The sequence below is a fragment of the Paenibacillus sp. LjRoot153 genome, from assembly GCF_964253085.1.
In the GTDB taxonomy this organism is placed as follows: domain Bacteria; phylum Bacillota; class Bacilli; order Paenibacillales; family NBRC-103111; genus Paenibacillus_E.
This window is the reverse complement of sequence record NZ_CAXUQH020000001.1, coordinates 672,501-730,171: the sequence shown is the minus strand read 5'-3', so window position 1 is coordinate 730,171 and position 57,671 is coordinate 672,501. Positions and strand designations below refer to the sequence as shown.

47 protein-coding genes, 2 rRNA genes and 1 riboswitch (2 of these 50 cut by a window edge) are annotated in these 57,671 nt (G+C 48.5%); of the genes, 2 read left to right on the top strand and 47 right to left on the bottom strand.

Annotated features, from left to right (window positions below):
- The 15 genes from purH to ACSQ8P_RS03280 form a co-directional block, all read right to left on the bottom strand.
- Positions 1 to 914, bottom strand: partial view of a bifunctional phosphoribosylaminoimidazolecarboxamide formyltransferase/IMP cyclohydrolase gene (purH, locus tag ACSQ8P_RS03350; RefSeq protein ID WP_436233899.1) — the 5' portion only. The gene continues 634 nt to the left of window position 1, outside the view; the window shows 914 of its 1,548 coding nt (coding positions 1–914); it begins with the start codon at positions 912 to 914; the stop codon falls past the left edge of the window.
- A gap of 358 nt (positions 915 to 1,272) precedes the next feature.
- Positions 1,273 to 1,884 (bottom strand): phosphoribosylglycinamide formyltransferase, encoded by a 612-nt coding sequence (gene purN / locus ACSQ8P_RS03345; protein ID WP_436233898.1) that lies wholly within the window; start codon positions 1,882 to 1,884, stop codon positions 1,273 to 1,275.
- Positions 1,884 to 2,924: a phosphoribosylformylglycinamidine cyclo-ligase gene (gene purM / locus ACSQ8P_RS03340; RefSeq protein ID WP_056612773.1), complete on the bottom strand. Its 1,041-nt coding sequence runs from the start codon at positions 2,922 to 2,924 to the stop codon at positions 1,884 to 1,886. Before purM ends, purN begins: the two co-directional genes overlap by 1 nt.
- 104 nt (positions 2,925 to 3,028) lie before the next feature.
- Positions 3,029 to 4,561 carry an amidophosphoribosyltransferase gene (gene purF, locus ACSQ8P_RS03335; protein WP_436233897.1) on the bottom strand — a complete coding sequence of 511 codons (1,533 nt, stop codon included), beginning with the start codon at positions 4,559 to 4,561 and terminating at the stop codon, positions 3,029 to 3,031.
- Positions 4,546 to 6,789, bottom strand: coding sequence for a phosphoribosylformylglycinamidine synthase subunit PurL (gene purL, locus ACSQ8P_RS03330; protein WP_436233896.1), 2,244 nt, complete (start codon positions 6,787 to 6,789; stop codon positions 4,546 to 4,548). The genes purF and purL overlap by 16 nt, the downstream gene beginning before the upstream one ends.
- Entirely contained in the window at positions 6,767 to 7,462 is a 696-nt protein-coding gene (gene purQ / locus ACSQ8P_RS03325) for a phosphoribosylformylglycinamidine synthase subunit PurQ (protein ID WP_056612769.1), read from the bottom strand. The genes purL and purQ overlap by 23 nt, the downstream gene beginning before the upstream one ends.
- 36 nt (positions 7,463 to 7,498) lie before the next feature.
- A complete protein-coding gene (purS, locus tag ACSQ8P_RS03320) occupies positions 7,499 to 7,738 on the bottom strand; it encodes a phosphoribosylformylglycinamidine synthase subunit PurS (RefSeq protein WP_028556672.1) in 240 nt (79 codons plus the stop codon).
- Positions 7,739 to 7,764: 26 nt separating this feature from the next.
- Positions 7,765 to 8,646, bottom strand: a complete 882-nt coding sequence (locus ACSQ8P_RS03315) for a phosphoribosylaminoimidazolesuccinocarboxamide synthase (RefSeq protein WP_436239445.1) — start codon at positions 8,644 to 8,646, stop codon at positions 7,765 to 7,767.
- A gap of 63 nt (positions 8,647 to 8,709) precedes the next feature.
- Positions 8,710 to 10,005, bottom strand: a complete 1,296-nt coding sequence (gene purB / locus ACSQ8P_RS03310) for an adenylosuccinate lyase (protein ID WP_056612767.1) — start codon at positions 10,003 to 10,005, stop codon at positions 8,710 to 8,712.
- Between the two features lie 26 nt (positions 10,006 to 10,031).
- Positions 10,032 to 11,204: a 5-(carboxyamino)imidazole ribonucleotide synthase gene (gene purK, locus ACSQ8P_RS03305; RefSeq protein WP_436233895.1), complete on the bottom strand. Its 1,173-nt coding sequence runs from the start codon at positions 11,202 to 11,204 to the stop codon at positions 10,032 to 10,034.
- Positions 11,201 to 11,686 (bottom strand): 5-(carboxyamino)imidazole ribonucleotide mutase, encoded by a 486-nt coding sequence (gene purE, locus ACSQ8P_RS03300; RefSeq protein ID WP_065850549.1) that lies wholly within the window; start codon positions 11,684 to 11,686, stop codon positions 11,201 to 11,203. Before purE ends, purK begins: the two co-directional genes overlap by 4 nt.
- 135 nt (positions 11,687 to 11,821) lie before the next feature.
- A riboswitch (purine riboswitch) is annotated at positions 11,822 to 11,923 on the bottom strand.
- A 295-nt stretch (positions 11,924 to 12,218) separates the two neighbouring features.
- Positions 12,219 to 13,505, bottom strand: coding sequence for a dicarboxylate/amino acid:cation symporter (locus ACSQ8P_RS03295; protein WP_436233894.1), 1,287 nt, complete (start codon positions 13,503 to 13,505; stop codon positions 12,219 to 12,221).
- A 28-nt stretch (positions 13,506 to 13,533) separates the two neighbouring features.
- Positions 13,534 to 14,958, bottom strand: coding sequence for an NAD-dependent malic enzyme (locus tag ACSQ8P_RS03290; protein ID WP_436233893.1), 1,425 nt, complete (start codon positions 14,956 to 14,958; stop codon positions 13,534 to 13,536).
- Between the two features lie 120 nt (positions 14,959 to 15,078).
- On the bottom strand, positions 15,079 to 15,792 hold the full coding sequence (locus ACSQ8P_RS03285; protein WP_436233892.1) for a response regulator: 714 nt from the start codon (positions 15,790 to 15,792) through the stop codon (positions 15,079 to 15,081).
- The gene (locus tag ACSQ8P_RS03280; protein ID WP_436233891.1) at positions 15,785 to 17,368 is read right to left on the bottom strand and encodes an ATP-binding protein; all 1,584 of its coding nucleotides are present in this window, start codon (positions 17,366 to 17,368) and stop codon (positions 15,785 to 15,787) included. The genes ACSQ8P_RS03285 and ACSQ8P_RS03280 overlap by 8 nt, the downstream gene beginning before the upstream one ends.
- Before the next feature lie 116 nt (positions 17,369 to 17,484).
- On the opposite strand from ACSQ8P_RS03280, the gene ACSQ8P_RS03275 reads away from it, so the two are divergent.
- Positions 17,485 to 18,561 carry a DctP family TRAP transporter solute-binding subunit gene (locus ACSQ8P_RS03275; RefSeq protein WP_436233890.1) on the top strand — a complete coding sequence of 359 codons (1,077 nt, stop codon included), beginning with the start codon at positions 17,485 to 17,487 and terminating at the stop codon, positions 18,559 to 18,561.
- Between the two features lie 76 nt (positions 18,562 to 18,637).
- On the opposite strand, the gene ACSQ8P_RS03270 is transcribed toward ACSQ8P_RS03275, so the two are convergent.
- From ACSQ8P_RS03270 to ACSQ8P_RS03220, 11 genes are all read right to left on the bottom strand, one after another.
- A complete protein-coding gene (locus ACSQ8P_RS03270; protein ID WP_436233889.1) occupies positions 18,638 to 18,910 on the bottom strand; it encodes a Fur family transcriptional regulator in 273 nt (90 codons plus the stop codon).
- A 348-nt stretch (positions 18,911 to 19,258) separates the two neighbouring features.
- Positions 19,259 to 20,224 carry a pectinesterase family protein gene (locus ACSQ8P_RS03265; RefSeq protein ID WP_436233888.1) on the bottom strand — a complete coding sequence of 322 codons (966 nt, stop codon included), beginning with the start codon at positions 20,222 to 20,224 and terminating at the stop codon, positions 19,259 to 19,261.
- Positions 20,221 to 21,759: an ABC transporter substrate-binding protein gene (locus ACSQ8P_RS03260; RefSeq protein ID WP_436233887.1), complete on the bottom strand. Its 1,539-nt coding sequence runs from the start codon at positions 21,757 to 21,759 to the stop codon at positions 20,221 to 20,223. Before ACSQ8P_RS03260 ends, ACSQ8P_RS03265 begins: the two co-directional genes overlap by 4 nt.
- A 98-nt stretch (positions 21,760 to 21,857) precedes the next feature.
- Positions 21,858 to 23,486 (bottom strand): extracellular solute-binding protein, encoded by a 1,629-nt coding sequence (locus ACSQ8P_RS03255; RefSeq protein ID WP_436233886.1) that lies wholly within the window; start codon positions 23,484 to 23,486, stop codon positions 21,858 to 21,860.
- 56 nt (positions 23,487 to 23,542) lie between these two features.
- The gene (locus ACSQ8P_RS03250; protein WP_436233885.1) at positions 23,543 to 24,424 is read right to left on the bottom strand and encodes a carbohydrate ABC transporter permease; all 882 of its coding nucleotides are present in this window, start codon (positions 24,422 to 24,424) and stop codon (positions 23,543 to 23,545) included.
- A gap of 122 nt (positions 24,425 to 24,546) precedes the next feature.
- Positions 24,547 to 25,464, bottom strand: coding sequence for an ABC transporter permease (locus tag ACSQ8P_RS03245; protein ID WP_436233884.1), 918 nt, complete (start codon positions 25,462 to 25,464; stop codon positions 24,547 to 24,549).
- A 177-nt stretch (positions 25,465 to 25,641) separates the two neighbouring features.
- The gene (locus ACSQ8P_RS03240) at positions 25,642 to 27,384 is read right to left on the bottom strand and encodes a sensor histidine kinase (RefSeq protein ID WP_436233883.1); all 1,743 of its coding nucleotides are present in this window, start codon (positions 27,382 to 27,384) and stop codon (positions 25,642 to 25,644) included.
- Position 27,385: 1 nt separating this feature from the next.
- Positions 27,386 to 28,882, bottom strand: coding sequence for a response regulator transcription factor (locus ACSQ8P_RS03235; RefSeq protein ID WP_436233882.1), 1,497 nt, complete (start codon positions 28,880 to 28,882; stop codon positions 27,386 to 27,388).
- A gap of 424 nt (positions 28,883 to 29,306) precedes the next feature.
- The gene (locus tag ACSQ8P_RS03230) at positions 29,307 to 30,245 is read right to left on the bottom strand and encodes a polyprenyl synthetase family protein (RefSeq protein ID WP_436233881.1); all 939 of its coding nucleotides are present in this window, start codon (positions 30,243 to 30,245) and stop codon (positions 29,307 to 29,309) included.
- A 15-nt stretch (positions 30,246 to 30,260) separates the two neighbouring features.
- Entirely contained in the window at positions 30,261 to 30,893 is a 633-nt protein-coding gene (locus ACSQ8P_RS03225; RefSeq protein WP_171637586.1) for a response regulator transcription factor, read from the bottom strand.
- The gene (locus tag ACSQ8P_RS03220; RefSeq protein ID WP_436233880.1) at positions 30,890 to 33,196 is read right to left on the bottom strand and encodes an ATP-binding protein; all 2,307 of its coding nucleotides are present in this window, start codon (positions 33,194 to 33,196) and stop codon (positions 30,890 to 30,892) included. Before ACSQ8P_RS03220 ends, ACSQ8P_RS03225 begins: the two co-directional genes overlap by 4 nt.
- A gap of 76 nt (positions 33,197 to 33,272) precedes the next feature.
- Here ACSQ8P_RS03220 and ACSQ8P_RS03215 point away from each other — a divergent pair, with 76 nt between their 5' ends.
- Positions 33,273 to 33,473 carry a hypothetical protein gene (locus tag ACSQ8P_RS03215; RefSeq protein ID WP_056612737.1) on the top strand — a complete coding sequence of 67 codons (201 nt, stop codon included), beginning with the start codon at positions 33,273 to 33,275 and terminating at the stop codon, positions 33,471 to 33,473.
- Between the two features lie 126 nt (positions 33,474 to 33,599).
- Here ACSQ8P_RS03215 and ACSQ8P_RS03210 read toward each other — a convergent pair whose 3' ends face one another.
- The 21 genes from ACSQ8P_RS03210 to ACSQ8P_RS03110 form a co-directional block, all read right to left on the bottom strand.
- On the bottom strand, positions 33,600 to 34,577 hold the full coding sequence (locus ACSQ8P_RS03210) for an aromatic ring-hydroxylating dioxygenase subunit alpha (protein ID WP_436233879.1): 978 nt from the start codon (positions 34,575 to 34,577) through the stop codon (positions 33,600 to 33,602).
- A 22-nt stretch (positions 34,578 to 34,599) separates the two neighbouring features.
- Complete coding sequence (locus tag ACSQ8P_RS03205) at positions 34,600 to 35,724, bottom strand: BMP family ABC transporter substrate-binding protein (RefSeq protein WP_436233878.1); 1,125 nt, start codon at positions 35,722 to 35,724, stop codon at positions 34,600 to 34,602.
- 7 nt (positions 35,725 to 35,731) lie between these two features.
- A complete protein-coding gene (locus tag ACSQ8P_RS03200) occupies positions 35,732 to 36,199 on the bottom strand; it encodes a (2Fe-2S)-binding protein (protein WP_436239444.1) in 468 nt (155 codons plus the stop codon).
- Between the two features lie 10 nt (positions 36,200 to 36,209).
- A complete protein-coding gene (gene pucD / locus ACSQ8P_RS03195) occupies positions 36,210 to 38,495 on the bottom strand; it encodes a xanthine dehydrogenase subunit D (protein ID WP_436233877.1) in 2,286 nt (761 codons plus the stop codon).
- Positions 38,485 to 39,417 carry an FAD binding domain-containing protein gene (locus ACSQ8P_RS03190; RefSeq protein ID WP_436233876.1) on the bottom strand — a complete coding sequence of 311 codons (933 nt, stop codon included), beginning with the start codon at positions 39,415 to 39,417 and terminating at the stop codon, positions 38,485 to 38,487. Before ACSQ8P_RS03190 ends, pucD begins: the two co-directional genes overlap by 11 nt.
- Before the next feature lie 336 nt (positions 39,418 to 39,753).
- A complete protein-coding gene (locus tag ACSQ8P_RS03185; protein WP_436233875.1) occupies positions 39,754 to 40,518 on the bottom strand; it encodes a nucleotidyltransferase family protein in 765 nt (254 codons plus the stop codon).
- 85 nt (positions 40,519 to 40,603) lie between these two features.
- On the bottom strand, positions 40,604 to 41,620 hold the full coding sequence (locus ACSQ8P_RS03180) for an XdhC family protein (RefSeq protein ID WP_436233874.1): 1,017 nt from the start codon (positions 41,618 to 41,620) through the stop codon (positions 40,604 to 40,606).
- A gap of 79 nt (positions 41,621 to 41,699) precedes the next feature.
- Positions 41,700 to 43,295 (bottom strand): gamma-glutamyltransferase, encoded by a 1,596-nt coding sequence (gene ggt, locus ACSQ8P_RS03175; RefSeq protein WP_436233873.1) that lies wholly within the window; start codon positions 43,293 to 43,295, stop codon positions 41,700 to 41,702.
- A 2-nt stretch (positions 43,296 to 43,297) separates the two neighbouring features.
- Positions 43,298 to 44,533 (bottom strand): pyridoxal-phosphate-dependent aminotransferase family protein, encoded by a 1,236-nt coding sequence (locus tag ACSQ8P_RS03170; RefSeq protein ID WP_436233872.1) that lies wholly within the window; start codon positions 44,531 to 44,533, stop codon positions 43,298 to 43,300.
- Positions 44,520 to 45,812 (bottom strand): Zn-dependent hydrolase, encoded by a 1,293-nt coding sequence (locus ACSQ8P_RS03165; RefSeq protein ID WP_436233871.1) that lies wholly within the window; start codon positions 45,810 to 45,812, stop codon positions 44,520 to 44,522. The genes ACSQ8P_RS03170 and ACSQ8P_RS03165 overlap by 14 nt, the downstream gene beginning before the upstream one ends.
- On the bottom strand, positions 45,805 to 47,196 hold the full coding sequence (locus tag ACSQ8P_RS03160) for an allantoinase (protein ID WP_436233870.1): 1,392 nt from the start codon (positions 47,194 to 47,196) through the stop codon (positions 45,805 to 45,807). The genes ACSQ8P_RS03165 and ACSQ8P_RS03160 overlap by 8 nt, the downstream gene beginning before the upstream one ends.
- Before the next feature lie 56 nt (positions 47,197 to 47,252).
- A complete protein-coding gene (gene uraH / locus ACSQ8P_RS03155) occupies positions 47,253 to 47,609 on the bottom strand; it encodes a hydroxyisourate hydrolase (RefSeq protein WP_436233869.1) in 357 nt (118 codons plus the stop codon).
- Complete coding sequence (pucL, locus tag ACSQ8P_RS03150; protein WP_436233868.1) at positions 47,606 to 49,075, bottom strand: factor-independent urate hydroxylase; 1,470 nt, start codon at positions 49,073 to 49,075, stop codon at positions 47,606 to 47,608. The genes uraH and pucL overlap by 4 nt, the downstream gene beginning before the upstream one ends.
- Before the next feature lie 285 nt (positions 49,076 to 49,360).
- Positions 49,361 to 49,846 (bottom strand): nucleoside deaminase, encoded by a 486-nt coding sequence (locus ACSQ8P_RS03145; protein ID WP_436233867.1) that lies wholly within the window; start codon positions 49,844 to 49,846, stop codon positions 49,361 to 49,363.
- A 79-nt stretch (positions 49,847 to 49,925) separates the two neighbouring features.
- Complete coding sequence (locus ACSQ8P_RS03140; RefSeq protein WP_436233866.1) at positions 49,926 to 50,855, bottom strand: ABC transporter permease; 930 nt, start codon at positions 50,853 to 50,855, stop codon at positions 49,926 to 49,928.
- A 109-nt stretch (positions 50,856 to 50,964) separates the two neighbouring features.
- Positions 50,965 to 52,086 carry an ABC transporter permease gene (locus ACSQ8P_RS03135; RefSeq protein ID WP_436233865.1) on the bottom strand — a complete coding sequence of 374 codons (1,122 nt, stop codon included), beginning with the start codon at positions 52,084 to 52,086 and terminating at the stop codon, positions 50,965 to 50,967.
- Positions 52,083 to 53,618 carry an ABC transporter ATP-binding protein gene (locus ACSQ8P_RS03130; protein ID WP_436233864.1) on the bottom strand — a complete coding sequence of 512 codons (1,536 nt, stop codon included), beginning with the start codon at positions 53,616 to 53,618 and terminating at the stop codon, positions 52,083 to 52,085. Before ACSQ8P_RS03130 ends, ACSQ8P_RS03135 begins: the two co-directional genes overlap by 4 nt.
- Before the next feature lie 318 nt (positions 53,619 to 53,936).
- Complete coding sequence (locus ACSQ8P_RS03125; protein WP_436233863.1) at positions 53,937 to 54,473, bottom strand: chromate transporter; 537 nt, start codon at positions 54,471 to 54,473, stop codon at positions 53,937 to 53,939.
- Positions 54,470 to 55,060 carry a chromate transporter gene (locus tag ACSQ8P_RS03120; RefSeq protein ID WP_436233862.1) on the bottom strand — a complete coding sequence of 197 codons (591 nt, stop codon included), beginning with the start codon at positions 55,058 to 55,060 and terminating at the stop codon, positions 54,470 to 54,472. Before ACSQ8P_RS03120 ends, ACSQ8P_RS03125 begins: the two co-directional genes overlap by 4 nt.
- Before the next feature lie 479 nt (positions 55,061 to 55,539).
- Positions 55,540 to 55,656 (bottom strand): 5S ribosomal RNA (rrf, locus tag ACSQ8P_RS03115).
- A gap of 72 nt (positions 55,657 to 55,728) precedes the next feature.
- Positions 55,729 to 57,671: ribosomal RNA gene (locus ACSQ8P_RS03110) — 23S ribosomal RNA — on the bottom strand (it continues 974 nt past the right edge of the window).

Sequence of the window (57,671 nt, the reverse complement as noted above, 5' to 3'; positions counted from 1 at the left end):
CCACCGAAGATGGACGTTGGGTCTGCATTGTATGCTTTCGTGTAAGCTTCGAGCACGTTCGTACCGATACCCACGCCGCAAGGGTTCATGTGCTTAACCGCAACAACCGCAGGCTCGCTGAACTCTTTTACAATTTGAAGAGCTGTATTCGCGTCATTGATATTGTTGTATGATAATTCCTTACCGTGTAATTGTTCAGCCGTTGTGATGTTGCCAGCAGCTGCATTCGGCTTACGGTAGAACGCTGCGCTTTGGTGCGGGTTCTCGCCGTAGCGAAGCTCCTGCATTTTCTCATACGTCACTGTGTAACGCTCTGGGTAAGGCTCGCCTTGGAGGCCAGTCAAATAGTCGCCAATCAAAGCATCGTAAGCGCCAGTGTGACGGAACACTTTTGCCGCAAGACGTTTACGTGTCTCTAGCGTAGTGTCGCCAGTCTCTTGGACTTCTTCCAGAACTTTCGCATAGTCAGTCGTGTCAACGATAACGGAAACGAAAGCATGGTTTTTCGCTGCGGAACGAAGCATGGTAGGTCCACCGATATCGATGTTTTCGATCGCATCTTCGTACGTCACATCAGGCTTAGCAATCGTCTCTGCAAAAGGATACAAATTCACGACAACCAGATCAATGTACTCCAAGCCAAGCTCTTTCATGCTTGCTTGGTGCTCTTCGTTGTCACGAACAGCCAAAAGTCCGCCATGTACGTTCGGATGAAGTGTCTTCACACGGCCATCCATGATTTCTGGAAACCCTGTAACCTCGGAAATACCGATAACCGGCACCCCTTTATCCTTTAACAAACTAAGCGTACCGCCTGTGGAAATGATCTCAACGCCCAGCTTTGACAGCTCGCTCGCGAATTCAACGATGCCCGTTTTATCGAAAACGGAGATCAGTGCTCTTTTGATTGCCACTTTGCTTCCTCCTTAGGGAATGGAATTGTATGTGAATGAGTGAATAGACTGAAAAAAATGTAAAGATGAGTGCAAAGATGCGTGCAGAGATGAGTGCAAAATTGAATCCCTCAGTGAGGGATTTCAGATCATTCAGCTACTCCAAGTTCCTCGACGAACAACGTTTGTCCTAAAATGCAACAGTTGAAGGAACGCCACAAATTAAACACTCGGGGATTGAACATTCCCCCGTAAACGGCTCAGTTCGGATCTTCGCAACGCTGTAAGCGTGTTTTTCACCGTTACAGCTCGGTTAACGGCTCAGTTCGGCTCTTCGCAACGCTGGTAAGCGCGTTTTTCACCGTTACAGCTGGAAACCCTACTTCCGCACGCTAACCCTGCGGCCGTCCAAGCTCACGCGGCCCTCGCGCAGCCACCGCACAACCTGCGGCAGCAGCACGTGCTCAGCCGCGTGGATTCGCTCCGTGAGCGAATCTGCTGTCTCGTGCTCGTGGATTTCCACGGCACGCTGCGCAATGATCGGGCCGGAGTCCAGCCCGCCATCGACAAAATGCACCGTGACGCCGGTCTGCTTCACGCCATAATCAACCGCCTGTTCCACAGCGCGCACGCCGGGGAACGAAGGCAACAAAGAAGGATGAATGTTGATCATCCGCCCGAAAAAAGGCTCAACCAGCACATTCGTAATAATCCGCATGTAGCCTGCCATCACGACCAGATCGACCTGGCGATCCTGCAGCTCTTTCAAAATAAGCGTCTCATACGCCTCACGGCTTTCGTATTCCTTTGGGTTGAAGGCAAAGACAGGCACCTTCGCTTCCTTGGCACGCTCAATAACGAATGCCTTTGGGCGGTCACAGACAAGAAGCTCGATGCTGACATCAAGCTTCCCCTTCTGTACCTGATCCACAATAGCCTGGAAATTCGAGCCGCTGCCTGAAGCCATAACCGCAATGCGATAAGGCTGCATTAGACGTCAGCTCCTTGGAACGTAACTACACGCTCGCCTTCTGTCACAACGCCTAAACGGTATGCTTTTTCGCCTTGCGCTTCCGCTGCAGCAATGGCTTTCTCTGCATCGTCAGCTGCTACAATGACAACCATCCCGATTCCCATGTTGAACGTGCGGAACATATCATTGTTCGTGATGTTACCCACACGCTGCATCAAGGAGAAAATCGGAAGGATCGGCCATGATCCGTATTGGATATCCACGTTCACGCCATCTGGCAGAACGCGCGGGATATTTTCGATGAAACCGCCGCCTGTGATATGCGCCATACCTTTGATCGCTACGTCTTCCAACATAGCTAGAACTGGCTTCACATACAGCTTCGTTGGCTCAAGCAACACGTTACCAAGCTTATCGCCAAGCTCTTCTACATGCCCTTGAAGGGTATAACCGTTATCTTCTAGCAAAAGCTTACGCACAAGCGAGAACCCGTTACTGTGCACACCGCTTGAAGCTAGTCCTAGCACGACATCTCCAGGACGGATCGTTGTTCCGTCGATGATTTTTTTCTTGTCGACGATTCCAACCGTAAAGCCAGCAATGTCATACTCCCCTTGTGCATACATGCCCGGCATTTCCGCCGTTTCGCCACCGATTAGTGAGCAACCAGATTGCGCGCAACCGTCGGCGATCCCTTTAATAATCGCTTCAATTTTCTCTGGAATGACTTTGTCACAAGCGAGATAGTCGAGGAAGAACAATGGCTCCGCGCCTTGAACGATAATATCATTCACGCACATCGCAACCGCGTCGATCCCAATCGTATCATGCTTATCCATGGCAAAAGCGATCTTCAGCTTCGTGCCCACGCCGTCCGTACCCGATACGAGTACAGGCTCCTCATACTTGTCTTTATTCAAGCTGAACAGCCCGCCGAAGCCACCGAGATCTGTTAACACTTCAGGACGGAATGTCCGTTTAACGTGCTTTTTCATCCGTTCTACTGCTTCGTTCCCCGCCGCGATATCGACGCCAGCCTTTTTATAAGCATCCGACACTGACCAACACTCCTTAGTTTGTCTATATATGGGGGAGGTCGCTAGACCCCCGTTTTCTCTCTTTTGCCTAAATCCGTGACTCAACTCTGCCACGTATTCAGTTTTTAATCACAAGCACAACCGACCTTCGTCACATCAACGATTTCTGTTGGATAGCTGTTATCGAAGCAAGCCGTACAATATCCGCTTTCTTTACCCGATGGACCTTGTCCGATCGAATCTAACAGCCCCTCCTTCGTTAGAAAATGAAGGGAATCCGCGTTGATCGCCTTGCGAATCTCTTCGATCGAATTCATCGCCGCGATGAGCTCTTTGCGGTCCGGTGTATCAATCCCGTAGTAACAAGGGTTCATAAAAGGCGGTGAAGAAATCCGCACATGAACCTCTGTTGCTCCCGCTTCACGAAGCAGGTTGACGATGCGTAAGGACGTTGTCCCACGAACGATGGAGTCATCGATCATCACGACACGCTTGCCTTCGACCACCTTACGAACGGCGCTCAGCTTCATTTTGACACCTTGCTCACGAAGCTCTTGGCTTGGAATGATGAACGTCCGGCCTGTGTAGCGGTTCTTGATCAGACCCAGCTCGTAAGGAATCCCGGTTTGTTCCGCAAAGCCAATCGCAGCCGAAATACTGGAATCCGGCACGCCTGTTACCACATCCGCATCCACGAATGCTTCCATCGCTAGTCGTTTACCCATCCGTTTACGAGCGGAATGAATATTCACCGTATCGATGTCGCTGTCAGGACGAGCGAAGTAAATGTATTCCATCGCACAAATCGCGCGCTTACCGCCCTCTGTAAACTGCTCTGAACGGAAGCCATCACGATCGATCACGATGATTTCTCCTGGCTGCACATCTCGGAAATAGGTTGCCCCTACGGCATCGAACGCACAGCTCTCCGACGCGAATAAGTAAGCATCACCGAGACGGCCGATCATGAAAGGACGCAAGCCGTTCGGGTCAAGCGCTGCAATCAGCTTATCCTTCGTCGTAATGAGGAAAGCGAAGCCGCCGATGACTTGTTTCATCGCATCCTTAACCGCATCAACGATATCATCATGCTCTGAACGAGCAATCAGATGCGCCATAACCTCGGTATCACTCGTCGTTTGGAAAATGGAGCCCTTACGCTCCAACTCACGCTTGATAATATTTGCATTATCCAGGTTCCCATTCGTCGCAATCGCCAGGTCGCCTTCGCGATATTTAAAAACAAGCGGCTGCGCATTTGCCAGCTTGCTCTCGCCTGCTGTTGAATAACGAACATGAGCGACAGCTGTTGAGCCCGTAAGAGGATGCAAATTATCATTCGTAAATACTTCTTTTGCAAGTCCCATACCGCGATAATAATTAAATTTGCCTTCGTCCACCGTACAAATGCCGGCACTTTCCTGTCCACGATGCTGAAGGGCATGCAGCCCGTAATAGCACAATGAGGAAGCGTCGGGATGACCATACACCCCGAACACCCCGCACTCTTCATTCAGCTTATCGAACAATCCGCCTTGGCCGCCAATACCTTCGTTGTAATATTCTCCTGTCCAAAGCTCGTGCTGCCCTTCTCCCAATTGTACAAGTGGAGCCGCAGGTAACTTCAGGGCCTTGGATTGCTTCACGCCATTAGACATGGAATCGCATCCTTCCAGACTTTCGCCAGCTCGCTTACAGGAGACTGGAGACGCTGTTCGTCATTGATTTTCACAGTAAGGTAAGAACCTGTTACTTTTCCGATTTCTTGATAAGGTACGCCTTGAGAAGCGATCCAATGCTTAAGGGCATCGGCTTTGTCTGGTGTAGCACTAAGCACGATACGAGATTGTGATTCACTGAACAATGCGAAATCTGGACGAAGATCGGACGCTACATTAACTTCTGCGCCCATGTTTCCGCTGATACAGCTTTCTGCAAGTGCTACAGCCAATCCGCCTTCAGACAAGTCATGCGCAGATGCAACAAGACCTTCTTGAATCGCTTTGAGTACTGCGTTTTGCAGGCGTTTCTCAGTAGCCAAGTCCAACTCAGGAGGACGGCCTTCTGTTACACCGTGAATCACATATTGGAATTCGCTGCCGCCGAGCTCAGCTTTCGTCTCGCCTAGCAGGATAATGATGTCGCCTTCGTTTTTGAAGTTTTGCGTTGTGATATGGTCGATATCATGAACAAGACCAACCATCCCGATAACTGGTGTTGGGTAGATCGCGCCTTTGGCATTCTCGTTGTAAAGCGAGACGTTTCCGCCGATAACCGGCGTATCCAAGAAGCGGCAAGCTTCCGCCATACCGTCAGTGGATTTCTCCAACTGCCAGAAGATTTCAGGCTTGTCCGGGCTACCAAAGTTCAGGTTGTCCGTCACAGCAAGCGGCTCAGCACCGGAACAAACAACGTTACGTGCTGCTTCGGATACTGCGATACGTCCGCCCACTTCTGGATCCAAGTATACATAGCGTCCGTTACAATCTGTCGTCATCGCAAGACCTTTGCGCGTACCGCGGATCGTTACTACTGCTGCGTCTGAACCAGGACGTACAGCTGTTTCTGTACGAACCATGTAGTCATACTGGTTGTAAACCCACTCTTTGCTCGCTACCGTTGGGGATGCGAGTACGGATTTCAGCGCTTCCGTCAACTTCGTTACCTCTGGGTAACGTGTTGTATCGATCGCTGCGCTCTCTTCATAATAAGCCGGCACTTTGCTTGGCTTATTGTAAACCGGGCACTCGTCAACGAGTGCGCCAACAGGCATGTTCGCCACGACTTCACCGTGGTGGATTAGCTTCAAGAAACCGTCGTCAGTAACCTTACCGACTTTCGCGCAGTGCAAGCCCCAACGCTCGAAGATGCCTTTAGCTTGCGCTTCATCCTTCGGCTCAACAACGAAAAGCATACGCTCTTGGGACTCAGACAACATCATTTCATAAGCTGTCATGCCTTCTTCGCGTTGTGGAACTTCATCCAGATACAACTCCATGCCGTTACCCGCTTTACTTGCCATCTCAGCGCTGGAACATGTAAGTCCCGCTGCACCCATATCTTGAATTCCTAGCACGATGCCGGAATCGATTAACTCTAAGCAAGCTTCTAGAACTAGCTTCTCCATGAACGGATCGCCAACTTGAACCGCTGGACGCTTCGCTTCGGATTCAGCTGTCAATTCCTCGGATGCGAATGTCGCACCGTGGATACCGTCGCGGCCTGTTGCTGGGCCTACGTAGAAGACAGGGTTGCCAACACCTTTGGCAACACCGCGTTGGATCATGTCGTGGTCGATCAGACCCACGCACATTGCGTTAACGAGCGGGTTACCCTCATAGCTCTCGTCGAACATCACTTCGCCGCCAACCGTTGGAATCCCGATACAGTTACCATATCCAGCGATACCGGAGACAACGTGCTCGAACAAGTATTTCACACGGTCATTTTCCAATTTACCGAAACGTAAGGAGTTAAGTAGAGCAACTGGGCGAGCGCCCATGGAGAAAATATCACGAATAATACCACCCACACCTGTCGCCGCGCCTTGGTAAGGCTCGATTGCGGAAGGGTGGTTATGACTTTCGATTTTGAAAACAACCGCTTGGTTGTCCCCGATATCTACAATCCCTGCACCTTCACCAGGTCCCATAAGAACGCGAGGTCCTGTTACTGGGAATTTACGAAGAACAGGTTTGGAATTTTTGTAAGAACAGTGCTCGGACCACATTACGCTGAATACGCCGATTTCTACATAGTTCGGAGTACGTCCAAGGAAACCACAAATCTTAGCAAACTCCTCGTCGGTTACACCCATTTGCTTGTAAATCTTCTGTTCCGCGATTTGCTCCGGAGATGGTTCCTTAGCGGATAGCTGCTGCGTCATGTTTTTCCCTCCAAGCACTTAGAATTGATGTGAACATTTTCTTACCGTCTGCGGAGCCTAGAATCTCATGAATGGCGCGCTCTGGATGGGGCATCATACCCACTACGTTCCCTGCTTTGTTGCTGATTCCAGCGATATCATCAAGTGATCCGTTCGGGTTGTTGCCCGCTTCATAACGGAACACGATTTGGTTGTTTTCTTGCAATTCTTTTAGTGTAGCATCGTCACAGTAGTAGTTGCCTTCACCGTGAGCGATCGGAATGTTGATCAATTCACCTTCGGCATAATCACGTGTGAACGCCGTTGTGTTGTTTTCAACTTTCAGAACCGCTTGGTGACAGCGGAATTTCATGCCGTTATTGCGCAGCAATGCGCCTGGCAATAAGCGAGCTTCCGTCAACACTTGGAATCCGTTACAAATACCTAGAATGTATTTGCCTTCTTCCGCAGCCTTCACGACAGCTTTCATCACGTTCGTAAACTGAGCAATCGCTCCACAACGCAGGTAGTCCCCGTAAGAGAATCCTCCTGGTACTAGGATGCAATCGTATTTGGACAAGTCGCCGTCCGTATGCCACACATAGTCAACTGGTTGACCAATTGTATCTTCAATCGCTTTGTACAAGTCGATATCGCAATTCGATCCCGGGAACACAAGAACCGCAAAATTCATGGTTTTTCCTCCTAAAAGTTGTGCTTTAATGGTTGATTACACCAATTCGTAACGGTAGTCTTCAATAACTGTGTTTGCAAGCAGCTTCTCGCACATTGCTTTAACGCGTGCTTCCGCTTCTGCTCTGTCTGTTGTCCCAAGCTCAAGCTCCAAATATTTACCGATACGCACTTTGCCAACTTCTTCAAAGCCCATGGAGTGAAGTGCTCCTTGTACTGCCGTTCCTTGCACGTCCAATACGTTCTGTTTAATCGTTACATAAACTGTTGCTTTCATCGTGAAATCGCTCCTCAGTATTAATTTTAGTCAACCAAGCGGTGCAAAATTTCTTTATATCGGTTCGAAGTCTCTTCCACAACAGCTGCTGGAAGCTCATCCGGTTCACTATTTTTATCCCAACCTGATCCCGCTAAATAGGTGCGAACAGGCTCTTTGTCCATGGAATCGATCTCGACATCCAAGGCGTATTTCTCTTGTGACCAGTAACGAGAAGAATCCGGTGTAAAGATCTCATCAATAATAATAAGTTCACCCGCATAAAAACCGAATTCAAACTTCGTATCTGCCAAAATGATCCCTTTTTGTTCGCAGATGCTATGCGCCAGCGTGTACAGCATGATGCTGCGCTCTTGGAGGGCATACGTCAGATCTTCGCCAACAAGCTCGATCATTTGTTCAATGGAGATGTCCTCATCGTGACCCACATCATTTTTCGCTGCAGGTGTGAAAATCGGATCGTTCAAACGCTCGTTCTTGCGCAAGCCTTCAGGCAATTTGCGGCCATTGATTTCACCAGTACTTTCGTACTGTCTCCAGCCATTCCCCGTAATGTAGCCGCGAACCACGCACTCGATGGAGATGCGCTCTGCCTTTTTCGCTACAATAATACGTTCCTTCAACAGTTCACGATCAGCGGCACTTGGAATAATCGCTTGAAGTTTCTCAACATCCGTGTGGATGATGTGATTGTTCATATAACCGCTGGTAATTCCGAACCAGTACTTACTCAAAGCATTGAGTACATACCCTTTATCCGGAACGCCAGGCTTCAAGATGTAATCAAAAGCCGAAATCCGATCCGTTACCACGATCAAAAAGCTATCGCCAAGATCATACAGTTCACGTACTTTGCCTTTGTGCACCAGCGGCGCATTAATCATTTCCTCAGCTGTATCTACGATCACGCTTGCGTTTGCCACGAATTCCACACCCTTCCCCTTCAAATCTATCTGTTAATTCAATATCTTCTAGTTCAAACCAAGACGGTCAAAGATCGTGCTTACATGTTTCAAATGCCAGCTAGGATCGAAGCAATCTGCGATTTCTTCTGGGCTTAACACTTCGGTAATTACCGATGCATTCTCTACGATTTCGCGGAAGGAGCGTTGCTCTTCCCATGCTTGCATCGCTCTCGGCTGTACCGTGTCGTATGCTTGCTCACGAGCAAAGCCTTTGTCGATCAGCTTCGTCATCACGCGGCCAGAGAAAGGAACATCATACGTGCTGCGCATGTTGCGTTTCATATTTTCAGGGAACACCGTAAGGTTCTTGATGATGTTGCCTAGACGGTTCAACATATAGTTCAACAATTGCGTTGCATCCGGTAAAATAATACGCTCAACGGAGGAGTGCGAAATGTCGCGCTCATGCCAAAGTGTTACGTTCTCGTACGCGGACACCATGTGTCCACGAATCACACGAGACAGACCCGAAATGCTCTCGCAACCGATTGGGTTACGTTTGTGCGGCATCGCGGAGGAACCTTTTTGACCTTTTGCAAACGGCTCTTCAACCTCGCGGAACTCACTCTTTTGAAGTGCGCGGATTTCCGTAGCAAATTTGTCTAGGGATGTCGCTACCAATGCTAATGTAGCCATGTATTCTGCGTGACGGTCACGTTGTAGTGTTTGTGTGGAGATTGGCGCTGCTTTGGTTCCAAGCTTGCCGCATACATACTCTTCAACGAACGGATCGATGTTTGCATACGTCCCAACTGCTCCAGAGATTTTACCGAATTGCACGCCATCAGCGGCAAAGCGGAAACGCTCTAGGTTACGTTTCATTTCTTCGTACCATAGCGCCATTTTCAAACCAAACGTCGTTGGCTCTGCATGAACACCATGCGTTCTACCCATCATTGCTGTATCTCTATGTTCAATCGCTTTATTGCGAAGGATTTCGATGAAGTTCTGGATGTCTTTGTCCAAAATTTCGTTCGCTTGACGCAGCAAGTAACCAAGTGCTGTATCAACAACGTCTGTGGACGTTAAGCCGTAGTGAACCCATTTACGCTCAGGTCCTAATGTCTCGGAAACCGCTCTTGTGAAGGCGATCACGTCGTGGCGCGTCTCTTGCTCGATTTCATAAATACGGTCGATGTTGAAGCTTGCTTTCTCGCGCAATACTTTTACATCTTCTTTCGGAATTACACCAAGCTCAGACCAAGCTTCGCAAGAAAGAATTTCAACTTCCAACCATGCGTTAAATTTATTTTCTTCTGTCCAAATGCGTGCCATTTCGGGGCGTGTATAACGTTCAATCATGTTTCCGTTCCTCCAATAAGTTTCATTTACTTACTTTCCCAAATGCCTGTCTGTTCTATCCAAGTCAATGCTTTCTCAACATCATCTGTTAAAAGGTTAATATGACCCATCTTGCGTCTCTCTTTCGCTTCTTTCTTGCCGTACAAATGAAGTTTGGCAGAAACGCCTAATGCTTCATTTTCTAAGAAGCCCGGCTCAGCAAGTTGATCGTGCAGCGGTGCAATGTGTTCACCTAGCAAGTTGACCATGACCACTGGTGTCAACAATTCCGTTGAACCCAGAGGCAAGTTACAAATCGCGCGTACGTGCTGCTCGAACTGTGAGGTCCGGCAAGCTTCCATCGTATAATGCCCAGAATTATGCGGGCGTGGCGCAAGCTCATTCACATATAGTTGACCATCCTTGGTTAGGAATAGCTCAACCGCAATGAGCCCGATGACACCGAGAGACTCAGCAATGCGAATTGCCAGTTCTTCGGCTGCCTTCTGCACGGGCACAGGAATACGTGCCGGTACGATGGATTCGTGCAGAATATTATGTACATGTATATTTTCAGCAGCAGGAAATGCCTTTACCTCGCCGCGTGGACTTCTAGCTGCAATAACGGATAATTCCTTGTCAAAATGAATAAATTGTTCGAGAACCAGCTCCGTTTTGGCACGGCTTAACGTTTCGTAAGCTTCAGTAACTTCATCTAAGGAGCGAAGCACCCATTGCCCTTTGCCGTCATAACCGCCAGTAGCGGTTTTGAGTACGCATGGTGTACCGAAGCGCTCGGCTGCTTCCCGCAGCTCCGCTTCGCTTGTGATCTCCGCATAAGGCGCTACTGGAACGCCTGCCGCTTCAATTGCTCTTTTCTCGCGAAGACGGTGCTGTGTCGTGTATAAAAGATGACTGCCTTGTGGAACATAGGACTCTTCCATCAAGATGTTGGTGACCTGTGCGTCGACGTTTTCGAATTCGTACGTGATCACGTCCGATAGTGCGGCAAGCCTTCTAGCTGCCTCCACGTCGTCGAAATTCGCTTGAATCTGATCCGCGACTTGGCCGCAAGGCGCGTCCTCTGTCGGATCAAGCGTTACGAAGCGATACCCCATGTTGCGTCCGGCTAGCGTAAGCATGCGCCCTAATTGCCCGCCGCCAAGGATGCCGATTGTGCCTCCTGGCTGGATCACCTTACCGCTGGATGCCTCGCTCATAGCTGGTCACTGCTTTCCAGCACCGTTTGTGTGATACGCGCGCGGCGTGCTTTCACTTTCGCTTGGATCTCTGGATCAAAAGCGCCCAGAATTTGCGCAGCGAGCAAGCCTGCGTTCGTTGCACCCGCATGGCCGATAGCAACCGTAGCAACCGGAATACCGCCTGGCATTTGTACAATAGAGAGCAAAGAGTCCATACCATTCAACGTGGACGTTTTGACTGGAACACCAATAACCGGAAGCTCCGTTTTGGCTGCTACCATTCCTGGTAAATGCGCCGCACCGCCTGCTCCGGCAATAATGACTTGTAGCCCACGTTCGATAGCCGATGCTGCATAATCGAACATCAGATCCGGCGTTCTATGCGCAGAGACAACCTTCTTCTCATACGCTACACCTAGTTCGTCCAACATATCACAAGCATGCTTCATCGTTTCCCAATCCGACTGGCTTCCCATAATAACACCAACACGTACCGTCATCTTAAACCTCTTTCTGAACGTCGACTTATAAACATGTATGCCATAAAAATAAAAAATGCCCAGAGCTAGAATTCACGATTCTATACGCTGGACAGCAAAAGAACCGAATGCAAAAAGACCATCATTTCCTATGGTTCCCCTCATTCGCTTCCTCGTAGTCCAAAAATTCATGGTTTTTGGGTAGATACTTCCAGGCCTTATCCCTGATTTTATACGAGTTGATTCGACATTTTCAATTAGTGCGGCTTTATTTCCCGCTTTCCTAGTTTACTACCAACTAACGTGCCATGTCAATTTGAAAAAACGAACGATTTTCTGAGTATTCTTTTAAATAGTTCGCTTTTTAGGCCGATTTTCATTCTTTCGAACGGTTTGCGACCTAAGATGAGATTCTCATCTTCTTATGAGACAAGATCTGTCTGTCGTATGCTGTTCATAAGCTGAGTTGCATCGTCCTAATATTTTTCGACATGACCTCCTATTGAAAAAGAGGGCACTCCATAAAATGGAATACCCTCTTAACCAATTCACATTAGAAAGCAGAAACTTCTTTCACAGATCCCGGTTGCAGAGACATATCCGGTTCTTCTGCATGTGGATTAAACTGCCCTTCACTTTTCGCAATAACAATTGTCGCTACGCTATTACCTATGATGTTCGTTATCGCTCTCGCTTCCGACATGAATCGGTCCACCCCAATCAGAAGCGCCATGCCTTCAATTGGAATGACATTGTTCGGTATTGCGGCTAGTGTAGCCGCTAGTGTAACGAAGCCCGATCCGGTAACGCCCGCAGCACCTTTCGAAGTTAACATCAGTACGCCCATGAAGGTCAGTACCTGTATCAAGCTTAGTTCTACACCATAGGCTTGTGCAATGAATAACCCTGCCATAGATAAGTAGATCGATGTACCATCCAGGTTGAACGAATAACCAGTGGGAACGACAAGACCTACGACAGGTTTGGATGCACCGAACTTCTCCAGCTTTTCCATAACACGCGGTAATGCAGATTCGGAAGAAGATGTCCCTAGTACAAGAAGCAGCTCTTCTTTAATGAATCGCAAGAGCTTAATCAGGCTGAATCCATATATTCTACAAATCGTTCCAAGGACAATAAAGATGAATAGAGCCATGGTCACATAGACGGATCCCATCATTTTACCGAGAGAGAATAACGAATGCACGCCGAATTTACCGATCGTATAAGACATCGCCCCAAAAGCAGCAATTGGAGAGAATTTCATAATGATCCCTACAATTCGGAAGAAAATATCATTCATTTTCTCTAGGAAATTCGTAACGGGTTTCGCACTGTCCCCAAGACCAGCCATGGCCAAGCCAAACAAGATAGAGAAGAATAGAACCGGCAGCATATCACCTTTGGCGAATGCAGCCATCACGTTATCCGGAACGATACCTGTGATGAAATCGATGAAGCCGTGACTGCTTGCTGCCGCGTCTTTCGTATACTTCGCAACATCTGCGGCTTTCACACCAGCTGTGCTCATTCCTGCGCCAGGGCGAATGATGTACATGACAGCTACCCCGATAACCATTGCAAACGTAGTTATAATTTCAAAGTACAGAAGCGCCTTGCCGCCGATTCGACCTACTTTTTTCATATCTCCCATACCAGATATCCCGATTACAATGGTAAAGAACACAATTGGCGCAATGACCATCTTGATCATTTTCACGAACACATCGGAAAGTACTTTTAAGCTTTCAGCCTGATGAGGGAAAAACTGTCCTACTGCGATCCCGAGCACAATCGCTAGCAGTACTTGCAGTGTTAAGTTTTTTCTAAGTTTTATCATCTTATATCCTCCTTCATCTCTACCTAAGCTAGGCTTGGACTTTCTCTTTGCGTCTTCTGGCGACCCCGTCTTCATAAGCCGCTTCTATAACCGCTTCTCTCACACGTTCCGCGACTGATTGATTAAACACACTTGGAATAATGTAATACTCATTCAACTCATCCTCTTGAACAACCGACGCGATCGCCTTGGCTGCTGCAAGCTTCATATTCTCTGTCACTCTGGATGCTCTGCAATCCAGTACTCCTCGGAACAAGCCTGGGAAGCACAGCACATTGTTGATTTGGTTCGGATAGTCCGAACGCCCGGTAGCCATAACCCGTACATAAGGCTCAGCCTCTTCGGGGAGAATTTCCGGTGTCGGGTTTGCCATCGCAAAGACAATAGGATCTCTCGCCATTTTGGCGACGTCTTCTCTTTTAAGTACACCGGGACCCGAAACGCCGATAAATATATCAGCACCTTCCATAACTTCTGATAGCGATCCTTGAATCTGCTTCGGATTCGTATGTTCCGCGTACCATTGCCAAAACGGATTATCGTAAATGCCATCACGCGTGATAGCACCTTGTCGATCGACACCAATAATGTTTCGAACCCCTGCAGCCATCAGCATTTTGGTGCAAGCCGTTCCTGCCGCGCCAACGCCGCAAAGCACGACTTTACAATCCTCAAGCTTTTTGCCTACGATTTTAACGGCATTAAGCAATCCTGCTAAAAGCACCACAGCTGTACCATGCTGATCATCATGAAAAACGGGAATATCCAGTTCCTCGATAAGCCGCTGTTCAATCTCAAAGCATCTAGGAGCAGATATATCTTCTAGATTAATTCCGCCGAAAGTTGGTGATAGCGCTTTCACGATGCTTACAATTTCATCTGTATCCTGAGTTGCTAGACATATTGGGAACGCATCGACACCAGCTAGCTGCTTAAACAACATCGCCTTTCCTTCCATTACAGGCATTGCCGCTTCAGGTCCAATGTTACCCAGACCAAGGACGGCAGTTCCATCGGATATGACCGCAACCGTATTACGTTTGATTGTGAGCGTATGGGCAAGCGATGGCTTTTCGTGGATCGCCATGCACACCTTGGCAACACCCGGTGTATATACCCTGGAGAGGTCATCCCGATTTTTAATGGGATACTTAGGACTCATTTCAATTTTCCCGCCCAAATGAAGCAGAAACGTTTGATCCGAAACATGAACGATTTTCACTCCCGGCAATGTGCGGATAGCCGAGGAAATCAGTTCGGTATGCTTGTTATCGTATACATTGATCGTGATATCCCGAACCGTGATGTTCTTATCCGTTCTAACGACGTCAATGGCAATAATATCGCCACCTGCATCGCTAATGGCCGTAGCCACACTACCGAATGATGCGGTATTCTTATCCAATTCTAACCTCAAAATAATACTTGTATTAACTCCCGAAGGGATTGACATGGTTTCACCTCAAGCGATATTTGACTTTGCTACATCTGTTTTCATGATATCGCTTTCAATAGAAGACGTGAAGAATTTGACCATATTGGTACTTATGGTCTTTTTGGTCTTCACTTTGACTTATGATCTTTTGTTCTCTTTCGTCCACACATACCTATTGATCGGGCGCCCAATTCCACCATATTCAAGGTCTAGCTTCACCTGTTTATTCTTCTCTAGAAAATCCAGATATCTACGTGCTGTGACTCTTGCCAGCCCTACGCCCTCAGCTACTTCTTCGGCGGATAAAGATTTGTCCTGCTGCATCATAAACAGCATGACTTGTTTCATCGTCAGTGCTTGCAGACCTTTGGGCAAATCCATTTGCGCGCTGATGGCAGGTGATTCAGGAAGCGATTCTCCCCCGTTACCGTGTAATAATTGATCCAGTTCAACCTGAGATAATGTCGATTCCTTCCCTAATCTTCTCTTCATCGTCCGATAATTTTCCAGTGCCTCTTGGACCCGTTCAAACTTAAAAGGCTTCATGATATAGTCCACTGCCCCCTGATGAAGCATCCGCTGAATCGTTGGAGTATCATTAGCGGCCGTAATTACAATGGCATCTGTATGTAACTGTTCATTTCGAATCTGCTGCAGCAATTCGGTTCCATTTTGGCCCGGCATATAAATATCAAGAATCACGAGGTCAGGCTTCAAATGACGAACTTTCTTGATACCCTCAATGCCATTAGATGAAGTCCCTACAATTTCAAAGCCGGGAACCCTCTCAACAAATTGCCTGTTCACTTCAAGAACCATCGGATCGTCCTCAATCAGTACGACTCTATGCATGAGTTTCATCCTCTCTTGTATGCATCGGGAAAGTGAGAATAAAGCTCGTTCCCACGCCAAGTGTGGACTCTGCTTCCAGATGAGCACCGCATTTGTTCACAATATTATGGATTAAATACAAACCAATGCCCCTGCTTTCGCCTACATTTGTAGAGAAACCTCGCTCAAACATGCGTTGTTTGGTTTCCTCACTCATACCTTTCCCATTATCCTCGACCAAGATTGATAATAAGTCATCATCCTGTTCGATGCTGATAAAGACCTCTTTCTTGCCTTCCTTCTGCTTCAGGGCATCAAATGCATTTTCAATCAGATTCCCCAAGATGACCACAACGTCGTGCTGATCTAAATGATCTGGAAATCGCATCAACCTGCTTGCTCGGTCCAAACGAACATCGACACCCAACTCTCTACCGCGGCTGATTTTCCCCAAAAGCAAACCAGCAGCACTCTCATTCGCAATCTTGCTCGAGACAAAGCTGCTAAGTTCGGATTGCGCTTCCATCGTTTCAAACAAATAGTCCAGCGCCTTCTGCTTATGATCAAGTTGGATCAAACCGCCGATGGTGTGCAGCTTGTTCATATACTCATGATTCTGCACACGAAGTGCATCAACAAATGCTCTTACGCCGGTCAGCTCTTCAGCAATTTTCGTCACCTCCGAGCGATCTTGAAAAATAGCTACTGCACCAACCGTTTGATGGCCTACTTTTATGGGAACTCGATTACTCAGAATATGAGCAGGACCAACATGCAGCTCTTGGTTGTAAATAGCATGATTAAGCTGCAAAATTTCTGGAAGTCTCGTATCCGGCAGCACTTCTCGAATAAGGCGGCCCAGTACATCCCCTTCGATTTGCAGCATTTTTTTGGCTTTATCGTTAAAAACCGTGATGTATTCCCGGCTGTCTATGGCAATAACACCTTCATGCATCGCATTGAAAGTGGCGGTTCGCTCTACGAGCAGCTGGGCGATTTCCTCAGGTTCCAAGCGAAACATCTGTTCTTTAATATGCCTTGAAAGCATCCACGAACCCCAAATACCAAACAGCAAAGACAAAAATACCGTCACATAAATTTGCCCACGCATGTCGAGAATGATCCCAGTTAGCCCCGGCACCAGCTTCCCCACCAATACGACACCTACCTGTTCGTGCTGCTCATTCATGACAGGTACGAAGGCTCTAAGCGCTGTGCCTTGTTCTCCTTTTGCCCTAGAAAGATAAGTATGCTCGGCAAATGCAGCATGTTCGTCCTCCCCGTGCGAAAGCTCCCCGATCCGGGAGGATGACGGGTGAGACCAACGAATGCCGTTCATATCCATGACAACAATATAGTCAACATCATTAATAATACGTAGACGTTCGCTGATCGGATTAATTTCCTGCCTTTGGCTTTGTTCCGTTAGCCCGCTGATAATAGAAGGCAATTGGGTAACTGTGCGCGCAGTAACAAGCAGTCTCTGTCCAAGCTCTTGTTCCTGAAGGTGAATCACACGGCCTATTAAAATGATACCTCCGATACAAATCGCAAATAATACAATGCCGAACGACAGGATCGTAATTTTCCAATTCATGCGAAGTCCCTTGATCTTCAAAGCCGATCACTCACTTTCTAGCTTTCCGTTTATTTCTAAGATCCTCCTACATTATGTTACACTGAATTTACGATATAAAACAGCTGGGGGTCCGTATGAAAACGTTCTTCGGTATCATGATGTTTATTGTAATCGGTCTCCTGACAGCGGTGGGATTTGGCTTTTCATGGCAATGGGGTAAAGGTCCACTTGTCACTGATGATGAGCAGATCGGACTCGCTCAACAAACGATCATTCGATTCAGCTTTGTCGTGGCGGAGAATACACCCAAAGGACTAGCGGCTCAGAAATTCGCCCAATTAGTCAAAGCAAAGACCAACGACACCATTAAGATAGAATTATTCCCCAATGGTACTCTATACAATGAAACTGATGAAGTTGGCGCTTTGCAGAGCGGCAGCATTCAAATGATCGCGCCGAGCTTCTCTAATATATCCCAAGTCGTTCCGGATTGGATGGCTATGGATCTTCCTTTCGTTTTTCAAAATGAAGAGGATGTCACTAAAGCTTTTCAAGGCAAAATCGGAAACATTCTGATGCGTAAATTAGAGCCGAAGGGCATCGTTGGTCTCGGTTTTTGGGCTAACGGTTTTCAGCAAATGACGTCAAACCGCGGTACGCTTGCTCATCCCGAGGATTTTCGAGATTTGAAATTTCGAATTCTTCCAAGCAAGATCATCGAATCCCAATTTCGGCAACTGAATGCGAAGACAGTACCTGTTCCTTTTAACCTCGTATACCGCAGCATGGAATCCGGTCAGGTAGATGGTGGAGAGAATACGATTTCGAACATTTACTCTAAAAAACTGTATCAGGTCCAAAAATATTTGACCATCAGCAATCATGCCTATCTTGGCTATGGCGTGCTAGTGAATAAAGTATTTTGGGAGAAATTATCGGCAGAGCAGCAAAGGACGATTAATGAAGCCATGCAAGAAGCGACGGTTTGGGCGAATCAAAATGCGATCGAGATCAACCGTAAACAATGGAACGAATTACAGAGGATTGGGCAGATGAACGTCCACCTCCTAACCAATGAAGAACGGGATGAATGGCAGCATGTACTTGAGCCTGTCTATGGAGAAGCTGGGTCCTATATTAGTAAAGAACTCATGGCTGCCGTGAACGAACTTAGACGCGAAAGTACGAACAAGCAATCGGGGTTAGACTAAAAAAAAGGCGCTGGAGTGTGAGAAGAGGCAACCTTATCTCTTCTCACACTCCAGCGCCTTACCTATTATCAACCATTTACGAACAAATTGCCGCTTCATAGCGTAAAGAGGCTCCGCTAACAACCAATTCATTCACCAAACCAAGCTGTTTAAATACGTGCAAGCTGCTGTTAACCGTCATCGCATTCATATGAGGATACTTAGCAATCAGCGCTTCACATATGTCTTTGACGGTTGTGTAACTGCCCTGCGCGTAAAGAAACGTAAGTATTGCACATCGCTGCGGTGTCAACGGTATGTTTTTGGCCCGCATCCGCTGTAAAGCTAGATTCAGATCATGTTTCATCATCATGGAACCTCCTTGTTTTCATTTTGTGTAGAAAAACTTACCGTTTCAAATGCTTCACATAACTCGAATATCTACATTCAAGCCTACCGAGAGGCTCTCTCCTAAATTCGCATCCGCTGGATAGAAATTTGCAAATCGCCATGAGCTTCGATTTACTATCGCGGTATTCCCCTTATTTATAATTACTATAATATAGTATTTATTATAGTTTGAGTGAGAATCGTTGTCAATATCCTTTCCGAGACAATGAAAAACCGTCAGGAATCATCCTGACGGCAATACGCAAGCTAAACTTGCTTATTTATTCGAATATCTAGGCGTTTGGCGAGATAAGACCACCGGACGTGCTTATTCCCCCCGCTTCGTTGGATCCCAGCCATCATCGCCTGCAAGAATATGCTGAACCGTCCATTTTACCGACTCCACATCGGTCAACTCCCTTGCCCACTCGACGCGCCCGTTGCTTACAGCCCCAGGTCCCACACTCCCATACTCCATGTACACGACATCATCTATCGGTTCCTGTTCATTCCATCGATCCCAGCCCGCAGCCTTAATATGCGGCCCTACCCAACAATCTACAAACGCAACCTTCGCATAATTCCGCCACGGCCTTCCTAGACCAACAGACTGCTCAGGCGCATCTCCGGACAGCTTACACCTGAGAAATACATAACCATATGGAGCCTCCTCCGGGGTAGATGCTGCTGTGATCCAGCCGCGTCCCAAGGAGACAATCTCACACTCCTGAAACACAGCTGTCGCCGAGCCAAAAATAAAATCAACATCCCCCTCCACATAGCAGCGTTCGTAATACTGCCTCACCGGACGTCTCGGCGCATCTTCCCTTGGACCGCCAAAGCTGCCGCGATCTCGCGGTTTCGGTGGCAACGGCCCTGTGAACAGCGTGTCCTGATGTCCGTGGAATCGACAATCGCGAAAGGTAACGCAGTCCCCATCGACATAAGCAGCCAAAGCTTGCCCCACGATATCCCCGCTTCCCGCTGTATTCTCGAACGTAACGCCCTCGACCGTCACATGGTCCCCGCCGATGTAAGCCGTGTAAGAATGAAACGTGTGGTAAGGTTCTCCGCTCGGAAACAACTTTTTCGCGTAATCGTCATAGGAGATCACAGTCGTTTCCGCCCCTTCCCCAACCAACGTTATCCATGGCTTATCGATATATAACTTCTCTTTATATACGCCGCTTTTGATGTAAATGATCGTAGGCTCAGTCTGTCCCTCTGGGATATGGTCAACAGCCTCTTGTATGCTTATGAATTCGCCGCTCCCATCTGCTGCAACGGTAATCATGGTCTTTCACCCTTTCTACTAGCGCGGTACGCATCAAATTGATGTTGAATTTCCGAAATAACATGATTCATTCCCGCATCTTTTAATTTGGCTCTGAAGCTTGCCATCGTAGTTGTCCAATCCACTTTCGCATCATACAGAATCGGTAAATACTCCGTAATGATGACATTGAGCTGGGCAATCTCCGATTTAATTGGAGCCAGATCAGGCACAAAGCCAAGCGTTGGGGAAACGATAGCTTCCTTGTCCCAGTCCCGCAGCTCTTTGCTATATGCAGGGGAGATATAGGTACTAAACCGAGCAAACCGAATATCATTCCAAGTCCAACTGATCGGGTTATACTGATGCTCGGGCGCGATACCGTCATAAACGATGGCCTCGTCCTTCAGCTTGTAATTCACATCCTTGATCCCATACGTGAAGAGATCGTAGTTCTCCTGGCTGCTTCTCAGCCAATTCAGGAAAGCAACAGACTCATTTACATGCTGGCTTGTCGAAAATACAGAAAGAATATTGTCAGCACCGGTATATAAATACTTCGGCTTTTCTGGATGCAAATACACATTTTCTAGTTCTCCCTCTGGGAGCATCGCTTTGAACGCATCAATTCGCTCGGTTTGCTTCATGACAACACTCCATGTTGCAGCCACTTTACCTGAGTTAAAAGCAAGCTCTGGATCTGGATACTTCGAGGTGTCTGATGGGCCATATGGGATATAGCCCTTCTTCTGCCATTCATGCATCTTCTCCATGATATGAACGAAAAAATCCGACTCATACGTATCTCTAACCTTAAGCTTTGGATCCGCTGGGTCAATATACACAGGAGCATTCAAGTAACCTCCCGCAAAAAAAGCGACATCCCCGTATTCTCGAAGCAAGAAACGGCCTGTGTCGTAAAAATAGGGCGTAATTTTCGGTTCATTCTGATGAATCGTCTCCAAATACGTATCCATATCGGCCACCGTCTTAATTTCCGGTAAACCATATTTCTTTCTCAAATCGCCTCTTATCTGCACGAAACTCTGAAACTCAGCAATCGGCATCACGCGAGGAATTCCATAGATATGCCCGTTTATCGTTGCGCCTTGAAAGGCGTAATCCGGTGTGCTGTTTACTATCGCATGACCATAATCGCGAAGCGCATCATCCAAGGGTGCTAAGACTTTCTTGGAAACTAAATCCGCGATATTCGAATACGCCGATAAAGCAATATCATAAGGCTCCCCGCTTGCCGCATTCAGCCACAGCTTATTCCAGTACTGATCATACGGGATATAGGTAAATTTGAGCTTGATAGGCAAGCCGTCCTTTGCTAGCTTGTTCTCAACAGCTTGGATAACTTCATCTTGGGCAGCTGGCTTCTCCAAAGGAAACAAGAGATGTAAGGTGGTTGGCGTTAGGCCTTGCCCCGACTTGTTCGTGTGTGATGTTGCTGGTGTCAGCCCAGGATCTCCTCCCTTGCCAACGATCATGAGCACAACAACCGAAGTACAAATCACGATGAACAGCAGTGTATAGGTGGATCTTTTCATCCTGAGACCGTCCTTTTTGTGATTCGTCGCCGCAAATGGATAAACACAGCAGCCATTTCCGCGGCTGCTGTGCTAGTTACACAAACGACAATCGTTATTTATTTCTTACTGGCTGTGAGATAACGGTCATATTGCGCTTGTCTACCTTTAATGACATCCTCAACACCCATACTTTTCAACGACTTGATATAGCTATCGAATTTATCCAGACTTTCCTTGCCAGTAATAAACTTAATATTCATTTCATTAACGTACGTCGTGATATCTGGCATCACCGTATTCTCCTTGTCAGCCTCAGCTTTCAGCGCGTATACGAAAGGGAATGGTGCTTTGATATATTTCTCCATCTCTTTATCAATCTTAGCATGCCATGGCGCTACCAGTACATCCGTTGCTTCAACGGATTGCTCAATCGGCAAATTAGTTGGATTGATACCGAATTTTTGGATAAAATCATTATCCTTGCCTTTCTCCGTAAATTGTTTCTTGCCATCAACCACATCAAACGTTTGTCCTTTCAGTCCCCACACATACATCTCCTTGGATTCTTCACTGCTCGCGTAATCCAAGAATTTGAATGCCAGCTCAGGGTCCTTAGCATTCTTCGTAACGCCAAATATACCTGTGATCGGGTTCCGTCCTATATAGAATTGATCGCCGTGCGGCCCTTTGAATGGAGCAATCCCTTTAATCAACGGTTTCGTAGGATCGTAATCCTTGAACAGCTTGCTGTACACCATAGAGGTATACCAACTAAAGTTAAACGTAGCACCTGTTATATTTTGCGAAAATTTGGAAGTAATCTGATCTGCCGTGACACTAGCGAAATCTGATTCTAATAACCCTTCTTTGTACAAACTATTTAAGTAGGTTAAATATTCCTTATAGTTCGGCTCATAGTACGAATAATGCACCTTGCCGTCCTTGTCTGCATAGAAGTTATTGGCCAAATCCAATCCGAATACCGGTCCAAATGCATTCGCTAGTTGATTAGGCGCTACCGAGAATGGGATTTCATCCTGCTTGCCATTGCCATTCGGATCATTCGCTTTGAACTTACGAAGCATATCCGTGAATTCATCGAGCGTTGTTGGATCCTGTAAGCCCAGCTTATCTAACCATCTCTGGTTCACCATAAAAGTAGGCATATAGTTCTTGGTCACAGCCAGCTGCGGCAGATAGTAAATCTTCCCGTCTGGTGTCGTTAAGCTTGCTTTCAGCGCAGGGTATTTCTCGAATAGCTTCTTGATGTTCACACCATATTTATCGATATAATCGTTCAGTGGTTTGAACAAGCCGCCTTGAATATTTTTCATCGTCTGATCCTGATCCAACTGATAGATCACATCGGGGAGATCAGCTCCTGCGGCAAGTCGCGGGCTAATCGCATCCTGATAGGTCGACGGTGGAAGCAGCTCCCAATTGACCGTAATACCTGCTCGTTTACTTAACTCTTGGACGATCGGAGCTTGGTTAAGATCGACATTGTTCGTCCATGCGTTCGTTGCTAGAATTTTGAGCGCTCCCGCTTTATCGGTGATTGGCCCTGTGCCTTTGTACGCGAAGCCCGCTGGGGCTGCCGCAGCACTCGCATCTGGTTTCAGCGTCGCCGCTCCCGTGCTAGCAGCTGGCTCAGCGCCCCCGTCACTTGTACAACCTGCAGCTACCATTGCGAATAAAGCCGTAATCAGAGACAGACTTGCCGTTGTTTTGAGTGTTTTTTTCATATACGAAACCCTCCCTCAATGTATAAAGCCCACTTATATATCCAGCAAGAGCATTGCTACCCTTTGACTGCACCTAGCGTGATACCACGAACGAAATATTTTTGGATGAACGGATAGATCGTAATAATCGGTAAAATGCTGACTACAATCGAAACGTAGCGAACCTGCAGCGTCGAAACAGCAAGCGCTTTAGCCGCTGTCTCTCCCCCCATTTTCTGCATAATTTCAGGTGAAGCCATAATAAGTACTCTCCGCAGGAAAATCTGCAAGGGTTGCAGCTCCGCCTTCCCGAGATACAGCAGTGCATTGAAGAAATCGTTCCAATGCGCGACGGCATAGTATAGGGTTAGTACCGCTAAAGTTGGTTTTGTAAGCGGTATCGCAATACGAAATAGTAAGGTGAAATCCTTAGCCCCATCTATGTTTGCACTCTCAAATATTTCGTTCGGAATATTCTCGAAGGCTGATCGCAAGATCATGACGTTAAAGGTACTTACAAGTACAGGCAGAATCATCGCCCATCTCGTGTTGTAGAGTCCTAATTCCGTGATCACCATGTAAAGAGGAATTAACCCGCCAGAGAAGTACATCGTGAATGCGATGTAGAAATTGAGCTTTCTTCGCAGGAAGAACGTCTTTCTGGAAAGCGGATAGGCCGCTAAGCACGTGGCCACCAGATTAAAGACCGTTCCCACAACGGTATACCAAATGGTGTTGTAGTAAGACTTCCATAATTCGGAATAGCCGAGCACCATTTTGTACCCATCGAAATTCAGATCAACCGGTAAGAACGTGACTAACTTATTGTCTATCGCTTCTACCGAGCTCATTGAGATGCTTACTACATAAATGAATGGATATATGGTCACAACAATCGCAAGAGCGACAAGACTGTAAACGATGATATAAAAACTCCGGTCCGTCCATGATTTAACCATAAAGGCCTCCTTTCTTGAAATATAAGAATTTATATGTTTCACATGATAAGTCGGCTATATTTTGGGATAAACACTGTGAGAAGTCCTGAGAGGACGACGTTGCCGTTTATTTCAAGGCGCTGCTACCACAAAGACATATCGTTCACACGACGACTTGCTTGGTTGGCCGCGTATACTAAGATGAAACTGATAATCGAATTGAATAACCCCACTGCTGTAGCAAAACCAAAGTTCTGTGACTCTATCCCTTGCCTGTATACATAGGTCGAGATCACATCAGCGGTTTCGTATGTGGCACCGTTATAGAGCAGATAAACCTTCTCGAAATTCACACTCATAATGCCGCCGATGGAGAGCAGGAATAGAATCACAATCGTTGGCTTCAAGCTTGGCAGTGTGAGATGCCACACCTCTTGAAATTTGTTAACGCCATCAATCTTTCCAGAATCGTACATTTCCTGATCGATCCCCATAATAGCCGCGATGTAGATAATGGAGCTAAAACCAAAGCTTTGCCAGATACCCGATACCGTGAAGATGGATCGGAACCATTCGGGCGTCATCATGAAATTAATTTTGGCCATGCCCATTGAAGCCAAGAATGTATTCACAATACCGTCTGTCGGCGACAGGAAGTTAATGATCATCCCCGCGATAACAACCGTAGAGATAAAATGCGGCAGGTAGGTCACCGTTTGGGCAAAACGCTTGAAGAGGCCATTCTTAATTTCAACAACGCATATGGCAAAAAGAATAGGGATCGAGAATCCGATGACTAGCGGATAGAACGCAAGCAGGAAGGTGTTCCTCAGCAGTCGCCAGAAATAACGAGAATGGACGAACTGGTCCAGCCATCTAAGCCCCACCCAATCGCCTCCGAATACACCATGTCCCGGTGTAAAGTTTTTGAATGCAATGAGGACCCCCGGCATTGGCAAGTAACAAAATATGAAATAATACAGAAATACCGGTAAAAACATCAGCAGCAGCAGTTTATCTCTGCGTATCAGCTTGATGAGCAGCGGCTTCTTATCCCCCAATAACTCCAACTCCTTTCAATCAATCATCCAATAAGTAAATTTTAGCGCATGACTGACTTTGCAAATATCCAACATTTTTGCGATATGTAACACTTTTTTACGCAAAAAAACACCCATTCAGTCCGGACGTCTTCACGCCGACCTCATAGGTGTTACCTCATCCACTATACTTCTCCACTATACTTCTACCCTAGAAACCCCCTCCGCCATATAAGCAGGAAAGGTTAAAAATACGCTGGTGCCGTGCCCAAGTTCACTTTCAATTCGCAAGCCATAGCTTTGTCCAAAGCGAATCTGGATGCGATCGTGTACATTTTTCAACCCGTACCCGACCGAGCTCCGTTGAATAACCTCATCTGCCAGCTCCTTACTCATCCCTGGTCCGTTGTCTTCGATGCAAAATTCCAGGTCATCTCCCGACCTGTAGCCTCGCAGGGTGATACAGCCGCGCCCACTACCTTTACGCAACTTATCAATACCGTGTTCTAATGCATTTTCTAAAATCGGCTGAAAAATAAGATTAATCATGTCATATCGCAACAGCGCTTCATCTACCTCACAAATGAAATCAAAGCGATAATTATGCATGATACTTTGAATATGCATATAATCCTTGGCATTCTCCAATTCATTTCGGACAGGGATGAAATCTCTCCCCTTGTTAAGAACCGTTCGATAGAAGCGTGAAACGGTATTCGTGATCTGACTAATTTCCATCGCGTCAATCTCTAATGCCTTCCAATTAATAATCGACAAGGTGTTATATAGAAAATGCGGATTAATCTGCGTCTGCAGCGCCTTGAGCTCCGCTTCTTTCTGCGTGATTTTACTTTGATACACTTCTTCGATCAAGGTGTTAATGTTGACAAGCATATTGCCGAAACGATTCGTTAATTGGCCAATTTCATCCCTAGACTGACTCGATACGTCAATCTTCAGGTTTCCATTTTCGACGATCATCATCTTCTTATTGAGCTTAATAATACGTTTGACGAAGGTGTTGGAGAACATCCAGATGATGAGTAGCAAGCCAGCCAAACAAACCAAGACAATCAAAGCTGTCGCACTAACTATGCTCCTTGCATCCACCGAAATCCCGTTCTTAGGTGTAAAATAAACCAGCTTCCAGCCCGGCTCTGCCATATCCGCTGTGATGTACATGTAATCCGTCGCCTGCATAGAAAAGGAACCAATTCGCTCCATTAACTGGGAGGATGGCAGCGAAGCAATGGGAAGCTCTGCACTCATCTGCATGTTTTTAGATAGAATTTGATTGCCATCTTTATCTAAAATCAAAATACCATAGGCATTCGTTTTGATATCATCCAAGCCTTGAAACAAACTATCGGCATCAATGCTCAGGAACAACACTGCGGGTGCCTTCCCTAACTGCACTCCCTCTTCACTTACGAACGGCCTTGTAGCGAAGAGCTTGCCATTCTTTATGTTCCACTGTGTTTCTTTCGGATTCGTCCGCTGATTCGCCCACTTTAGATCCGATGTCAAATCGAGCGGCAGAATATATTCGCCACGCAGAATAGACTGATTCTCTGTAAACACCGATATTTGTAAGATATCACGATTAAAATCAAGAATGTTACTGAAAAACGGATCCACATAATCCCGATATAAGACAGGGAAATCACCGACATTACTAATAAAGATGCGCTTAAAGACAACATTCTGGGTGATCGAATTAATGATCGCTTCATGCTGCTTCGCGCGATAGTTAATCGTCTCTGCGATTTGACTAATAGCTCCGTCCAAATTCTGTTTCGCCTGTTGGAGCAGGAAAGAGCTTGCTTGGTGATAGGAAAACATACCCAATACGACAACAGGTATAATGGAAACGACCATATAGGAGATAAACAGCTTTTGTTTAAATCTTAAGTTTTGGAAATAAGCTAGGAAAGTTCTCATATCAGCTCGTTCCTTCTCGGAATTTAGCCGGACTCTGCCCATGAACCTGTTTAAACGTTTTGCAGAAATACGACGTATTCATATAGCCAACTTGCTGACTAATGTCCGCAATCGTTAGATGCGTCTCCCGCAGCAGCTCCTCCGCCTTATGCATCCGAATCGTCGTTATATATTTAACAAAGGTTTGCCCTACTTCCCGCTTAAACAAGTAGCTTACATAGGTCTGTGTAAGAAACACCTTCTCTGCAATCCACTGTAAGCTGATATCCGATGTATAGTTATCCTCTATCAGTTTCCGGATGTCCTTGATCACTTTCTTGCTAAATTCCGGATTATGAACTTCCGTATCACCATCCAGCAAACCGAGAACAGTTTGAATTTGCGCTTTCAACTCGGCTAGGGACTTACATCCGAATATGGCCTCAACAATCGACTTAAAAGCGTGAACATCCGTTTTCCCTGCCGTTTCCCATATTTTCTTAGCCAGCTCCGTACACATGTACTTCACGTAAATCGCCGAATGCTGCCCACTCCCATCAATTGTTTTAAAGAATAACTCAACACCTTGGCGTAGGCCGAATTCATCCTTCACTTCCAGGTGCCAATAGAGGGTTTCCATTAGCTTAGGGATTGTACTCGCTATTTCTTCTTGTCCTTGACTTTCATCTGTATAGAGTACTGTGCTTTCATGAAAGAAAAATTTATAGTCCAGCACATTCTCCATGAGCTTAAACTCTGGAGCCAACTCATCTCCCGTGTTGATTAGCCTTGAAATGACCATCGTAAAGGTTTCGTTGTAGGCGTCCGCAATGCTTGTTCTCAACCTGCTGCCTAATGACTCTAGCTCTTCCTTACGAACCGTATGATCCCATCGCACACAAACTAAGCTCTGACTTTCGTTCAAATTCACATAATCGAATGACGCACGAATGACGGCCTGAAGCCTCTCTGGGAGCAAGTCGTGCTCTACATCAAAGACCGATGAACTGTAATCAATTAAAATCAATTGAACAGACATCTGGCTAAAATCAAGCCCGATGAGATCTAACTTGCGAGAGAGCGATGAAGAAGCTTGCGCTGCATGAAGAATCTCTAAGAACAGTTCTTCCTTCTCTTGCTCTTGATCCTTATGACAGAGCGCAATGACCTCATGAAAGGCTCTTTGGAAATCACTCACATCGATGGGCTTGAGCAAATACGCGGAGATCTGATAATGAATCGCTCTCTGTGCATACTCAAACTCCCCATATGCGCTGAAAATAATAATTTTCAACTCTGGGAACTGCGCCCGTGCCCGCTCGCACAAAGTAAGGCCATCCATAAACGGCATCTTAATGTCGGTTAATACAATATCGATTGGATGCGAAGCTAGCATCTCTAAGGCTTCTTCACCATTTTCAGCTTCAAACACAGCTAGGGGCAGTTTATATTTATGGATTAATCGCTTAATACCTTCTCGTTCAATATGCTCGTCATCCACGATGAGGATCTGAAACAAGCGCTTCCTCCATTCCAAGCTCGCCCGTATGATTGGATTACATCCTTTCGGATCATCTCTTTCGCACAGGCCGCTCCTATAATACGAAACCAACTCCATCTAAATTCTATCAGAAGACCGCTTCCGATTGAAATTCAACATTTTTGCGTTCCATATCATTTTTTTATGGTGTACTCGAATCCACGAATACCTTTGTAATACTTAGGATACATCGCACCTATACAGTTCTCACATACGTACTCGAGATCTCGGCGCTCGGGCGTTGTTGGGGGAGTTTGTTGGTTTTGGGAGGCTAGTGCGCCGGAGATTTGTATTAACTGGAAAATGTACAGCTATTTACGAGAAATTTCACCGAAAACTCGATTTAACTGTAAAATCCATTTATTCGCCTGGGGCTCAGGAGATATTAAGAAAAGAGCAGGCGCTATGCCTGCTCCACTTCAACACCATGCTTTATGAAATCTCCCCACGTCAGCGTCCGGAACTCTTCCTTCCATGGCGACAACGCCGGCAGCTCTGCCCATATCTCTTCAGCTTTCTGCATGCACACCGATTGAACGATCCGTGCATATTCCAAACAGCCGGAGTCCTGAATCAACTGTTTTACTTCGTTTTCCTTTTCCGCAAAAAGTTCAGCCGTAATCTCTCCCCTATAGTAAGCCTTCACAGGTGAGAAGTCTTCATCTTCAACTGAGAGTAGATACAGGATCGGCAGCGTCCTCTTCTTCGCCATCAAGTCACTTTTCTCATCATAGCGAACGAGATCCCGCACATCATTCTGAATCTGGTGGAGAAGTCCCACACAATCGGCTATTTGATGCAGCTGCTCTATCGTTCCTTCCGTACATGCTGTATCGTAATAACCTAGGAAGCAAGCAAGACGGAATAAAGAACCCGATTTCTCTTGGGTCATCCATAAGTATTCATCAACAGTGGAAACCGCATTAATCACATCTTTATGCTGGCCATTAATCGACCTAGCAATGATTTTGCTGATCTCGACCAACATCGTTCCACTGGCATTCATCCTGCCCAGTTCACCTACCATACCGATCATTAGCGCTAATACAGCATTCAACGCACTCGCCGTGTCAATGCGCATCCAAGGCTTACTTTCGCTATCCTGATCCTGCAGATCATCGACGATATCGAGGATAAGAACAACTAACTCCGTCAATGCCGCCCGGCGATAGATGTCAGGCGAACCCCCACCTAACATGGCGTGTGTGCACAACGTGACTTTGGACCAAGACAGACTCGAGGTCTCTTTATCTGACATGCATGATCTCAGCAGCGTTTTCAAATCCTCATCAAACATATAATCATCCATCATCCGTGCCATGTGCTGCTGAATGTCCTGCATGCGAAGCGCCTACTTTCAGGTGTAATATTTACTTTTGATAAACTTCTCCAAAGCCTCTGTCCTTGATTTCGCGCCCCATTTGTCATAAATTTTACGCAAATAATTATCAACCGTACGCTTGCTCATGAAAATCCGTTCCGCAATTTGTTCGTGTGTAGCCCCTTTAACCAGCATGTTCATCATGAGCACTTCTTCCTCTTGCAGTTCACATTCTTCGCCTGCATCGGCTTCATTTAATTGCATCTGGTTAAAAACGGACAGCGGAATCATCGTATACCCATCCAAAATACAATACACCATATTCTTGATCGTCCGCTCCGTTGACTCTTTCGACAGTACACCGCTTACTTTCATTTCAATCAATTTATTGTAAATACCTGCCAACTCAATGCCGGTGAAGATGACAATATGGATGTGCGGGTATAGTTGTTTGAGCTGTGCAGCAACCTCTGTTCCTGTCTGATCGGGAAGCTGATAGTCTAGAAATATGAGCCCAGGCTGATGCAACTTCACATATTCCAAACATTCCTTCGCATTACTAACAACTCCGACCACCTCGATACGATCAATCTCATCAAGCAACGTTTTCGTCGCCCGCGCGAATAAGGGATGGTCATCGACCACTAATGTTTTGACGATTTCACTCATGCTGACATCACTTCCTCAGTTGGTATTGTGATTAAAATATGGGTCCCTTCCCCCTCGGCGGTCTCCAGTTCAAAACTCCCACCTACATGCAGCACACGGCTTCTCATATAAGCAAGCCCCATACCGGATGCGGCGATTTCAACGGCAACCTCTTCCTTTACATGGAACCCTATGCCATCATCCCGATAACTTAAGTAAAAGAAATGATCTTCTTCCCACAGATGAAAGCTCACGTTAGCCGCCTGTGAATGTTTCTTAGCGTTGTTAAGTAATTCTTGCACAATCCGGAAGATGTGCCGTTTGGCCGATAAATCCTTGCCTTCGATCTCGGAAATTTGCTCTGCTCGGAAGGAAATCTCGAACGGCGTCGTATAGGATTCTTTCTCAACGAACGTCTTCAAGGTTTGCTTCAACCCTACCTCTTTCAACAGATGAGGATTCAACTCGAAGCAGCTCTGACGCAAGCTGGCATTAATCATTTCCACAAAATTGTTCATGCTGTTCAGCTGTTCACGATCCTCTTGACGCATGGAAGGTTTCTCCGCCAATGTAGTTAATCTTCGCTTGAGGAAAAATAAATCCTGCATCGTCGTATCATGAAGATCCGTGGCAATTCGAACACGTTCCTCCTCCTGAAGCTCGAACATCACCTTCCGTAACCAGAGATGTTCTTCCTGCGGAAGATGGGAAACCATTTGCTGAAGTCTGCCCGTTAACTTACGAATCAGATACACATTTTCCATACTTACTTCCAAATAGGAGGTGATTAGCTGCAGCCATTGCCACTCCTCCTTCGCGATCCGTGTGTTCGTCTTCTTCCGTGTCACGATGAGATAGCTCGTGTATTCCTCATGGCAGTTCATTTCCAAGAATGTGTAATAGGGGTGATCGAGAATGGCAGATGAATTCACCAAACGCTGGATTTCTGCCGTATCGACTTCACCTTCGCAGATAATTTCAATATCGTTTTTATGCCGAAAAACAATCGCACCACCCGTCACTTGCAAGGTGCCAACGATATCGACAAGGATGATATCCTTCAAATCGCGAAAGCTGGAAATTGTCCCTAAATTTTTGGAAATCTTTTTTAGCGCTGACTGCAATATGTATTTTCTTGGGAACAGATAGGGCTCTAATCTCGTCGTCCAATATTCGGCTGCATACAACATGGCTGAAAGCAGGAAGATTGAGCCTAGGAATACGAATAAAATTTGCTTTCCGTTGGTTTCCCCATGAAAAATAATGGCAAAAGCTCCGGTAAACAAGCTGACGGGTACAACCGCCATAAGACTGGCAAATACAACACGCCGTACGACAAGGCCAATATCGTATAACTGATCCGAAGCTATTAAATAGGAGAACGTAATGGGAAATATTAATAATAGCCAGCTGGTATAAATAGGATCGAATATCCAATCTCCGATAATGAGCTGTGGTATGAATGAGAGACAGATAATGGGTAGAAACGAAATGAGCAATGAGTAAAACACACTTTTGATAATACCAGCTAGCGGCGTCTGTGCTTTCCTGACCTTCACAAACAACGTTGCTAGCAGGGAAATGTTTAAGGAAATAACAATAATGAAGAATCCCATCGTGACGGATCCGTCATACTGATATACGAAAGCCATCGAAGGAAAGAGGTATAGACCTCTCATTACAAAAGCTAGGAAGGCTATCCCGTATAAGTATTTAAAGTGTCCCTTGGGCAGCTCCATGTCTCCCTTTTCTTTGAAGAACACCACGAGAAAATGTAGAAAGACAATCGGCAGCACCATCATCGAGCTAGCAATCATCAACTTACCTATTAAATCTCCCCGCATAGATGCGCCTAAGCTCATAAAGATTAGGGCAGCGCTAAGAAAGGAGAATGCAAGCAATCGTGCGGACGGCGACCGACTTTCCCTCACCAATAATAATACGCACATGAAAAGACAGACGAATTCCTCCGCGAGCGAAATGATATCGAATAAGGCTGGGCGGCTTGTCCTTAAATCGATAGTTTCTACGACGCCATCTCTCCAAATTACAACCGTGTTCGCCTTCTCAACCACATTCCATCGTTTGACGGTTGACCATTCACCTGGTGGTTTCCCATCGATCGCAATGACTTTATCGCCGATATGAATCTTGTCATTCGTGCTATTCGCCTCGAGTTTACTGACAATCCACTCGTCCGTACGAGCAGTGTCCAAGTAGATACCATTATAGGGAAAATGGAAGGTTACAAAAGAACACCAGATTTGCAATGCAATGAAGAGAACCATATAAAAACTTACAAAAATTTTGTTTACTATTTTCAATTAACTCTCCCCTAAATTCCAATATTTTGCTATAATCACTCTTGTAACCTACTATTAAAAAGAGGGAGCTAAACCAATGGCGATTATTCAATTAAACCCAGAGCTGCAACGTTCCGTACAAGCAGTGAAGCGCGCTGAACTGCGCAAGCAAGCAGATTCCTTTATGGTGGCTCAGCCTCTATCTGCTGAAGAAACAGCTGCACTTATCAAAACATTCACAACTCCTTCAGACACAAGAAAACAAAATGCCAATGAGCCTTCTAACTATTGGTGGTAATCTAGTAGTCTTATTTTACCAAATAAAAAAAAGGATTGCATATTAGCCACATGCTAATTATACAATCCTTTTTTTATTTCGTATGCATGTCATTCGCACTACTCTTCCCAGATCCGACAATTCTTGCTAAGCCGTCCCGAAGGTGACGCCCAACTCGCGCAGGCGTTTGCGGTATGCGATGCTCAAACGATCGCACTTCAAATGCAGCTCGGCCTGCAAATCTAGCGGCAGCAGCTCCGGCTTCTGGTTCTCAACCATGATCCGATCCTGCTCGATGAGCCGATCTTGGAATTGGATGAACACCTCGTCAGACTCGTCATACGCATAGTTTCTTTGCTTCAACATATAGGCTACGCTAGTCTGCTCCGTAACCGGCAGTACCATCAGAAACAGCCGAAAGATATGATCAGATACATCGTCTCTCTTCGTAAAAGCTACACTTAAGGGGCCGAATACCTCATACACATATCGACTATGTACACCCCGCCCTGTTCCATCCGCATCAGGCTGATACACGATGATTTCTTCGGAACGCAGAACGCCCTCCTCTTCCAAAACGTGATAATCATTGATTTCAGCAAAATCACTATCGCCAAGCAGTCCCTCATGCACGAACATAAGGTGGGACACATCGAGGAAATTTTCAATAATGCGAGGTCCTGCTGCTTGCAGGGTGTAAGGCCCCATGAATACTTCCTTGAAACCCTCTGGCACATAGGCACTCACTTTAGGCAGAGGTCCTGCAGGTGTCCCTAAGCACACCCAGATCAGCCCATGCGCTTCTACGCAGGCGTAAACGAAGGCTTTGGCCTTCGAGGGTATCGCTTGTTCCTTCGGTAAGGAAGGAATCTTGGTACACGTACCGCAGCCATTATATGACCAGCCATGGTAGGCGCAAACCAACTCATCGTCGCTTACTTTCCCAAGTGAGAGGGGCACACCGCGATGAATACATAGATCTTTAAACGCGTGGACGCCTTGCGAGGTGCGGAATATCGCTACTTTTTCCCCTAGTACCATCACTGCCTCAGGCTTATCTGTGAGCATTGACGACAACAACACCGGGTGCCACTCGTGGATTAATGCGATATCTTGTATTGTCATCGCCAGTCACATCCTTTGTGCTTTATTTAGGTATGACACCTTTAATGCCCTTAACAAACCAAGTCGTGCCAAGGATTTCTTCATCCGTCATCTTCTTCCCGGATTCGAAGCGTGTTTTGCCATCTTGATCAACGATAGGTCCTTGGAACACTTCGAACGTACCGTTCAGAATTTCAGCTTTTTTCTTCTCTACTAGCGCTTTAACATCCCCTGGCACATTTTTTCCAAGCGGGGCAATATCCGTGATGCCTTCTTTCATACTGCCGAAGTAAGCCTCGGATTTCCACGTGCCATCCATGATACTTTTCACCGTCTTCACATAATAAGGGCCCCAGTTCCATTTCGGGTTCGATATGTACGTATCCGGTGCGAATCTGCCCATATCGGAATCGTTCCCGATGCCCCATACTTTACGTTCAGCAGCCGCTTGAATGCTTGCCGGTGAATCTTGGTATGCCGCCAAAACGTCCACACCTTTATCCAACAAGGAAATAGCCGCTTGCTTCTCTGTTGCCGGATCAAACCACGTGTTACTCCACACAACGGATACGTCGATATTCGGATTTACGCTCTGTGCACCAAGCGTGAAAGCATTAATGGTATAAATAACCTCGGGGATCGGGAACGCGCCGACATAGCCCAAATGGTTGTTTTTCGTCATTTTCCCTGCAGCCATACCGACAAGGTAAGCACTTTGATATTCACGTCCCATGTACGTGCCTAGGTTCGGCGCCGTTTTGTAGCCAGTGGCGTGCAGGAATTTCACATTCGGATGCTTCACCGCCACCGCAACCATAGGATCCATGTATCCGAAGGAGGTTCCGAAAATAATGTCATTTTTCTGAGCCAACTCTTCGAATACACGCTCAGCGTCAGGGCCTTCTGGAATATTTTCAACCGTCGTCGCTTTAATTCCTAGTTCTTTCTCCATCATCAAACGGCCTTGATCATGCTCAAATGTCCAACCGCCATCCCCCGGAACTCCGATGTAAACAAACGCAACTCTCGGCAGCTTTTTCTCTGTTGTTGCTGCCGTAGATGCTGCAGTGGTGGAAGCCGGTGATGTAGAACTTGTTGTCGTGCTCGTGGAGCAGGCACTTAAAATCACTAACATAATAGCAGTAATTGACAGCATGGTTTTTCTCATATCGCTTCTACCCCTCTCTTTTTATGGACAATCCGCATTTCTCTACTGCTCTGAAAATCCCCTCATACCCTGTGCACCGGCATATGTTCCCGCACAGTGCTTTCTCAGCCTCAGCCCTCGTTGGAGCAGGGTTCGATTCCCACAACGCGGTTAAGGTTACAACCATGCCGGCGGTACAGTAGCCGCACTGCAATCCCCCCTCCTCTAACATCGCTTGTTGAATCGGATGCAGCTCTTCGCCTGTCGAGATTCCCTCAATGGTCGTAAGCTCCTTACCTGATGCTTGATACGCCATCAGTAAACAGGAATTCACAGGTTGACCATCGAGCAGAATCATGCAAGCGCCGCAGCGCCCAATTTCACAAGAAACCTTGGTGCCGGTCATCAGTAGGTCATCCCTCAGAACGGCTGACATCCGTTTGGATGCTGGGACTGGAATTGACACTGCCTCCCCGTTAATAGAGCAATCTAGCACAAAAGATGTATTAATCACTGGCCTCCACCCCTTCTAACCAATCGATGGATTGCACGATGTCTTCTGGTGATATGGGCAGCTGATTCACCCAAACGCCTGTCGCTTGTCTTACGGCTGCAGTAATTGCAGGAGCCAAGCCGACAGAACCAATTTCTCCAACGCCGCGAGGGCCAAATGTATCTCCCTCCGGCAGCTCTTCAATGGCTTCAACTTGAATACGAAGCGGACTGTCGCTGAAAGTAGGAACGAGGTACGTGTCGAGATTCTGCCTGACATAGCGTCCTTCTTTCATCACTGCATCCTCGGTCAGTGTATAGCCCAATGCCATGACACTGCCCCCCTCGATTTGTCCAAGGAAGCCCATCGGATTAATCACAGGACCTGCGGCGATGACGTGATCGGTCTGCAGCACCTTGACCCGCCCGGTCAGCACATTGACTTCCACCTCTACAATCGCCGCTGCGTACGAGTACAGGTAGTGCGCCCCGACCCGCCCTTCGGGCGTCGTTGGGTAGTCGAACTCCGTATGCGCGAGGATTGGCGTAGCTGCTGCCGCAGCGGCCTCCGCATACGTGACAACCGGCTCCCCGGATTCATCACCCTTGTGATGAATCCCGCCTGCGCCGGTTGCGAGCTCTGCGGCCGGAATGCCGCAGAGCAGCGAAGCCTGCTCCAGCAGCGCCAGCACGAAGGCTGGCTTCAGCCGCTGGAGCGCGCGCCACATCATCGTGGTGGCGCGTGAGGCCGTGCTCGAACCGCTGCTCGGCACGCGGTCGGTATCGCCGATGACGATGCTGATGTCATCGGCGGCGCAGCCGAAGCAGTCCTGCAGCATCAACGTGAGTGCTGCATAGAGCCCTTGGCCGAACTCCTCGAAGCCGAAGGAGGCTTGGATCTTGCCCTCCGGCGTGAGCTCGATGCGGCCGCCGGAATGATCGGGGATGCCGAGGCCGAGCCCGGCACCGTGCATCACCAGCGCAGCGCCGACGCCTCGGCGCAGCCAAGGCTCTTGCGCAGCCGCCGGTTGGCGAGCGCGCTTCGCCCAGAGCGGCGACTCCTGCGCCTTCGCCCACACCTGGGCGGCGCCCTCGGTGGCCACGATCTGTTGGCCCATCGGGCCCGGATCTGCTGGCTGGCGCAGGTTGCGCTTGCGCAGCTCCCACGCGTCCATGCCGAGCTTCTCGGCCAGGCGTTCGATTTGGCTCTCCACCGCGAAAATCACCTGATTGCCGCCAAAGCCCCGAAACTCACCGGATACACCGTTATTCGTGTAGACGCTCTTGCCTTCTACGTCGACATGCGGGATCGTGTAAGGTCCAATGGCATGCTCAGTTGCAAAATTCAACACCTCGCAGCCTAGTGTCGCGTACGCCCCTGTATCTGCAAGAATGCGGACTTGATGCGCGATCAGGTTTCCTTCTTTGTCGGTTCCAGTTTTCATCGTGATCCGCATCGGATGACGTTTAATGCCGGAGATGACGGATTCACGGCGGGAATTATGCATTTTGATCGGCTTGCCCGACTTTCGTGCCATCAGTGCGCCGAAAGGCTGCACATTGAGCTCATCTTTCCCGCCAAACGAACCGCCAATCGGACTGGAAACGACTCTGATTTGTTCTTCTGGGATGCCAAGGATTCGCGCTAACTGGAAGCGATCTTTATAGCCATGCTGGGTCGGCGAGTAAACGGTCAGCCGTCCATCAACTTCTGGAATAAAGAGACCGCCTTCGGTTTCCATATAAGTATGCATTTGCCGAGGTGTCAGATAGGTTTCTTCAACGACCTGTGCACATGTATCGAAAACAGCATCAATGTTTTTGTCCCCATGCTGCAGTGAGGTTTGATGAAGCAGATTCCCTTCTGGATGCAGCATAATCGTACCCGCTTCCAGCGCAGTTTCTGGATTATCTACAAGGGGAAGCGGCTCATACACGACCTCAATGAGGCTTAGCGCATATTCCGCTAGTTCCTCCGTATCTGCAGCAACGGATACCAGCGCATCCCCGATATACCGAACTCGATCATGACAAAACACCGGCTGATGAGGAAACGCAATTCCGAATAAGTTCAACCCTGGTACGTCGTCAGCCGTTAGAACTACGCGTACGCCGGGTAATTGTTTGGCTTTGGTTGTATCGATGGATAGAATCCAAGCATGTGGGTATTGACTCCGCAGTACCTTACCGTGCAGCATGCCTGGTGCTGTTAAATCGGTGAGATAACGAAGCTCCCCTGTCACTTTCTCCTTGCCATCAGGTCTAATGATCCATTTCTTCGCATTACGATTAAGGAGCATAGGCTCCGCCCCCTTTGCGCCAAGCTTTGAAGCACTCCGAAATGATCAAATTCGCTGCCGTCTGTTTGCGGTAAGCTACTCCGGCATAATCATCCGCCACAGCGTTGAAGTCAGCTATAACCCCTTTGTGGAGTATCTGCAAAGTTGCCTTGAATAGCGGCTTCCCGATTATTCCCGCTTCTAGAGTTGGAAATCTCGCGGGAACCGCGTTACCTCCGCCTGCCGCTAAGGCGATGTCGGTAACCGTCCCATCCGCTTGAAGGGAGAGCCTCCCCGCGACAGTGACGACCGATGGCGTGAATGCCTCTCTGCGTCCAACCTTGAGGTAGAACTCATGGATGATCTCGTTCTTTTGCACTTGCTCTTGCTCTTGCTCTTGCCATCCCCCTGCCTGCACAATAATCCCCGTCATGATCTCGTCATGTGCCCCTTGTGGAGCAGCCAGCCAATCTTTCAAAGCAATTGTTCGCTCGTTCTGTCCATCTGTACACCGTATCTGTGCATCCATCACAAGTAGTGCGGGAATCAGATCTCCTGTACGTGTCATCACATTGCCTCCGATGGAGGCTAAGTTCCGAATCGACGGGGCAGCAATCTCCGAACAAGCCTGCACAAGAAGTCCGCATTTCTGCTGAACCAACTCGTTTTTCATCAAATCTGCAATACTGAGGGCAGGGCCTATATGAACTTGACCTTGGGAATTAACCGTTAATCCCGAGAGTACAAGAATCCGTCCAAGACTAATGAAATACTGTGGCATTAGGGCAAGCCCATTTTCCCAGCGCGTGCGAAGCCAAGTACCTCCAGCAATGAAGACAGCATCTTTGCCCCATTTATGCTTCAATTGGATCGCTTCCTCTACACTTGTCGGCTGCCATACGGAAGGCTGCTGCTCGGGCAGCTGATGCATCGGAACTGACATATTCAACCCTCCTCAGAGTTTCTGTGAAAAAACCTACGAATGATGCCTTCTGAGTTTGCCGCGAGAAGCCGGCTTGCTACGTGGTGGCGTGTTCGATGCGCTCCATCTAACGGAACGTCGTTCCGTCTCGAGGGTGTCCAATTCCGCTAGCCTCTACTTTCTTCGTCTTTCACTTTGCTCCATTGCATAACCCAATCTTCAATAAATCGTTCCAATAAATTAGATCTACTATAAACAATATTCGATTTTAGCGTCAACTAACATAACATTATTTTGTTTTTTTATATAAAAAAGAGCACATCATTCGTAATAATGCACTCCATAGCCAATAGTTTGTCATTTAACCTTACATAATTGGCGCTTGTAGATTGTTTTTGCCTCTTCATATTGCTTGGCGGTATCAATATCCATAAATGTCAGCGCTGCCGCCTCAATCATCTGTCCGCGAAATGCAGGCAAATGAAACAGTGCTCGCGCACCAGCATCTCCTTCCAACGAAGTGATTGTTGACCACATCCTTCTCCCTAAAATGACTGGCGGCTTCGGGATACCCTTATCACCACTAGCGACATAATCGTAGTCCGCTCCTGCCTCGTAAGCATCAATCAGCCCAGCCAACATATCTGCCTCGATGAATGGCTGATCAGCCAGCATAACCATCGCAGCATCAGCCTCCAGCTCCTCTGCCACTTGAATACCCGTGCGAAGCGAATGTGCCATGCCAAAGCCAGCCTCTGGACACACCACTATACGGCATCTCCCACTCTCGAGCCCATGACGAGCCTCTTCCGGCAACCACACTAGCGTATCTCCTTCGCGTACAATGACAACCACTTGCTCGAAATCAGCGCAGCGCAGCGCCTTCAGTAGCGCAACACCTCCGAGGCTGATACCTTCCGCCAACTCGAGGGACTGTTTCGCTGTCCCCATGCGCTGACTGCTTCCAGCCGCCAAGTAGACGCCAACCATCTTTCGCTTCCCTGATCTCACCATCATCTCCGGTTTCGCCTTCTTCCCTGGTTTCTCTGGTTTCTCTGTTTCTTCCCCTAGTTCCATCAGCATCTCCGGTTCCACCGGTTTCCCTGATTCCCTTAGTTCCACTCACTTCTCCAGCTCCACCATCTTCCCTAGTTCCACCACTTCGCCAGTTCCACCATCTTCCCTGGTTCCACCATCTCCACCGCTTTCACCATGAGCAGAAGCTCCCGACATCCCGTCCATGGGCTAATGGGGATGACCACACACCCATTCTGTGCTTTCCACGCTTGATCGCAATCAGCTCAGCTACAATGCTGATTGCATTCTCGAACGCACCTTCCGAGCCGATATTCAAACCAATTGGCGCATGCAGCCAGTTAGGGCGCTCGAAGCCCTCCACCATTTTGGCCGTACGCTCCTTGGAGCCCATAATGCCGAGATAGTGTAAGGGATAAGCCATAATGCCTCGGAAGAAGGCGGTATCCTTCTCAAACTGATGACTCATGATCACGACGTAGTCTCGCTCATTCAGCGCAAGCTTTTCGACTAATGTCTCTGGAAAAGCGACTATCGTTTCTACCCCTGGGAATCGCTCTGCGTTACAGAAGGATTCACGCCAGTCCGCAACCACCACACGAAAGCCGCTGCTCGCAGCCATTTGTACGAGCGGAACCGCATCAGGATTCGCACCGAACACGATGACTCTTGGTTTTGGCACAAAAAACATACTCGTCACAAAACGAAACGACTCCCTCTCAGCTGAAGTTGCAGAAAGCCCCTCCTCATCTATACCTGATCCCCGCAGTGCATATCTAATTTCCGAATACCCATCGGTATAGGTGCGAATGAGCTCTACGGCTTCACAGCGATCCAATCTATTTTTCACCACCAGTAGATTAACCAGCAACTCTCCAGCAAGCGGCTCAAGCAAAATACGGATCAACCCGCCGCACCCAATCGTCTCCCCCCAGCCAAAATCATCAGCTGGCCTCATGTCGTATTCGACCATTTGCGGCTTTTGCGATTCCCACACGCCTGGCACGTAAGCAGCGAGGTCACCTTCCAAACAGCCCGGAGAAATACTTCCCACCGTGCTTCCATCTGCCATCAACAGCATGACAGCTCCTTGCTTGCGATAAGCGTGGCCTTCCACATGAATCACTGTCGCTAATACACGCGCCCCCGTATCACTTTCCACAGCTTGCAGAATGTCATAGGCCTCCATCGCTCATCGCTCCTTCTTTTTGTATTCATCCCACATGTACATGCCTTGTTGTTTTCCAGCGCAATTCCTCGTGGGCCCTCTACCAGCCAATCGCCAACCCATCACCACGCGGATCCGCCGCCCCACTCATGAAGCCCTGCTCATCAATGACAATGCCCTGCGCCTGCCCCATAATGCCGTCCCACGACTTCACGGGCTCCACGCGATGCCCCCATTGCTTGAGATTTGTATATACCTCGGGTTCAAGCCGATGCTCCAGCTTCAGCGCATCCCCATCTTCTCCCCAAGTACGTCCATATACCCAACGTGGCAGCGCAATCGCTTCCTGAATCGATAAACCATAATCCAATACCCCCGTAAGAATCGAAAGCTGCGTCTGTGGCTGCCCTTCTCCACCTTGCGTGCCGAACAGCATATAAGGCTTTCCGGCCTTACTTACCATCGCGGGCATCAACGTATGGAACGATCTTTTGCGTGGTTCCAACACGTTCGCACATGCAGGATCAAGCGAGAAGAAGGATCCCCGGTTTTGCATAATAATGCCTGTATCACCAGGAACGTAAGCTGCCCCGAAATCGAAATAGAGACTCTGGATAAAAGAAACCGAATTCCCCTCTTCATCTACAACGGCTGCATAGGCCGTATCCTGACCGATCGCTGGCGAGAGATGCTCACTTACCTTCAGTGGATTCGCCTGAATCTCACTCCAAAGCTCCTGCGCATACGATTTTGACAACAATCTTTGGAGCGGTATCTCTCTAAAATGTGGATCCGTTAAATAGCGATCACGGTCTTTGAACGCCTTCTTAATCACTTCCGACATCAGATGGTAAAAGTTCGCCGATGCTCTAGGCACAGATGCCATATCAACATGTTCTAACATATTCATCATCATGAGCGCTGTGAACCCTTGGGAGTTCGGCGGCATTTGATAAATGTCATATCCACGATACGTCGTCGATAGGAGCTCCACCCATTCGCCAGTGAAGCTGCGGAAATCTTCTTCCGTAAGCAGCCCGCTATCCAACTTCATGTTATCCACAATGGCCTGCATGAGCGAGCCCGAGTAGAACGCATCTCTTCCTTCCTGCTGAACCAGTCGGAGCGTCCTTGCCATGTCGGACTGAATCAGCCGATCGCCTTCCTTCATTAGCTCGCCATCACGCATGTACAAAGCACTAAGCTGTACAGAAGCCCGAATAAATGGCTCATCCTTACGCATCCAGAACAGCAAGTTACGGGAGATCGGGAACCCTTTTTCCGCATAGCCAATCGCTGCATCCAAAAGTTTCGCCCACGGAAGTTTGCCGTGCTTTTCCCACACTTGCCACCAAGCATCCACCATACCCGGTACTGTAATTGCGCTTAAAATGCCGCGCTGTGGAATTTGATCCATCCCTTGCTCTCTATAAAAATCAGGCGTCGCTTTCGCAGCGGACTTCCCGCTCCCATTAAATCCGGTATAAGTGCCAGTTGCTGCCTCATGCATGAGGAAAAAAGCATCTCCCCCGAGCCCCGTCATATGCGGGTAAACGACACCTAGGGTCGCGCTAATGGCAATTGCTGCATCAAAGGCATTGCCGCCTTGCTGTAAAATCGCACTCCCCACGGAACTAGCCAAATAATGTGGCGTAGCAATCATGGCTCGCTCTGCTCGTGGCATGATGTTTAGCATGATTATTCCTCCCGTTTATGAGCATATACCGCTAGTGCAGCTTGCAGCGCCTTCCCGACAGATACATCCACACCATACCAATGAAGTGTTGCTTCGAGCGCCCCAAGGACATGGAGCACATTTTTCTGGTTACAGCTAAAACCCATCGTACCGATGCGCCAAATCTGTCCCTTCAATGGACCGAAGGAAGAGGCAATTTCAATGCCGAAGCTGTTCAGCAGCATGAATCGAACGGCTTCCCCATCAACCCCGCTGGGAATACGTATACAAGTTACTACTGGCAGCTTACACAGTGGATCGCCGTACAACGTCAATCCCATCGCCTGCAAGCCAGCAACCAAAGCCGCTTCATGACGCTTATGGCGCGAGAATCGCTCTTCCAGTCCCTCCTGCAGCACAATGCGTAAACCTTCACGTAGTGCATATAACATCGTCGTAGCCTCTGTATGGTGATTTAACCGTTTTGGACTCCAGTAATCCTGCAGCATGCCAAGATCGAAATAGTTACTCGCTACGGCTCTAACCGAGGAAATAGGAGCTCCTTTCTCCCGCAGTCCCCGTTCGATCGTTTTACGGCGCATGACCTTCGCTTCAACACGATCGTTATACGTAATGGGTGACATGCCTGATGGAACGGATAAACATTTTTGCGTGCCGCCAATCACCGCATCCAGCAGCCATTCGTCGGTTTTCACCGGAACACCACCAATGGTGGCTACAGCATCCACGACTAGAAGAGCATCCACTTCTCGGCAAGCTGCCCCTATCCCATCGAACTTTTGGATACAGCCTGTCGACGTCTCACCGTGAACCATTGCCACTATCATTGGCTTCTCCCGCTCAATAGCTGTAATGATATCAATGGGATCGAACACGGCTCCCCATTCCTGCTCAATAATTGCCACTTCAGCCCCACAGCGCTCGGCAATTTCTACCAACAAATTTCCAAATCGTCCATAGATCGGAACGAGTACTTTATCTCCTGGCTCGATGATGCTTACCAGCACAGCCTCAATACCTGAACGGGAAGTCCCGTCAATGGGGAAAGCCCATTGATTGTTCGTTTGAAAAACCTCGCGAAGCATCTCCATCGTTTCATTCATAAGCTCGGTAAACTCAGGATCGAACTGCCCCAGAATGGGGTACGACATCGCGCGCAGCACCCTAGGGTCAACCTCGACTGGACCTGGGGTCATAATCGTTCGAAGGGATGGTGATAAATCTTTATAGGTTTTCATCTGCTTTTCCCCCATAGCCGTATTGATATAACACATGAACGAGTGTCTGAAAGCCGACAATGAGATCCTCCGGCTTCGTGAACTCTTTGGGATTATGACTAATACCTGCCCGACTTGGCACGAATATCATGGCCGACGGACAGATCGGTCCGAATAGCTGAGCATCATGTCCCGCCCCGCTTGGCATGCGAATATGCTCGTAGCCATAGAAGTCGCAGGCAGCCTCAATTTCTGCCGATATCCCGCTATCCATGGCCACTGGTAAGGCATTTAGATGTTCAACCGTATCTATATAAAGTTCTCTTCGCACTGCGATTTCCACAAACCGCGATATCAGCTCTGCACGAAAAGCCTCAATCTTCCGCTTGTCAGTATGCCTAATATCTAACGTAAATTCGACTTCCCCGGGCACCACATTCGATGTTCCTCGCTTCACTTCTAAGCGCCCTACGGTGGCTACCAAAGGTTCACCCTCCGCAAGTGCCATCTTCTCTGTTAGCGCGACCATTTCGGCAGCGGCAGCAAGCGCATCTTTGCGCATTGTCATTGGGGTCGTTCCCGCATGATTGGGTATCCCCGTAACGACGACGGTCATTCGAATTTGGCCAACAATAGCTGTAACTACACCAATTTTTTTCTCTTTAAACTCAAGGACTGCGCCTTGCTCGATATGAATTTCAATATATCCGCCTATATCATCACGTCTTGCTGGATGGAGCTGGCCCTGATCTATTTCAAAGCCCGCGCGCTCCATCGCTTCAAGTAAGGTTACACCCTCTGGATCCGCAAGTCCTGCGCCTTCAGCTAGCGAGAGCACCCCTGTCACATGGCCTGATCCCCAATAAGCCAATGGGAACCGACTCCCCTCTTCCTCGCAAAAGGAGACCATTTCCAACGTTCGTTTCGGTGTCCCGTACATGGCCTTCAAATAGCCAAGCGCCATCATAGATGCGATGACGCCGTAGGCTCCATCGTATTTCCCACCGTTTTTGACAGTATCAATGTGTGACCCTGTAAGCATCGGCTTGAGCGTTGGATCCGAACCTTGCAATTTGCCGTACACATTGCCGATTTCATCAAAATCTGCCTTAAGCCCCATGCCCTGCATGTTGTCAATCAGTGCTAATTGCGCCTTGAGCCAGGGCTCCGCATACAAGAGGCGGGTCACGCCGCCTTCCGGATCGGCGCCGAAGGTCGCCAGCCACTCCAAGGCTAGCAGCATACGCTCCCCGTATTGAGCTAGCATTTCTTCCTGTGGGTGCCCTTTTATTTTAGCCATCTAGCCCGCCTCCGATCGATGCACTGTGACGCAACCAAACTCCCTCTATCGCAGATTCAACACCCACGCCTCGCTCATACACCTTAACTCCCCGCAGGAAGGTTGATTTCACGCTGCAACCAAACGTTCTACCCACATAGGGGCTCTGTTTATGCCGATACAGTAAGTCACTCTCTTGCAATGTATAGCCTGCTGCCAAATCCACCAGGGCTAGATCTGCGTCAGCACCTATGGCGATTTCCCCCTTGCGAGGATAAAGCCCGAAGCGTTTCGCTGGCGCAAGCGCTAGCATGCGAGCAAGCTCTGGCAGGGGAATCCCTCTGCGGAGATGGCCTTCATCCAACATCAGCTCTAACGAGCTTTGCGCCCCTGAAATGCCACCCCATGCAGCGAAGAAATCGCCCTGCTTCATAGGCTTGGGTGAAGGGGAGTGATCCGATGCGATGATGTCAAACCGACCTGCCTTCAGCTCTGCCCACAGACGAGCCTGATCTTCCACTGTGCGGATCGGTGGCGCACATTTTGCAACAGACCCGAGGCGTTCGACCTCCACGTCCGTTAGCGTCAAATAGTGCGGGCACGTTTCCACGGTAACGTCCAATCCCTGTGCCTTCGCTTCCGTGATAACCTGTACCGCTTCTGCCGAGGAGATATGTACGAAATGCAGTTTACAGCCTGTCTGCTTCGCATAGCCCAATGCACGGTTAACTGCTTCTACTTCGGCGGCAATCGGTCGTGTCGCGATAAAGTCCAATGCGCTGCGTTTGTCTGCTTGCACAGCCTCGGCAGCGAGCTTAGAGACAATTTCCTCACTCTCTGCATGAAGAGCAAGCACCAGACCTAAGCGCGCAATTTCTTTCATGCCGTTAACTAACGTCTCATCATCCACTTCCGCGAAAATATCTTCTCCTTCTCCACCTGGGCAGGACATGAAGGCTTTGAAGCCAATTACACCAGCTTGTGCAAGCCCCTCTAGCTCACTGATATTGCCGGGAACGAGACCGCCCCACAGGGCATAATCGACATGGGATTGCCCTTCGGCTGCTTCCAACTTCAGCTCCAAGGCACTGAGCCGAACCGTAGGGGGAACACCATTGAGCGGCATATCAATGTAGGTTGTGCATCCGCCAGCAGCTAGAGAGGCAGAGCCTGTAACGAACCCTTCCCAATGACCAAGAGCAGGTTCATTAAAATGGACATGAGCATCAATCATGCCTGGGAGAATCGTTAAGCCTTTTGCGTCATAAACAGGAGTCTGCTCCGAGAACGCGAGGTTTTCGCCTAGTGCTGCAATTTTGCCGTTCCGTATGCCAATATCCAGCTGTCGACACTCATCTTGCAGGACCACAGTCCCTTTGCGAATGATAAGATCCAATCGATTCATCCTACGAAACCCTCCCTCGAAGCTCTCTCTATTCAATTAACGCTGACTTCTTTGCATTAACTCCCGCGATACGTGTTATACCCCCAAGGTGCAATTAATAAGGGAACGTGATAATGGGAAGTGTTATCCGCAACACCGAAACGAATCGGTACTTGATCTAGAAATGCCGGCTCAGGGAGCTCCACACCCTGCTCTCTGAAGTAATCACCTACATGAAAGAGAAGCTCATACGTACCTATTGTAAAATCTTCCCCGCTTAGCATCGGCCCTGGCAGTCTGCCATCTGTATTCGTAACATCGGAACGAAGCCATTCTGCCACGCCTCCTTTAAGCCGAAACAAGTCGATCCTCACACCAACAGCCGGTCGGCCGCTGCTTACGTCCAGAACATGCGATGTGATTCCTACGCTCATAGGCCCTCCAGATCACGCTTTGTCATCGAAAATCCTTGGAAACCATACGGCGGTCTAGGCTCTGTAAACACCTTGCCTTCTCCAACAGAAACTTCCTCAAGAATCGTTTCCCAAGTCCGATTGTTGGACTCGAAGCGAATTTCCTTCAACTGCGGAAAACGCAATAACGAACGTTGCCCGATGCGATAGATGAGATTTTGGATCGAAGGCGAATGCTGCTCATGGAATACGGTATGCGCAATATCACGGATTTGCTCAGCGGCAACATAGCGCCCCAGATCGGCATCAAAGGCATCTTCAGCCGATTCATAGCTCCATGCAATGTCTAGGAATATAAACAGAGGGCGATCCGACGATTCTGGCAGTGTCGTGTACTCATCACGAACAAAACCAGCGAAGGAGCTTCCTTTGACTTTGATCAACTTTAGATCGGCTATGCCAGCAGAGTGATCTGCGAGGACGATATCGTCTGCAACGCGAACGAGCTCCACGAATGCGCTTGGGTGTTCATTTTGTGAGTAGCGATACACCAAATTCCCTGCTTCGAGGCCATTCGTACCTGGTACCGGCAACGTTTCGAATGCCACCTGATCTGCACTCATTTTGATCCCCGTCATCCACGGATACTTCTCTAGGAAGAGCCGGCTTGCGAAAGCCAAAAACCCTTCTGCCGTAGCCCCTTCATACTCACCTGCTTTGCGCAGGATGAAGTTCTTCATCGAATCCGTTGCCACAACGTTGGTGTTGTCTCCCTCGCTAAACGATGTGAACAATTTCTCACCGCTCACCGCTACTTTGATGTTCATTCCGAACAGCACATTATCTCGCCCTGTGAAACCCGATTCCGGAATTAGCGTGATATTCGTGAGCGGCTTGGCATAGGAACGATAGACCCAAACATCCCCTTTCCCGTAGTACATGATTCTCTCTGTGCCTTTTGCTTGTTCCATCGCCTTCTCCTCCATTTCATCCATCACGATATCTGCCAGGCGGAATCGCCCAATCTTACGAACCTCTTGTAGTGCCGTAAGCAGCTCTACTTCTGGTTCTCCCTTGATCCGAAGACGTAACGCCTCGTGTATCGTATCCTTGGTCTGGCCCTTTACCGCCATGATAAAAGGGAACTCGAATCGGTCCGTATACTGTTTATTTAAAGAAAGAAACTGTTCGTATTCTTCAGGGGTTAACTGGTTAAGACCGGCACCTGATTGCTCCTGAACCGAGTGATCGGTCATCCGCACACGTGTACCCAGATCGGGATGAGCCCGAAGCAGCGCCAGCTGCTCCTCACGACTCGCTCGTTCTACCTCTCGTTCAAGAGCACTAATCATATCCTTGATGTTGGCAAATGGCCGAGATCCTGCTGCCCGTTCTGCCACCCAAGGCGAGTGTTCAAACAGAGGACCAAACGCTAGAATGAACGCTTCTTGACTCATGTCATTGACTTGCTTACGTGTGATCTTCATAGCCCTGACACCTCGATTTCCGCCTTAAATTGCAAGCATTCTTTTCCAAGATTTGTTTTATTGTAATTGCGACATCCCTATGGGTCAATTTATATGAAAGAAGTTTGTAATCTTTCATAACATCGTTAACTTTTTTTGTGTTTTTGCTAAAAGGGCGGACAGTGAGGCATCCCTGCCTTGTCCATACCCGCAAATTAAGCGACCCCTCCGAAGGGCTGGCTCACACAACCTCCAACCCACGCAAAAAAGCCACCAGAACAACAAACATCCCGGTGGCTTCCCTTTTCAATCCCAGTACCCGTTATGCGCAGCGACTGCCGCTTCCACAACCTCAGGAACAGGACCGATCACCTGGATCGGCTTGTTCCCTCTGGCAAAAACCTCACGACAAGGCAGCATCAACGTCGGATTCTGCTCATGATCCCCCGTGAGCCCTGCCAGCATCGCTTCTGACATAGCGAAGACAACGCGCCCCACGTTGCCCCAATAAATCGCACCCGCGCACATGGCGCACGGCTCCGTTGAGGTGTACAACGTACACGCCCACAGCTCCTCCTTGCTGTATCGCTTGGAAGCTGCCTCCATAAGCATCGTTTCCGCATGCCCTGTGCAATTCGATTCAGTAATCTCGACATTGCCATGCTCCAGCAAAATCTCGCCATTTGGCCCAACGAGCAACGAACCGAACGGCGTATTTCCTGCCTCTCTCGCTAGCAGGGCAAGCTCTACACATCTTTTTAAATAAGGAATATGAACCTCAAATTCACTCATCTTTTCCCCTCCAAACTATAATCACTATCCCTCCGGTTTTCCCTCTTCTCCTGTCCCACCCTTGTCATCCCCCAATAAACTAAAATCTTTGCTCCCGTATATAAGGCACACCAAGCGCCTCAGGCGCACCAGATGGCTTATTTTTATTCCGCCAACCGAGGAACATCAGCACTAGAATGGTGACGACATACGGAATCATTTTCAGAAAATAAGAAGGAATATGGCTGCCGATGAGCTGCACGCGGAATCCCAGACTATCCAACACGCCGAAGAAATACGCGCACACGAGGGCACGAATCGGATTCCACCTCGCAAAAATAATGAGCGCCACCGCAATCCAACCACGTCCAGAGGTCATCCCCTCGTTCCATGTCGGTGTATATACAAGCAGCAAATCCGCGCCGCCAATCCCAATCAGCATCGAGCCAACAATAATGCACCCGTAGCGAATCGCGATTACAGGAATCCCCATCACGTCCGCTGTAGCTGGATTATCCCCAACTGCGCGAAGATGGAGTCCCCATGATGTGCGATGAATGAACAAGTGCATAGCCAACACAAGCACGAAACTTAACCATGTAAATAAATCCATATGGGCAAAAATCCCACCAATCACCGGCACGGTTTCCAGCCACGGCATATCGAGCTTCGGCACCGCACCCACAAGTGGCTGACCACTCACGGGCTTCCCTAAATAAGCACTAAGACCAGCGCCGAATATCGTCATCGCCAGCCCACAAACAACCTGATTCGCATGCAGCGTCACGCATAGAAATCCATGGAGCAACCCGAGTACCCCGCTCACCGCGAGTACACACAGAATGGTCAGCACTAAATTTCCTGTATGTATGAAAACAAGGCACGAAGCCACCGCCCCCATTAACATCAAGCCCTCAGCGCCAAGCTGCATGATGCCTGACCTTTCGATCAAGATGCCGCCTAATACAGCCAAAAGCAACGGTGTACCCGAAGAGATCGCTGAAACAATGATTTGTGTGATCGCATCCATCTCTTACACCCCCCTTATTTAACCGTTCATTAACATCATTAACTAAGTTACTGTAGCCTGCCTTCCATCACGCAGTATGCAACCCCCAGCCATCTCATCCCCAGCTCCCTCAGCTGTTCCGACGAATACGGAATTTCCCTGCCATCCCCCCAGCAATGAGGAAGAACAGAATCGCCCCTTGAATCATGGAGGAAATGGAAGACGGAAGCCCGATCGTTTGCACACTATACCCGCCTACAATCAGTCCACCAAAAAGCACCGAAGCAACCACAAGCCCAATCGGATTCAGCTTCGCCAGCCAAGCCACAATAATCGCCGTGTACCCATATCCGGGAGAAATCCCATACATCAGACGATGCGCTACACCAGACACTTCCCCCATGCCAGCAAGCCCCGCCAATCCGCCGCTAATCACCATTACTAGCAGGACATGTCTGGAAATACGAATGCCCGCGTTTTTGGCCGCCTCACTGTTGGCACCGATCAACCTCAGCTCATAGCCCCAACGTGTATAGCGGACGACGAAAGCATAGATCAGCACAGCAATAATGGCAAAAACCAACCCCAAATGCAGCCGCGATGTACCAAAGGTAGGCAAAGACTGCGCAACCGTAAACATCGGAGATCCTGGGAAGTTAAAGCCTTTAGGATCTTTCCACGGTCCGAAAACCACATAGTTCAGCGCCAGTAGCGCCACATAATTTAGCATCAACGAGGTAATCAGTTCGTTTACCTGAAAATAGTTCCGCGGTATCGCCGTCAGCAATCCCCAGAAACCGCCGGCCACGATGCCCGCGACCATCATAGCTGGAATCGAGAGGTACATCGGCAGATGCGGCAAATAAACCGTAATCGCCGTCGCAGCCATTGCCCCTGCCACAAACTGACCTTCAGCCCCGATGTTCCACACGGAGATGCGATAGGCAATCGACACGCCAAGCCCGCAAAGAAGCAGAGGAATTGCCTTCACTAATGTTTCCGTCAATCCAAAGGTTGAGCCGAAGGCCCCCTTCACCATTTTGCCGTAGACCATGAACGGATTCATCCCATTCAACGCGATAAAAATCCCACAAGCCACCAACGCCAAAGCGATGGCAATGATCGTTACCCACCACGGACTGTTCGCCCCTGCGGGATCAATTTCCAAACGATACGGCAAGCGGAACCCAGCTCCACGCTTACTCATTTTATTTTCGATGGGAATGCTGCCTGCTGTTCGTTGTTCACTCATCCTGCATCCTCCTCCGATCCCGCCATCAGCATACCGATGTGCTCGCGGCTCGCCGCTTCCCTCGGCATATTCCCGACAATGCGCCCATCATACATCACCAGAATACGGTCAGCCAGCTGCAGCACCTCATCCAAATCCTCCGAGATCAGCAGCACAGAGCGTTCCTTGCTTCGCAAATCCTCCAGCAACTGATACACACCCTCGGAGGCACCTACATCGAGCCCCTGTGTCGGATGCACCGCAATCATTAGCTTCGGACCTTGATCAATCTCTCTTGCAAAAAGCAGCTTCTGCTGATTCCCACCCGACATGAATTGAACAGGCGAATCGATTCCCGACGTTTTCACATCGAACATCTCGACCAACCGCTGAGACCAACTCCGATTGCTCCCTGTCCGCAGCAAGCCGAACCGTGACCGTTCTGGCGAACGATACGTTTTGAACAACAGATTATCCACCGAGTCCAAGCTCCCCGCAAGACCGCTGCGCATCCGATTCTCTGGCACATGCCCGATCCCAAGCTCAATCGCTCCCCGAACCGAACCATTCCGCATCGCCTTTCCGTCAAAATGAACCTCCCCCTGCTTCCACATACGAAGCCCAGTCAGCACTTCCGCCAGCTCCTTCTGCCCGTTCCCGGAGACGCCTGCAACACCGACAATCTCCCCTTCATTCACCTCAAAATGAAGCCCATCCAGCACCTTGCGTCCATGGTCCGCATAGACATCAAGCCCCTTCACCGTGAGCATCGGCTTCTCCATCGCTCTCGTTCTTTGTTGTGCACGGCTCGCTACTTTCATCTCGCCCACCATCAACTGCGCCAGCTCACGCTCACTCGTTTCTGATTTCGCCATCGTCGCAATCATCTTGCCCTTGCGCATGACCGAGATATGATCCGCCGCGAACATCACCTCTTTGAGCTTATGCGTCGTCATAATGACCGTTTTGCCTTCCTTTTTCATCCGGTCCAGCGTCTCAAAAAGCTGATCAACCTCTCCCGGTGTCAACACCGACGTTGGCTCATCTAAAATAATAAAATCCGCTCCCCGATAGAGCGTCTTTACAATTTCCACTCGCTGCTGCTCGCCAACAGATAGCTGCCAGATGGGCCGATCTACGGGAAACAGCAGCCCAAAATGCTTCGATATCGCCTCGATTTCCTCCGATTTCTTCGACAACCAGCCGGGGCCGCGCCAGAAAGAGCCAGCTTCCCCAAGCACAATATTCTCAGCAGCCGTCAGGGTCTGCACGAGGCGGAAGTTCTGAAACACCATTCCGATCCCCAGCTTCATCGCATCCTTCGGTGAGCGAATGCGCACCTGCTCGCCATGTATGTAAATCTCTCCGCTCGTCGGACGATACACGCCGGACAGCATGCACATCATCGTGCTTTTGCCTGCACCATTTTCGCCTAGCAGCGCATGAATCTCCCCAGACCTCGCTCGGAAATCCACTTCATCATTCGCCAGCACAGAACCGAACTGCTTGACGATTTGGACCATCTCAACGGCATCTTTCTCATGTGTACGCATAGGTCCCCGACCTCCTTATTCCGTTAGATAATATCTACTCACCCTATCTGACAAAAATTAGCATCTCCCTACTTCTCACCCCGAGACAACAAAACAGCAACTCCCCACTTCTCTCACCCTGATACAACAAAACAGCATCTCCCCACTAGGGATTTGCTGTTTCAGATTCCGATACCGTCGATCAATTCACGTCTATCCCTCTCACATCACTATACGGTCGGCCCATCTCAGGCGTCAACAAACATGACACCAAGTTTGGTGCCGTAACGAAAAGAGGCGCAAGCTTTGTGCTTAGCGCCAAATTTATGTTAGATATAATTACGTAGAAAGAAAAATCCCGCCATATACAAACCCCGCAAGAATCACAAAAGCAGGATGTATCTTACGTATTTGGATCAAATAAAAGGCCACCGCGGCAATCCCCAAAAACTGTAGATATCCGATCGCTTTTGTAGACTCCACCAAGCTGCTCCAGGTAACCAGCACCATCATAATCGCAATAACGGGCTGAACGAGCAGCGTCATGCCTTTAATCACAGGGGATTTCTTGTATTTCTGCAGCATATTCAGCAAAATAATAAGTGCAATAATCGACGGAACGACCGTTGCCGCCACCGCAATCAACACACCAATCCAGCCGCTGATTTGGTAGCCGACGTACGCGGCAATTTTCGTCGCAATCGGCCCCGGCAGCGCATTCCCCAACGCCAGCATATTCGAGAACTCACTGCTGTTCATCCAGCTGTGATTGGTCACGATCTCTTGGAACATCAGCGGGATCGACGAAGGACCGCCGCCATAGCCAAACACATTGGCAAGAAAGAAACTAACGAGCAAATGCCACCAATCCATCATACGCCATCACCTTTACCAAGCGTTTTCTTGCTCTTCGCCCATTTGTCCTTTAGCTTATGATGGAAGGCTCCATAAAGGAGGAACATGAATATCACGATAGCGGGGTGCACCGATAAAGGTTGTAGCAGCAGGAAGGCTATGATGAAAAAAGTAACCCCCGCCGGCCAGCCTAATCCTTTGATTGCTTTCTCGCCAAACTCATACGCCATCACGCCTAACATGACCGCCACTATCGGTACAACTGCTGCAATCATCCCTTTAATCACATGCGACGTACTGAAAAACGTAATAAACGAATACAACCCCACCATCGCCACACAAGTAGGTAGAATATGTGCCAAAACACCAAGAAGCGCACCCCATCCACCTTTCAGCCTATAGCCTAGGTAACCTGCCAGCTTCGTTGCGATCGGTCCAGGCAGCGTATTGGCAATCGCGAGCACCTCCATGAACTCCTCATCCTTCATCCACTTAAAACGCGTCACCGCTTCATACCGAATTAATGGTACAATCGACGGCCCGCCGCCATATCCCAAAATCCCCGTCCGAAACATCGCCGTACCTATCTGAACATAGGCGTTCTCCACTATGTATCACTCCCATTCCATCGTTGCTTCACCTAAGAAGTAAACTAAACCTTATTGTATTATAAAATGAAGCCTTTATTAGGGATTCTCCTTATATTTTTGTGAAAATGACAAAATTTCTTTGAAATCTTGGGACGTAGCTTGAAGTCACCAACTACTCCCACACCTTTCACCATCGACCATGCTCGCTCTCTCCGTCGAATATATGGATTATATACAGTTAATTTTGCTATTTTTGCTTCATCTATCGCAATAGATGGATTTTGTACAGCTAATTTCGGCTGGACTGGCTGAGATGGCGAGTTTGGCTGATATTAGCTGTAGATTTTCCATCTAATCCAATTATTTCGAGCAAATTGCTAAAATAACTGTAGGTTATACAGTTAGCACTTTCTTCAGGCGAATACTTCGGGGATGCAGGCATCCATGTAAGCAAAAAAAACCTTACCTGGATTTCTCCAAGTAAGGCTCTTTCAATTGCTTGGCAACGTTCTACTCTCCCAGAACCCTGCGGTTCAAGTACCATCGACGCTGGAAGGCTTAACGGTCGTGTTCGAGATGGGAACGCGTGGATCCCTTCCGCCATCATCACCAAACAGTCAAAGCGTTTGTTTGCGCCTTGAAAACTAGATACGAAACTTCAACGTAAAGTACTATACTCAGGAATTTTGGTTAAGCCCTCGACCGATTAGTATTCGTCAGCTGCATACGTTGCCGCACTTCCACCTCGAACCTATCAACCTCGTCGTCTACAAGGGGTCTTACATACTGGGAAATCTCATCTTGAGGGGGGCTTCGCGCTTAGATGCTTTCAGCGCTTATCCCCTCCGTACATAGCTACCCAGCGATGCCTCTGGCGAGACAACTGGTACACCAGCGGTACGTCCATCCCGGTCCTCTCGTACTAAGGACAGCTCCTCTCAAATTTCCTACGCCCGCGACAGATAGGGACCGAACTGTCTCACGACGTTCTGAACCCAGCTCGCGTACCGCTTTAATGGGCGAACAGCCCAACCCTTGGGACCTACTTCAGCCCCAGGATGCGATGAGCCGACATCGAGGTGCCAAACCTCCCCGTCGATGTGGACTCTTGGGGGAGATAAGCCTGTTATCCCCAGGGTAGCTTTTATCCGTTGAGCGATGGCCCTTCCATTCGGTACCACCGGATCACTAAGTCCGACTTTCGTCCCTGCTCGACTTGTAGGTCTCGCAGTCAAGCTCCCTTATGCCTTTGCACTCTGCGAATGATTTCCAACCATTCTGAGGGAACCTTTAAACGCCTCCGTTACATTTTAGGAGGCGACCGCCCCAGTCAAACTGCCCACCTGACACTGTCCCCATACCGGATCACGGTACTAGGTTAGAACTCCGATACGATCAGGGTGGTATCCCAACGGCGCCTCCACCCAAGCTGGCGCTCAGGCTTCAAAGGCTCCCACCTATCCTGTACAGATCGTACCAAAGTCCAATATCAAGCTGCAGTAAAGCTCCATGGGGTCTTTCCGTCTTGTCGCGGGTAACCTGCATCTTCACAGGTATTAAAATTTCACCGGATCTCTCGTTGAGACAGCGCCCAAGTCGTTACGCCATTCGTGCGGGTCAGAATTTACCTGACAAGGAATTTCGCTACCTTAGGACCGTTATAGTTACGGCCGCCGTTTACTGGGGCTTCAATTCATAGCTTCGGGGTTGCCCCCTAACCACTCCTCTTAACCTTCCAGCACCGGGCAGGCGTCAGCCCGTATACTTCGCCTTGCGGCTTCGCACAGACCTGTGTTTTTGCTAAACAGTCGCTTGGGCCTTTTCACTGCGGCCCCCTCGGGCTATTCACCCTACCGAGGCACCCCTTCTCCCGAAGTTACGGGGTCATTTTGCCGAGTTCCTTAACGAGAGTTCTTCCGCGCGCCTTAGAATTCTCTTCTCACCCACCTGTGTCGGTTTGCGGTACGGGCACCTTCGCCTGGCTAGAAGCTTTTCTTGGCAGTGTGAACTCATGACCTTCGGTACTTAAATTTCCCTCCCCATCACAGCCCAGCCTTACGATGTGCGGATTTGCCTACACATCAGCCTCACTGCTTGGACGAGCATCCATCAGCTCGCGTCACTATCCTTCTGCGTCACTCCATTGCTCATAACGGCTACGGTGGTACAGGAATTTCCACCTGTTGTCCATCGACTACGCCTTTCGGCCTCGCCTTAGGTCCCGACTTACCCTGAGCGGACGAGCCTTCCTCAGGAACCCTTAGGTTTTCGGCGGATCAGATTCTCACTGATCTTTTCGTTACTTATACCGGCATTCTCACTTGTATGCGCTCCACCTGTCCTTACGGTCAGAATTCAACGTACATACAACGCTCCCCTACCCATGCACATACGTGCAAGCCATAGCTTCGGTGGCGTGTTTAGCCCCGTTACATTTTCGGCGCAGAGTCACTCGACCAGTGAGCTATTACGCACTCTTTCAATGGTGGCTGCTTCTAAGCCAACATCCTGGTTGTCTGTGCAACTCCACATCCTTTCCCACTTAACACACACTTGGGGACCTTAGCTGATGGTCTGGGCTGTTTCCCTTTTGACAATGGATCTTAGCACTCACTGTCTGACTCCCGGA

Bases quoted from the DNA above. Each gene is read 5' to 3' on its own strand.
- ACSQ8P_RS03210 (WP_436233879.1), bottom strand. From the start codon at position 34,577: ATGACAATACAAGATATCGCATTAATCCACGAGTGGCACCCGGTGTTG.
- ACSQ8P_RS03285 (WP_436233892.1), bottom strand. From the start codon at position 15,792: ATGCATAGAGTCGTACTGATTGAGGACGATCCGATGGTTCTTGAAGTG.
- ACSQ8P_RS03135 (WP_436233865.1), bottom strand. From the start codon at position 52,086: ATGAGTGAACAACGAACAGCAGGCAGCATTCCCATCGAAAATAAAATG.
- ACSQ8P_RS03215 (WP_056612737.1), top strand. From the start codon at position 33,273: ATGGCGATTATTCAATTAAACCCAGAGCTGCAACGTTCCGTACAAGCA.
- ACSQ8P_RS03280 (WP_436233891.1), bottom strand. From the start codon at position 17,368: ATGAATTGGAAAATTACGATCCTGTCGTTCGGCATTGTATTATTTGCG.
- ACSQ8P_RS03275 (WP_436233890.1), top strand. From the start codon at position 17,485: ATGAAAACGTTCTTCGGTATCATGATGTTTATTGTAATCGGTCTCCTG.
- ACSQ8P_RS03190 (WP_436233876.1), bottom strand. From the start codon at position 39,417: ATGTCAGTTCCGATGCATCAGCTGCCCGAGCAGCAGCCTTCCGTATGG.
- ACSQ8P_RS03145 (WP_436233867.1), bottom strand. From the start codon at position 49,846: ATGAGTGAATTTGAGGTTCATATTCCTTATTTAAAAAGATGTGTAGAG.
- ACSQ8P_RS03295 (WP_436233894.1), bottom strand. From the start codon at position 13,505: ATGATAAAACTTAGAAAAAACTTAACACTGCAAGTACTGCTAGCGATT.
- purK (WP_436233895.1), bottom strand. From the start codon at position 11,204: ATGAGCGAGGCATCCAGCGGTAAGGTGATCCAGCCAGGAGGCACAATC.
- ACSQ8P_RS03225 (WP_171637586.1), bottom strand. From the start codon at position 30,893: ATGAGTGAAATCGTCAAAACATTAGTGGTCGATGACCATCCCTTATTC.
- ACSQ8P_RS03260 (WP_436233887.1), bottom strand. From the start codon at position 21,759: ATGAAAAGATCCACCTATACACTGCTGTTCATCGTGATTTGTACTTCG.
- ACSQ8P_RS03230 (WP_436233881.1), bottom strand. From the start codon at position 30,245: ATGCAGGACATTCAGCAGCACATGGCACGGATGATGGATGATTATATG.
- purL (WP_436233896.1), bottom strand. From the start codon at position 6,789: ATGACGCAGCAGCTATCCGCTAAGGAACCATCTCCGGAGCAAATCGCG.
- ACSQ8P_RS03205 (WP_436233878.1), bottom strand. From the start codon at position 35,724: ATGAGAAAAACCATGCTGTCAATTACTGCTATTATGTTAGTGATTTTA.
- ACSQ8P_RS03160 (WP_436233870.1), bottom strand. From the start codon at position 47,196: ATGAATCGATTGGATCTTATCATTCGCAAAGGGACTGTGGTCCTGCAA.
- purS (WP_028556672.1), bottom strand. From the start codon at position 7,738: ATGAAAGCAACAGTTTATGTAACGATTAAACAGAACGTATTGGACGTG.
- ACSQ8P_RS03255 (WP_436233886.1), bottom strand. From the start codon at position 23,486: ATGAAAAAAACACTCAAAACAACGGCAAGTCTGTCTCTGATTACGGCT.
- ACSQ8P_RS03165 (WP_436233871.1), bottom strand. From the start codon at position 45,812: ATGGCTAAAATAAAAGGGCACCCACAGGAAGAAATGCTAGCTCAATAC.
- purQ (WP_056612769.1), bottom strand. From the start codon at position 7,462: ATGAATTTTGCGGTTCTTGTGTTCCCGGGATCGAATTGCGATATCGAC.
- ggt (WP_436233873.1), bottom strand. From the start codon at position 43,295: ATGCTAAACATCATGCCACGAGCAGAGCGAGCCATGATTGCTACGCCA.
- purF (WP_436233897.1), bottom strand. From the start codon at position 4,561: ATGTCTAATGGCGTGAAGCAATCCAAGGCCCTGAAGTTACCTGCGGCT.
- purB (WP_056612767.1), bottom strand. From the start codon at position 10,005: ATGATTGAACGTTATACACGCCCCGAAATGGCACGCATTTGGACAGAA.
- ACSQ8P_RS03170 (WP_436233872.1), bottom strand. From the start codon at position 44,533: ATGAAAACCTATAAAGATTTATCACCATCCCTTCGAACGATTATGACC.
- pucL (WP_436233868.1), bottom strand. From the start codon at position 49,075: ATGAAGATCACACGTAAGCAAGTCAATGACATGAGTCAAGAAGCGTTC.
- ACSQ8P_RS03180 (WP_436233874.1), bottom strand. From the start codon at position 41,620: ATGGAGGCCTATGACATTCTGCAAGCTGTGGAAAGTGATACGGGGGCG.
- ACSQ8P_RS03140 (WP_436233866.1), bottom strand. From the start codon at position 50,855: ATGGATGCGATCACACAAATCATTGTTTCAGCGATCTCTTCGGGTACA.
- ACSQ8P_RS03270 (WP_436233889.1), bottom strand. From the start codon at position 18,910: ATGATGAAACATGATCTGAATCTAGCTTTACAGCGGATGCGGGCCAAA.
- ACSQ8P_RS03125 (WP_436233863.1), bottom strand. From the start codon at position 54,473: ATGATGGATTGGTGGCATTTGCTCGTTAGTTTCTTTCTTGCCAATGTG.
- ACSQ8P_RS03240 (WP_436233883.1), bottom strand. From the start codon at position 27,384: ATGAGAACTTTCCTAGCTTATTTCCAAAACTTAAGATTTAAACAAAAG.
- ACSQ8P_RS03130 (WP_436233864.1), bottom strand. From the start codon at position 53,618: ATGCGTACACATGAGAAAGATGCCGTTGAGATGGTCCAAATCGTCAAG.
- purN (WP_436233898.1), bottom strand. From the start codon at position 1,884: ATGCAGCCTTATCGCATTGCGGTTATGGCTTCAGGCAGCGGCTCGAAT.
- ACSQ8P_RS03250 (WP_436233885.1), bottom strand. From the start codon at position 24,424: ATGGTTAAATCATGGACGGACCGGAGTTTTTATATCATCGTTTACAGT.
- ACSQ8P_RS03290 (WP_436233893.1), bottom strand. From the start codon at position 14,958: ATGTCAATCCCTTCGGGAGTTAATACAAGTATTATTTTGAGGTTAGAA.
- uraH (WP_436233869.1), bottom strand. From the start codon at position 47,609: ATGAGCGTAGGAATCACATCGCATGTTCTGGACGTAAGCAGCGGCCGA.
- pucD (WP_436233877.1), bottom strand. From the start codon at position 38,495: ATGCTCCTTAATCGTAATGCGAAGAAATGGATCATTAGACCTGATGGC.
- purE (WP_065850549.1), bottom strand. From the start codon at position 11,686: ATGACGGTACGTGTTGGTGTTATTATGGGAAGCCAGTCGGATTGGGAA.
- ACSQ8P_RS03265 (WP_436233888.1), bottom strand. From the start codon at position 20,224: ATGATTACCGTTGCAGCAGATGGGAGCGGCGAATTCATAAGCATACAA.